Below are 57,671 nucleotides of genomic sequence, written 5' to 3'. Positions count from 1 at the left end.
CGAGATATCGATCTAGCTTTGCAAGCGCTGTGGCATCATCCATGTACTTTGTCGAATAGACAAAACCCACGCCCCTTCTATTACTTAAAGCAATATCCCAGATCCATCCGGCTTGATGAGCGGTTGCTATGGTAAAAGGCGGAATAGCAGCATCGTCATTAGTAGGCACTTGAACCGCAATGGCCTTATCTACAAATAGCTGATCTGCTTTACTGATAAACGGCACCTGCAATGCTTTATCAATTAATAGAGAGGCAAAGCCACTACAGTCGATATAAAAGTCAAATTCGAGAGTGCCTGCGGTATCGGTCACTAGAGATTTAATTTCTCCCTCAGTACCCATAATCACATCGTTTACATTTGCACTGATATGTTCGACATTAAAATTGGCTTTTGCATTAACACCAAGTAACTTGGCAAACTTAGCGGCGTTTAAATGATAAGCGTAACCTAAGTGCCCTTTATATTCTGCATCACTGATTGTCTTAGGACCTTTATAGGCTTCACAGACAGCATGTTGTGGAGAAACGGCCTCTGCGTATGTTCCGGTCTTTCTTGACAACCATAAACGGGTTAAACCTTCAGTAACAGGACCCGGCATATCGAATAGATGATGATAAAAGTTATTCTCTGGATGTTTTACTTTATCCTGCCAATTAGCAAACTTTATTGATTGCTTAAACGTCACATCACAACAGCGAATAAACTCCGTTTCACTGATCCCAAAACTCTGTAATGACTGGCGTATAGCAGGAACAGTGCCCTCTCCGACCCCTATAGTAGGAATATCGGGCGACTCGATAAGCGTAACTGAGAGATGTTCATTACTAAGTGCAGCTTTGCCTAAATGATTTGCAGCAAGCCAGCCTGCCGTTCCGCCGCCAACAATGGCGATTTTTTTAATATCCATAAGATGTCTCCATATTAATGAGCGGCTAAATCAAACAATAATGTCTGCAATCTGACTTTCAAATAACACAGATTATTGTGATGAATTCGCTTCTATTCATCATGCATATTCTCTAACAAAAAACCCAGCTAATGCTGGGCTTTTATTAAATGTAATTTATATTTAGAAACGTAGCGCTACACCAACCTTATAACGAGCTTCGCCTTCAAAGCTCCATGCTGGGTAACCGTTTTTAAGCTCTGGTTTAACTTCAGCAGCATCTGGTGCGACACCAAGTTGAACACTGTCTTCTTCAAGCAAGTTAACCACTTCAAACGTCACTGATAAGTAATCAGTAATGTTGTAGTTAGCACTCAAATCGACGGTTCCATAATCTTGGTGCTCACGGTTGCCGTAGAAACCTGGTAGCTCACGGATCATGTATTCACTACGCCAGTTATAAGCAACTCGAGCAGAGAAGTCTTCCATCTCATAATAACCGACTAAGTTTACGGTGTGCTTAGAAGAGTCAGAGAAGACACTCACTTGATCAGGGTAATTGTCAGCCGGCGCATCAGAATCTGCAAACGTATAGTTAGCTGAATAGCCTAAACCATTTTCAAATGAATCTTGAAGCTGAAGTTCAACACCTTGGATTTGGCCACCAGTACCGTTTTTCTTGGTTGACTTGGTCCAGCTATCTACACCAGAATCTGGGTCAACAATACCAATGCTCTGGTTAAGAATTTGGTTTGAGGTGACGAATGAACTGATATCTTTAATAAAGTATGTTGCCGCAACAATACCGTCTGGGCTGAAGTACCACTCGACACCTAAGTCGGCTTGAGTCGCTTTAAAAGGTTCTAGTGCTATATTACCTGTGTTTACAACTTCGTTGCCCGCAGTGCCATCCGCATAACCCGCTAAAGCGGATGAGGCAAACATATCACCATAGTTAGGACGAGAAATAACCTGTGAAGCAGAGGTACGAATAATGACATCTGGTGCAACATCAAATGCGACGTTAACACTTGGAAGTACATCGCTATAGCTTGATTCCAGAGTGCTTAAACCATCTGCGTAAGAACCGTCTGATTGAAGATTATAGTAATCAGATGTTGCATCAGTAGAGATATAACGTAGACCAAAGTTACCGCGGATCCCGTCAGCTTCAAAATTAGCCATTAAGTATAATGCTAAGTTCTCTTCGCTAATCGTACCGTAACCTGACTTATAGACGGTGTTATCTTTATCAAATCCAGAGATTGCCGCATTAGCATCTTTAAGCATTGCATCTAAATTTGGCTTAGGCAGTGTAAAACCGGCACCAGATGACACGGTGCCTGAGTAATACTCAGATGCATCTTTTGCTGCAACATCAGCATTCACTATCCCAGGGAATGTTTCCTGCTTTACATCGTGGTCAGTCCAACGCACGCCAGTCTTGAATGAAGTAATAGCACCAAGATCTACAGGAACGGTAACATCAAATTGTGCATATGTTTCTTCATCAGAATTAGGCTGTTTCTTTAAAGACCAACCCGCTGGTGCCAGTTGACCTTTAAAGTCTTCAGCGCCAAATGATTTATTTGCGATATCAATATTGATAACATCGCCAGTAGCATCATATGTACCAGTAAAATCAGATACGTCACCAATCCAACCACCATAATTTGATGTCATCTCAGTACCACCTTCAGACTTGGTGTTACCGACACGGCCTTCTAACGTATAGTTGTCAGCATCGTACTTGAAATCCAAATCATATGTGTTTGAATCCATGCTCGCTTTACGGGCCCAAGTCTGAGCCCAGCCAGGGTTCGCGGCCAAACCATCACGACGGTAGAAGGTACAAGTGCCTGATGAATTTTTCTGCTCACAAATTTCTTCTTTACGATTATCGCCATCTACGATGCTAGGGAACATAGTAAACAACGATGTATTTGCATTATTCGCTTTCATATCAAGAGTCATGATATTTAAGCCAAATTCCAAATTGTCTGTAGGACGGTATTGGAATGCACCATTGATAGCTGTACGTTCTCTATCTTGCTCAAAAGTTGTTGGAACAATGTCACCCCAACCGACGAGAGATTCGATACCATTGCGCTGATAAGATGTTTCTGACGCTGCTGCTGAGACTAAGAAACCAAAGCTCTCATTTTCATTTTTCCAGCTATATAAGCCAGAAAGTTCTGGATCTGTCTCTTCAGAAATAGTGCCGTAGTCGGCTTTAGCGCTGATGAAAATTGAATTGGAATCAAGATCTAGCGGCTTACGGGTTTTAACAATTACCGTACCACCGATACCGCCTTCTGCGATATCAGCTTGAGAAGACTTGTATACTTCAATTGCACCGACCATTTCTGGTGGCAGAAGTGAATAGTTGAAACTACGGTCAATAGCTTGTTGGTCATACCAACCCGTAGAGGCAACTGAATGTCCGTTAAGCAATGTGCGTGTCAACTGGCTAGAAGCGCCACGAATTGAAACTTGCTGGCCTTGTCCAAACTGACGGTTTACAGCAACACCAGGAATACGAGCCAGTGACTCACCAACATCACCGTCAGGGAATTTACCGATATCTTCAGCAGTTACCGCATCAACAACTGAATCTGAAAATCTTTTTGCGTTAATTGACGCTTTCATTGATGCACGCATACCACGTACTTCAATTTTTTCGATATTTTCATCTGCTGCGACAGTTGCATCAGCATCAGCTGCCATGGCAGACATAGATACTGCGCTTCCGAGGAGTAGCGCAATGTTTGTAGCTAGTACATTTTTTTTAAAAGTAGATGGTCGCATCTCGTTTCCCTTCCATAACTTATTATATTTATTTTTATATCCATAACCATTCCCCAACCGGAATGACAACGCTGTCATGACTAGGGCAAACATTACACAATATTTAACAGCGGCGCCACAACAAAATAACTATCGCATCGATTATATTTATAAAAAACAACATATGAGTAAAATGCAAAACATCATTAATCTTTAAATACAATCAGTTATACTGGTAGCCAGGTTCAATTTTAGCTGTGATGTTTTTTTATATATGGTTAGTAGATGCAAAAAATAGCCGCCGATGATTGCTAATTACTTCAAAAGTTCGCACTATACGGCTAAATTCGATAACAAATATTGTCGCCACATTTTCAAATGTTAGCGGTATGTTATCTACAAAATATGATTGCCATGCTCTCTTATTAACGAGAAATCAGCTTTATGAAAGTCACTATTAATGATGTCGCTAAACACGCTGGCGTATCGATAAAAACCGTCTCTCGTGTCACCAATAACGAACCTTCGGTAAAGCAAGCAACGATAGATAAAGTGAATGAAGCAATTCAAGCATTAAATTACCAACCCAACCTTGCGGCAAGAAGCCTAGCAGGAACAAGCTCTTACGTTATTGGTTTTGTTTATGACAATCCTAACGCCTACTATATTATTGATATGCAAAATGGCATTTTGTCTGCCTGTAAAGATCTCGGCTATGAGCTATTGATCCACCCTTGTGACTCAAAGTCTGCAGATATTTGCGATGAACTAATAAAGCTGGTTAAGCACAATAGGTTATCAGGTTTAGTCCTCACTCCTCCTTTATCAGAAGATCCAGTAATATTGGCCGCACTTGATAAAATAGATGCCAGTTATGTACGCATCATTGCAGGTGAAAAGCTTGAAGATAATAATGGCCTAGCAGTGCTGGTGGATGATAAATCTGGCGCTATATCTATCACGCAGCATTTAATCGATCTCGGTCATAAACAGATCGCATTCTTAAGTGGTGATGAACAACATGAATCGACTAAAGAGCGTTTAGCCGGTTTTAAGCAAGCATTAAGCAACAATAATATTGCGATTGATGATAGCTTCATCATTGATGGACAATATTCGTTTGAGTCAGGTGTTGAAGGTGCTAAAAAGCTATTAAGGCAGTCAAAAAAACCTACCGCTATCGTTGCCTGTAACGATGAAATTGCCGCAGGGGCATTGTTTGCAGCAAGACTTGAGGGAGTTGATATTCCAGCAGACATTTCGATTGTCGGCTTTGAGGATAGTCCTTTTTCACGTCAAACCTGGCCTAAGCTGACCACAGTACATCAGCCCAATGAAAAGATTGCCCATATCGCTACCGAGCTATTAATCGCCAAGCGTCGCGATCAAGCATCAGATCAATCGAGAGTCTTTGTGCCAGAGCCAGTGATTAGAGATTCTTCAACCTCGCCTAAAAAGTAATAGCCGTCTTTTCGCATGACTTGCTCGCTAAATCATGTGAAAGGACAGTAATATTGTTATACCGCTTCTTCGTTTTCTTCGCCGGTACGTATACGGATGACTCTTTCAACATCAGTCACAAAAATCTTACCATCACCGATTTTCCCCGTACGAGCAGTATCAACAATAACGTCAATCGCTTGATCGAGTTGTTCATCTTGAATAACCAGTTCAATTTTTACTTTAGGTAAAAAATCGACCATATACTCCGCGCCGCGATAGAGCTCAGTATGACCTTTTTGACGTCCAAAGCCTTTAACCTCAGACACCGTCATTCCGTTAATTCCAATCTCAGCAAGTGACTCGCGCACATCATCTAACTTAAATGGTTTAATAATGGCTTCGACTTTTTTCATTAAACGCTCCCTCTAAATAAAATTGCAATTACCATTAGCTTATCATGCCCACCACCCGCACAGAAGTTGATTATATCAAGATGTAAACAGAAGCATTATTCATAGAGCAGAACAATATAAAAACCGTAAGCCAGCCACCTTACTTGCTGACTATAATAAATCATTACGAGTTGCTTGCAGGAAGCGAGCTAGAAACGTGTTCAGAGGACGAACTATGAAATACCACAATGGATTCAGCTTAGTAGAATTGATGGTAACCCTGACCGTTGCCACCATTTTAATGAGTATAACGCTGCCAAACCTCTCTAGCCTTTATGAAGCCCAACGGGCTAACTCAAGCATTAGAGTCATTCAGCAAACACTGCAATATGGTCGAAACGCCGCCATCAGCTATGGCGTTAGGGTGACAGTATGCCCAGTAAAAGATAATCAATGCGACAGCGACTGGCGCAATGGATTGACTGTTTTTACTGATACTGGAGACAAAAACCAGCTAGATGGCAATGATGCAGTTTTGCTGCAGACAGCGTCATTCAACTCAAAAGATATTGTTAGCTACAACCGCTCAGCAGTAAGATTTCAGCCTGATGGGTTAGCTTCGGGGACCAATGGTACCTTAAGATACTGCCCAGGCTCAGCAAGCAGTCCATATTCCAAAGCAGTTATCGTGAACCAGGCTGGAAGGGTTAGGTTCTCAAAAATGAAAAACATCAACTGCTCAAAATGGTTTACATATTGATGGTTTATAAACAGTTTTTTGTCATAACCTCATTTAAAGTCAATAAATTGGCTTTAAACGCTTGAAATTTATAGGTGTTATGAAATGACTTCTCCCTTATACTTAAAGCATTAATATTAGGGGGCTAAATGAATTATCGACGTTCTGGATTTACGCTTGTAGAAGTAATGGTAACCTTGGCTATCGCGACTATTTTGCTTGCAGTAGCAGCCCCTTCACTTACCTCTCTTTATGAATCAAGTAGAGCTGATAGTGAAATAAGGCGCATCCATCAAGCACTTCAACTCGCGAGAAACCACGCCATCAGTTATGGAACTAGAGTCACTGTTTGCCCAACGACTGGTGGAGCCTGTGGCACAGATTGGATTGGTGGATTTAGAGTGTTTACAGACGGTTCAACTGCGGATAATTTTGATGGAGATGATATTGTCATAAAAGAGATATCAGGTTTTAATAACAAAGATTTTATAAGCTTTTCTGGCAGCGCCATTAGTTTTTCTCCTGATGGATTATTACCTACTAATTCCACTGCCGAAACGATATCTTATTGTCCAGCAGCTAAAGACAATAGTAATTCTAAAAGCGCAACCATAAGTACATCCGGCAGGATCAGCTTTGATGATACCGCTGTAAACTGTACTTAAAGTAGATAATCATCACCTAGCGGTTATTTTGTCCAATTGTTGAGCTCTGCCAATGGTAAATGACTCATGACTTTGCTTGCACTGCTCAACTGACTTGATAAATGCATATTTCAATCTTTCACCGTCAATGCGTTGTCCTACAAGCGATGCAGCCATTCTTTTACTATCTTTAATCTTCCACTTATACAGCGCTAAGGCCTCTCCTTCAGACGTTTTAACATAACACTTATAATCAGCCATCTCACTCGCGACGCTTGATTGCACAAATAATAGTGAAACTATAACAACAATAGATTTAATCATTACCAACATGCCTCTGGTGATCTAACCCCTGTACTAGAAACCTTAATCTCTTTACAAGCACTGTCTCGTGTAGCTTGTACCCCTTGAGCAGTCGCTACTGCAGTAAAAGTACTCGTCCCAGTTGAGTCTATTTTATAATGTTCATTTTCGCTAACAAGAGGGTCTGTACGTAACCCTAGTTCAGTCATATTTTCAGTATAGACTTTGTTATCAAGATAAAACTGCTCTTGCAAATTAGCAACCCGCATCAACTCGGTATAAGCATCCGAGCGAGCTCCCTTTGCAACATAGTCGGTATAAGACGGATAAGCGATAGCGGCCAAAATGCCAATAATAGCAACCACTATCATGACTTCAATCAAGGTGAAACCACTTATCACCTTGCCATTTTTAATATTAATCGACATTTATCAATTTGCCCTTATTCATCCACATGATAGTAGATTTTATTTACGCCTAAGCCTGCACCGACATTAATGGTACCGCTATAATCACCGTCGTCATTCTTTTCCCCTTTACCTATACCAATGATATAGATATAAGGGTCTTCACCTGATTCAGGTGCAGGAATCACAATTTGCGGGGTATCAGGTACACGCTCACCTAATTCATAATATTCGATATTAGTCGTTGTTCTGGTCCCTTTGTGTAAGTCAAAGACATAAAGGCGCCCCTCTCCTGAAACAGTACAAAGTGTATCAGACACTGTTATACCAGCAGGTACATAAGAAGAAAAATAGACTTTCCCATCGACAATCAGTCCTGCTGTTAAGCTTTTTTCACCTTTACTTTTAAAGTCGTAATGCCAACCTAATGATTCACCAAAAGTAATGTTGTCGCTTTCTGAACTTGGCGCACTCGTCGTAACATCGTAAAGTTTATCTAAGTCAATGATTGCAGGAACCGCATTGGTACCGCCAAAAGTTTGGGTGATGACATTTCGATCTTGTAATACATAAAACATATCTTGCGTTTCGGCGCTGGTTGGTAAAGGGCGATTACCACTCCCCACTGCAACCGCATCATAAGGCACATTCTGATAAGCTTTTGTTGTCGTTGTGCCTTCGCTATCAGTTACCTTAACCTCTGAAATATTGCTAAACACAGTTTGCGCCACAATGGGCTCTGCAAAAAACCGTCGATCATTGGCACTTAAACTACCACCTAATTCAGCGAATTTAAATCCACTCCAAGTTGAAGTGTCGCTGCTCGGTAGGTCCATCCGCCAAACATTACCACCGGTATCTGTAGCATAAATTCGGTCAGTAATGCCATCGTTATTACTGTCTAAAATCGCCACTGCATTTGGAATGCTATCACTTATACCAGGCAGTGATGTCGCGCCACTACTAGAACCAAATGTATGAATTAAGTTACCGAATTCCGCATCAACAATATAAACATTACTTCCTAAAGGAGATGATGACGGCGTGGCATCATAAGTGATGTCATAGCCACCACCAAATATCAATACAGGATCGTCATGTCCGGGGATAAGTGTCACGACAGGCTCAGACCAAGTTTGGCCAAGCTCTGAAAAGCCTGTTTTGTCAGGTGTAATTGTCCACATCAAACTTGGACTATCTGGAGCGGTAACATCTAAACCGTAATAAGATGAACCGCCACGGCGCATACCTGAATATACCCATGCAGTGGTCAGTTTTGAGCCTGTAGTTTTGACGTAAGAGACTGGCGATGCGTCCATACCGTATACGGTATGGCCACCATTACTAGTATTATCTCGAAGTGTCGTAACATTAGGCAGTAACTCATAAGGAATAAAGGCCCAGGACTCAGTTACTGAATTACCCGCATCTTTAAACATATGTAGCAAGCCCTGATTAGTACCGAGTATAATTCGAATATCAGGTGCACCTGTAGTACCAAAGTTAATCGCTAGAGGTTTGGAATGTAAAGGATCGCCCATGATGTCACTGCGCTTATCGACAACACTTCCATCTTCATTGTCATCATCTACATCTACGCCATATAACCAGCTCACAGTATTATTGACTTCAGTCTCTTCTGTATTCATGTAAGCAGCTAGACCAGCGAGCCCCTCTGCACCCGCGGCATCAGCAGCGGTTAGCGGCTCTAAACCACCATTAGCAGTATTACTTAATATTTTACGGCTGGTCATAGCCCTTAATGTTTCAGCAACCCCGCCTTCACTAACAGCATTGCCGTCTTTCTTTGTTGCGGTACAGGTTGACCAGAAGGTGCAAGCAGTATCCTTAATATTACCATTATCTGCGATTGCAGCATCACCAGCAGAATCAACCAAGGTTCCACTCGAGGTCACCTTTAACTTTTTCAGGTTACCGCTCCAGCGTGGGCCTACACCCGGTAGAAACATTGCATAATATGCAGAGTCAAAGGTTTGCGTGCGGTCAAAGTTATTACTGGCGATACTTGGAGAAGTAAAACTGGAATCGATTTCTAATATCGAGCTTAATGCGTCAGACAACGCACTTACGAGCTGAAGACTATCTTGTGCAGCGTAGTACTCCCCACCGCCTCTAGCTGCAGTCTCCGTTAATAATGGCGCTGCGTCTGCTGCACCGGCACTAAAACCGATAGTAAATGTACGAACATTTTGCAGCGGGTTATCACCGTTATCATCTTCAATATCCACAAGATCATTATGGTACATATAGCTAGCCATAGCTGGCATATAACTATTAGCCCAGTCGTCATGTGTTCTTGCATAGAAAGCACTATAGTCACCGTCAGCACTAGCACTTTTAGTTAAATTTTTTACGAAGGTATTAGCGTCACCATCATAAGAAGGTGAGCCATCGGTGACATAAATAACATAGGCAATATCAGGGCAAATCTTCATCGGCGATTTGTATTTGGAATTATTATCTTTTTGCACCGAGGTATCATATCCCGGTGAGCTGTTATCTTTACGACCAAACTTGATAGCACCACCTGAGAAATATTGATGGGCTTCAACTAAAGTCTCACACAATGGAGTCCAAGTATCAGCAGAAAGCGAGTCTATTTTACTCAAGATACTTGAACGCGCTGCATCTCCCGCCGTAGTGCCTTTGGTCATATCGTGAATACCCGATACGATACGGCCGCCATCTCGGTCTGATGTGTTGTAATTAAATACCGCCAAGCCGAAATCTACTGAAGGCGTGGTGTTTATCACTTCAGTTATTGCAAGCTTAGCAATATCAATTCGTTTTTTAGATACTTGCGGAATATCGCCGTCTTTAGTCTGTTTAAACCAGCGTAAATAGTTATCGGTGTAAAGAGTTACCGACTTTCCACTGCCTATTTGAGTATCCTTTGCATCGGTTAAAGCAGAATTCCAACCAGAATCAGAAGAGCTGGTGACATAATTATAAGGTACGTTTTCTTTGTTATTCCCACTCCCAGTTCTTTTACCGTCCACAGGAAAACCAGAGGTTCCGTAATTTGTTGAGTTAATGGGATCTTTAGCTTCGATATCTTCCCAGCAATCAATAGTTCGTTTCTTGTTTAACGAGCGATCATCTCTAAGCTCTTTCCATATTCCCGTATTATTCTTACTACGGTACTCATTAACATGGCCTTTAAAAAAACCATATTGATTCAATACACCGACACTTTGATGGCAACCATTATATTTTGCATAAAAACGATTACTGTCACCAACTTCGGGCTGATCACTATTCGTTCCTTTTTTGAAATAAATAATGTCTCTAAAACCTTCACCCGAGTAGTCATAAGTTGGGTCATAGTCAGAATTCCACCCAGGAGGTGCTACATAATCAGGGTCCGGAATATTTTCATAAGTCTTCATACTGCCGGAGTTATCAAAAATAATAAGTACTTTTGGCCGGTCACCCGTTCTAGAGGATGATTCAAATACATAAAGCTCAGTATCATCTCCATGAGTTTGAGCTGACAATCCTATTAATAAAAATAGGCAAGTACACATGAATCGCTTAATCATTATCCTTAACTCCCAGTCAACACTTCTTGTTCAATCCCGGCGACAACAGAGAGTCCCCCCATATCACTTCGACCAAACGTTGCTTTACTTGACGCTTCAAAACGTCGGCAACTAATTAAATTTGAAGAGCTCGCCTTTGTACTACGCTGGCAGCTCACATCCTGCAACTGAAGTGGTGTTATTTTATTTTCAACACTCACACCCATTGTATTATCAATCGTTTTAATCTCTATTATTGAGTTGGCTAACACTGAGCCTTTATTGTTTTCAAGTACCTGCGCTTGTGCGCCATGGGCCGCAGCCATCGCTGCAATTCTTTCTGAGCCCGCCCCAGCCATACGCATAGACTGAGAAGAGTTAACCGCTAAAGCGACACCTATCACCGTCATAATGATCAATACTATTAAGGAAAAAAAGAGCACTATGCCTTGCTGTTTTTTCATCGAAACTAATTCCTTATCATTACAGGGTTTTCCAGTACAACCGTGGTTGATACAACTTTACGCCTATAGTGGTCTCCAGGCGCTGTAAACTTTTTATCACCTAAACTATAAGCTGTGGTATTGGTGTAACTGGTGTCTTCTTCTGTTGCTCTAACTAACAAATAAACTCTAAGCGCTACCAGTCGTTGAAAAACTCTATTGTCCCACATCAGCTCAGTGACATTTTGCGCGGGCATAAAGCTATCAGCGGTATCGTCACCGTCACTGTCAAAACCATATAATACTCGCATGTTCTCAATGCCTTCAACGAGCTGTTCTTCATTTCCCATACCATTTCCCACAGTCAGTGTCCGTCTTCTTAAAATGGGTATATCACCATCATCACGCAGAAAATAAATGTGATGTTGATACTCCCAATAACGTCCATTTAACAATGCTGGTGGAGTGGCGGCTCCTTCAAAAAATATAGCCTGATTTGCGGTCGCAACAACGTAATGACGTTTAGTATTAGTCGGTGCTATAGGTTGCTGCGTACCAATAAGTCTTTTTATCTGTAACACATCTGTTTTACTATTTACGTCACTTAGACAACTGAATGTTGTTGCGCTCACGCCATTTTCATAACCCCAAAGCCGGCGAAAATGCGACGGTGTTGCATTAGGTAAGGTTGAATTATTAACACCAGCACCGACACAATCATTAGGTACCGCTGAAGAGTTAATTTGCGTATTACTCCCCACAACAAAATCAGTGCCCGTCATATCGGCCATAAATCCTAACTGACTGATATCTCTTTCCATAATGGCTAACGCTATACGGCCATTTTCTTGCAATTGAGTAAACTGACTGGTAGTGGTGACATTAGTAGCAGACATTGAGAACATGGAAAAGATACCCGCAGACAAGAACAAGCTAATAATCATAGCTACCATTAACTCAACTAACGAAAAAGCAAGTTGTTTATTGCGTCCAAATATCATCTGAGCCACCAATTTAAATAATTACGGTTTCGACGATAAAAATTCGTCGACGTTTATCGCTGCTACCGCAACCTTTAACGAATGAATTCTGCTTTGCTGCACCATCACTCGTTTCACTTATCCCTCGCCAAGTCATGACCACCATAACTGCATTCCCAGTGACACTAATACAAGCTGTTGGGGAATCTAATCCACCCACATTTTTGTTTCTTAACTGCTCTGAAGCACCATTAATGTTTTGTTCCCACTGATAAAGATCCCAAGCTAAGGATTCGCCATTGCTACAAACAATGTTAACGTTAACTGCGACATCACAAACTGCAGAAGGTAATGTGAGCTTACCTTCGTAAGTGCCAGCATATCCAGGCAACTGTGCCTTGTTAAGTTTCATTCGATTAACGATATCGTTGGCAAGGTACGCTGCCTGGGTTTGCTGGAAGGATTCGAAACTGCCGCGTTTCGCAATAATGTGAAGATTAAAAATACCAATTAGACCAACAACTAAAATAACTAAAGAGACCATAACTTCAATTAAGGAAAGGCCCTTTTGTTGGTTTTTCATTACTGTCAATTCCTTTGCTTTAGTCATATTATTGACGTTAACTTTATGTTTTTAGTGTTTTAAATCTGTAACTTAGGAAGATTAAATTAGCATACAGGTTAATGGTAGTTTAGTCGAATGTTAGCTTTACCCTGGTGATATATTTGGGCATAAAGGTCATTGATGTGCTTGAATTATAAGCATAAAAAAAGAGGCCTAAGGCCTCTTCTTAATCAGTGCGATGTTCGCTTTAGCGTAACTCGGCGGGGACAGCAAATACTGTATCTTCCAATCGGCCTTCGACTTCGGTAATAACGCTTGGCGCCATATCCGCGATAGCATCAACAACTTGCTTAACTAACACTTCTGGTGCAGATGCTCCAGCGGTTACAGCAACACGTTGAACACCATTAAACCAATTAGGGTCCACATCATCTGCATTATCAACTAAATAAGAGTTAGTCCCTTTCTTTTGAGCCAATTCACGCAAACGATTAGAGTTAGAACTGTTTTTAGAACCCACAACAATAAACAGCTCAACCTCTTCAGCAACGTTACGTACAGCATCCTGACGATTTTGCGTTGCATAACAAATATCATCTTTGCGTGGGCCTTCTATCCCAGGGTACTTCTTCTGCAAAGAAGCTATCACATCCGCAGTATCATCCACTGATAATGTTGTTTGAGTCACAAAGCATAAGTTATCCGCATTTTTAACTTTCAGCTTAGCCACATCGGCTGGAGACTCAACTAAATGAACTCCGCCCTCTGGGTTATCATATTGACCCATAGTGCCTTCAACTTCAGGATGACCGGCGTGACCAATAAGAATGCATTCAATACCTTTACGGCTTGCACGTGTCACCTGTAAATGAACCTTGGTGACAAGCGGGCATGTCGCATCAAACACTTTAAGACCACGAGTTTTGGCTTCAGCACGCACCGCTTGCGATACGCCGTGAGCGCTAAAAATGACAATGCTGTTATCGGGCACCTGATCTAATTCTTCAACAAACACGGCACCACGATCTTTAAGGTTTTGCACCACATAACGGTTATGAACAACTTCATGTCGCACATAGATAGGTGGAGAAAATAGCTCTAATGCTCGTTCAACAATACTAATTGCACGATCAACGCCAGCACAAAAACCGCGAGGGTTTGCTAAAAGAATCTTCATAATTACAGTACCTGTACCACTTCAAGTTCAAATGTTAGCACTTGACCCGCTAATGGATGATTCAAGTCGACAGTGACAGAGTCACCAACAACATCTCTTACCATACCGGGTATTTCGCTGCCACCTGGGCCGCCAAAACTAACAATAACACCCGCTTCAAGCTTCATATCAGCAGGGAAGCGGCTCTTATCCATATGGTGTACAGCATCAGGGTTAGACACGCCGAAAGTATCAGCTGGCTGCAAAGTAAAGCTATGGCTATCACCCACTGATAAATTGCTAATTTCGGCTTCAAACGCTGGGCTTAAGCTTCCATCACCAATATTAAAGCGAGCAGGTTTGCCTGCCGCCTTGGTACTTTCAGCTGTCGATCCATCTTCAAGTACTATGTTCATGTGACACAAAATTGAATGCATATCTGACACTTAGATTACCCCTTTATATCTGCTGATTTTTTGACATCTTTACCGGAAACAAAAGAATCCAAAATGATGAGCCCTGCACCGACGCAGATGGCAGAATCAGCAATATTAAATGCTGGAAAATGACTGCTGTTCCAATAGAAATCTAAGAAATCGACCACGAAACCATGTTGCAACCGATCTATTAAATTACCTAGTGCTCCGCCGATCACTAATGTGTAAGCCAGATTTAAACGCCACATTTTGCTTGGCTGCTGACGCAACCAAACAGAAAGTAACACACTAAAACCAACCGCGACGAAAGTGAACAACCAACGTTGCCAGCCCCCCGCATCACTTAGAAAACTAAATGCAGCGCCGTAATTACGCACATAGGTAAAGTTAAATATCGGTAATAACTTTACCGATTCATACAGCTCAAAGCTGGACAAAACCCACTGTTTAGACAGTTGGTCAGCAAGCAACACCAACACAACTATCCAATACCAACGTAGGCCACTGTCTTTCCAAGAAGTGGGCATTACAGATCCTTTATTATGCAAACTGGCGAGTTTCGCCTTCACCTTCAATATTGGTAACACAACGCGTACAAAGCGTTGGATGTTCAACCACTTGGCCAACATCCTCTCTATGGTGCCAGCAGCGCTCGCACTTCTCAGCTTCAGACTTTTTCAGCCCTAGCTTCAGTGTCGCAAGCTCGGTGTCTATAGCATCCACAGGTGCTTGAGTAAGCGCCACGACATCTGTCTTAGAGGTCAGTAACACGAAGCGTAACTCATCACCCAAAGTGTTAAGTACGGTAGACAGTGCTTCATCAGCGTATAGCGTGACTTCAGCTTCTAACGAACCGCCAATCAACTTTTCACGACGAGCGCTTTCAATCACTTTATTCACTTCAGCGCGAACAGCTAGCAATTGGTCCCAGTATTCATCGTTAAGATCTGAATCAAGCGTCACAGACGTCAGGCCTTCATACCACATTTCTGTAAATACGAATTCACTACGTTCACCTGGAAGTAGTTTCCAAATCTCATCAGCGGTGAAGCTCAAGATAGGTGCCATCCAACGAACCATAGCCTCAGAGATAAGGTACAGTGCTGATTGACAGCTGCGACGAGCATTACTGTCATCTTTAGCCGTGTACTGTCTGTCTTTAATAATATCAAGGTAGAAGCTACCGAGTTCAACAGAGCAGAACTGCATCAGCTTTTGAGTCACTGAATGGAAGTTATATTCGTCGTAAGCTTCAATCAGTTCCTGTTGCAATGCAGCTGCACGGCGAACAACCCAACGATCTAAAGCAACCATATCTTCAACGGCAACCATATCTTTTTCTGGATTAAAGCCATTGATGTTAGCCAATAGGAAACGAGCCGTGTTACGAATACGACGATAGGCATCAGCACTGCGCTTGAGGATTTCGTCAGACACGGTCATTTCACCGCTATAATCGGTTGCTGCTATCCATAAACGCAGTATGTCGGCACCAAGCTTGTTGGTGACATGCTGTGGAGCAATCACGTTACCAACCGATTTAGACATCTTGCGACCTTTGCCATCAACAGCAAAACCATGAGTCAGCACTTGCTTATAAGGCGCTTTGCCATTCATCGCAGTAGAGATCATCAGTGATGACATGAACCAACCACGATGCTGATCGCTACCTTCTAAATAAAGGTCAACTTCATGGCCATTAAACTCTGGACGCGCTGCAACAACAGATGAGAATGTTGAGCCGGAGTCAAACCATACGTCTAACGTATCGGTCACTTTACGGTATTGGTCAGCTTCATCACCTAGAAGCTCAGAAGCATCTAAATCCCACCAAGCTTGAATACCTTCTTGCTCGATACGGTTAGCCACTCTTTCCATTAGCGAGACGCTATCAGGATGAAGTTCATCTGTTTCGCGGTGTACAAATAAGGCAATTGGCACCCCCCAGGTACGTTGGCGTGAGATACACCAATCTGGACGGTTCTCAACCATTTTCTCTATGCGGCTTTGGCCCCAATCAGGGATCCACTGTGTTTTCTCGATTTCACCCAAGGCTTGTTGACGCAGCCCTTTTTGATCCATTGAGATAAACCACTGCGGAGTCGCGCGGAAGATAATCGGTGTTTTATGACGCCAGCAATGTGGGTAGCTATGATTAATCGCAATATGATTAAGCAGTGCTCCCTTCTCTTCCAATAACGTGACGACGCTCTTGTTCGCTTTGAAGACGTGTTGTCCTGCAAAAATCTCGGTGTCGGCTTTATAAACACCATTGTCACCCACTGGATTAGCAACTTCTAAACCATACTTTTGGCCAACAATGAAATCGTCTTGGCCATGGCCAGGTGCGGTATGAACAATACCCGTACCTGAATCAACAGTAACGTGATCCGCTAAGATAACCGGCACATCAAAAGCATAAAATGGGTGATTAAAGCGTAATAGCTCAAGTTCAGAACCCAGTACGTTCGCCAGCACTTTATGCGACTCAGCACCAAATCGTTCAACACATGATTCAACTAAGTCTTCAGCTAATACAAGTGCTTGAGTTTGGCCTTCTTTGACCATCTCAACCAAAGAGTATTCGATATTGCCAGCAACAGCCAACGCGCGGTTAGCAGGCAGAGTCCAAGGCGTTGTCGTCCAGATAACCATCGAGATGTTATGTGGGTATTCAGTAACACCAAACTTAGTGAGCAAGGCGCCCTTATCGACAACTGAAAAAGCCACATCGATTGCCGGAGACATCTTGTCTTCATATTCAACTTCAGCTTCCGCCAGAGCAGAACCACAATCAGTACACCAATGCACAGGCTTAACACCTTTGTGCAAGTGTCCGCTCTCAATCACTTTTGATAGTGAGCGTACGATGTTTGCTTCAGTGCCGAAATCCATAGTTAAGTAAGGGTTTTGCCAATCAGCAAATACACCTAAACGGATAAAGTCATCACGTTGGCCATCAACTTGCTTAGCCGCATATTCACGGCATTTTTGACGAAATTCTGCCGCCGTAACTTTGTGGCCAGGCTTACCGACTTTTTGCTCTACTTTGAGCTCAATAGGTAGACCATGACAGTCCCATCCAGGAATGTATGGCGCATCAAAACCAGACATGGTCTTTGACTTGATAATAATATCTTTAAGAATTTTATTAACTGAGTGACCAATATGGATATCACCGTTTGCATATGGAGGACCATCATGCAAAATAAACGGCTTGCTCTCTTTACGGCTCTCACGGATCTGTTGATACAGTCCTTTCTCGGTCCAGGATTTTAACATCTCTGGCTCACGATTAGCCAAGTTACCACGCATCGGAAACTCAGTTTCCGGCAAATTCAAAGTAGATTTATAGTCGCTCATTGACCCTTTACCATTTTGTTAGCTAAGCTATTAGCCTGCATCGCTGCCAAGCAGGGCTTTCGCTCTGTCGGCATCATTTTTAATTTGTTTTTTCAGCGCATCTAGTGATCCAAATGGCTGCTCGTCTCTAATCTTTGCCACCAATTCAACTTCAACTGCTTTACCATAAAGGTCGCCGTCAAAATCAAATAGGTGGACTTCTAACTGACATACCTGACCATTCACTGTTGGTCTAAAACCGACGTTTGCTACGCCTTCATATATATCGCTATTATCCCAATAAAACTTAACAGCAAAAACACCTCTAACAGGCGTAACGTTGCGTTTTAACGCGATATTAGCCGTGGGGAAACCAATCGTTCGCCCAATTTTTTGACCATGCGCAACCTTGCCACTAAGGATAAAAGGATGTCCAAGCAAACGTCTTGCTTGTTCCATATTACCGCTAGCGAGTAGCTGCCTTACCTCTGTAGAACTGACGCGCTTGTCACCTAAAATAAAGCTTTGCGTACTCACTACCGCAAAACCGTATTTCTCACCGGCTTTACGTAGCATGTCAAAATCACCCTGACGCTGGCGACCAAAGCAAAAGTCATCGCCAACCACTAAGTACTTAATACCGAGCGCTTTAACTAATAATTGTTCAATAAAATCTTCCGCGCTAAAATCAGCAAACTTCTTATTAAAGTTCACACATAACACCCGGTCAATCGCTAACTCATCGAGTAACATTAGCTTATCGCGTAACAAGCTCAAACGAGCAGGTGCATTTTCGCATCGAAAAAACTCTTGTGGTTGCGGTTCAAATGTCATTACGACTGCAGGTAAGCCCAAATGTTGCGCTTTTTCTACAAGCCGATTAATCACTTCCGCATGGCCACGATGAACACCATCGAAGTTGCCTATTGTTAATACGCAACCATGATGCTTTGGCAAAATATTATAAATACCGCGGATTAATTCCATTATCCTACACGACACATGAGAGTAAATGGGCGGATTATATACCAGCTAGTCTTTATAATCAGCCCTCAAACTGCAGCTTTCATCTTCCAAGGGCGAATTCCGAAGCAAACTAGGCAAATAAAGTACGAGGTTGCAGCAATTACAATCAATTTAGCAAGCTCCATTCCACGATCTAACAACGAAAAATCTAACCAAGCAGCGATGGATGGCTGTAAATAGTAAATAACCGCTAACATAATCAGTGCCGCAACCAGCGTCTTAACGGAAAACATAATGGTCGAGGTACTCAGCCGATATACATTCGCTTTATGCAACCCTCGGTATAGCAGACAAGCATTAAGTGCCGCTGACATAGAAGTCGCAATAGCAAGACCGACATAGCCGAATGGGATGGCGAAAATGAGGTTAAACACCATATTACTTATCATGGCGATAATACCGTAACGCACTGGCGTTTTAGTATCTTGGCGAGAGTAATAACCCGGTGCCAAGATTTTTATCAACATAAAGCTCAGTAGCCCACTACCGTATGCCATCAAACTGTATGACGCCATTTCAACATCATCATAGGTAAACGCACCGCGCATAAACAGCACCATGAGCATGGGCTTAGCAAGCATAATCAAGCCACACATGGCCGGTAAACCTAATAAAATAATCGCTTTAACGCCCCAATCCATTGTCTGTGAAAACCCTTCGCTCTCAGCATTAACATGACGTTTAGAGAGTGCCGGTAAAATCACCGTCGCTATTGCGATACCAAACAGCCCTAATGGGAATTCAAGTAATCGATCAGAGTAATACAACCAACTGATTGAACCCGTCATTAAAAAACTAGCGATAAACGTATCAAATAACAGGTTAATTTGTGACACCGACACCCCGAAAAGTGCTGGGATCATTAAAGTTCGAATCTTAGTAACCCCTGGGTGACGCCATCCCCAGCTTGGTTTAACAATCGCTTTTTCTCTGATAAGAAAAGGGATTTGAAACAAAAATTGAATCAAGCCACCAAAAAAAACTCCCCACGCTAATCCTATTTCAGGCTGTTCAATATTGGGAACTAAAAACAGAGCCGCGGCAATAATGGCAATATTGAGGAACACCGGGGTGAAAGCAGAAACCGCAAAACGCCCACGAGTATTTAAAATAGATCCCGCCAATGCTGTAAAAGTAATAAACCATAAATAGGGAAAGGTTATCTTCAACATTAACGCGGCTAGTTCAAATTTTTCTCCGCCAGGAGCATCATTCAACCAAGCAAGAAACCAACCACCACCGAACAATGCTGCCAACACGGGTGAAGCTATGACGCCGACTAAGGTTACAACGCTAACTAACACACCGAGCGTGCCAGCAACCTTACCCAGTAGGTCTCTTATCTCTTCATCGCTGTTTTTTTCTTGATATTCGGTTAAAACGGGGACGAATGCCTGTGCAAAAGCACCTTCAGCAAACAGGCGCCTTAAAAAATTAGGAATTTTATTAGCAAAGAAAAAAACATCGGCGCTACTGCCTGCGCCCATAATATTAGCGATAACAACGTCTCTCACTAACCCTAAAACACGTGAAATTAGTGTCATAGCACTGACTATCATGCCTGACCTAAATAGCTTTCTACTCAAAACGCCCCCTGCCCCATGTGTATAGAGCTAAAAAAATTGGGCGATACCACGCACTAATTAGCGCTCCCCCTATTGTCTCATAGCAATACCTGCTAGAATTGCGCATTATATTACACGAGTTAGGTTGAAGAAAGCCAAGCTGGTTAGATTATTTTGAGTTAATCAAATTGATTTGACTATTGTCATTGACAAAATGACATAAATAGGGCATATTCCTCGACCTCAAAAATACCAAACACAGTTTTAGGAGTTGCACCTTGGCTAATAGCAAGTCTGCAAAGAAGCGCGCGCTTCAGTCTGAGAAGCGTCGTCAGCACAACGCAAGCCGTGGCTCAATGCTACGTACCTACGTTAAAAAAGTAATTACTGCAATTAATGCAGGCGACCACGAAGCAGCTACTGCCGCTTTCGTAACAGCACAACCACTTGTTGACCGTATGGCGACTAAAGGTCTTATTCACAAGAATAAGGCTGCTCGTTATAAGTCACGCTTAAACACTAAAATTAAAGCACTTGTTGCTTAAGTTTTAGTTTAAAGCAAAAGTAAAAACCGGCTTCGGCCGGTTTTTTTATGTCTGAAATTTGAGTTCAATGCCGGAGCGGTGCTTCTAATTGACTGGATTCACAATTTTTAGATAAAAAAATAGAGAGGCATGCCTCTCCATTTGTAACAACGATTGAAACTGTAGCGGCGAAAATGAGATAAGCACTCGCTTGTAGCCTAGTGCTATTACGCTACTGTTTGTAAGCTATCGCTATAAATATTATTAAGTAGCTTAATGATCTCTGCAACTTCTTCACTCTTTAACGAGTAATATACCGTTTGAGCTTCTTTACGCGTTTCAACCAAATTATCTTTACGTAACCACGCAAGGTGCTGCGAAAGAGCAGATTGGCTTAATCCCAATTTCTTGTTCATTTCGCCAACGCACATTTCCCCTTCGTTAAGAAGATAGCACAAGATAAATAGGCGGCGCTCATTCGCCATTGCCTTCAATAACACAACGGCATGGTCTGCTCGTTGCTGTATTAGTTCCATATTCATTACGAACTATTTCTCCTAAAACAAACCGACCGCCTAATATAGCGCTGCCCTGCAGATATAGTCGGGACATAAAGCACACTTTTTGCTAGATTGTTTTCAAAAATGGGACATGTGTAATAAAAACAAAGGAAACTCATGAAAAGCATCTATCTAAGACTCACGGCTGGGGTCTTTTTGGCCAGTTTAATTGGTTGTCAAAATAACAAAATAAATAGCCCTGACGAACACATTGTAATGCAGCTTCAGCAACAAGCACTGAGCTCAGATCTTGCTTACGATTTGGTTGAATCACTGACCGTCGAAGTCGGGCCGCGACTCGCCGGTAGCGAAAAAGACCTCATTGCGGTGCAGTGGGCTGAATCAAAACTTAAGACGCTTGGCTTTGATAAAGTCTATAAAGAACCAGTACAAGTACCGGTATGGCACCGTGGCGAAGCTAAAGCATCGATTGTCACTCCGTTTGCTCAACCATTAGTGATCACCGCGCTAGGCGGCAGTATTGCGACACCAGAAAAGGGGATTGAAGCTAATATCATTCGTTTTGATAGTTTAGCGGCATTGCAAACCGCTTCAAGTAACGATGTAGCAGGTAAAATTGTGTTTATCGACCAGATCACCGAACGCCATATTACTGGTAAGGGTTATGGGAAAAGTGTCGGCGGACGCTCAAAAGGCGCGATTGCAGCAGCAGAGAAAGGCGCTTTAGCCATTATGATCCGCTCTATTGGAACGGATCACGACCGCATGGCACATACTGGCATGATGAAATATAAAGATGGCGTTGCCAAAATTCCGGCTGCAGCCATGTCTAACCCTGATGCCGATCTTATTAATGCAATGCTTAAGCGTGATGCAAATATCACAATTAACCTGATGTTGACGGCACAAAACCAAGGTTTCGCCACCTCATACAATGTCATTGCTGAAGTCACCGGTTCTAGCAAGCCCGACGAGATAGTACTTATTGGCGCTCACTTAGATTCTTGGGACGAAGGTACGGGCGCGATTGATGATGGTGCTGGTGTGGCTATTGTCACTGCCGCGGGCAAGCTAATTCAAGACTTACCAACAAAACCCGCTCGGACCATTAGAGTCGTTTTATATGCCGCTGAAGAACTCGGTTTAGTCGGCGGTAAAGCTTATGCTAAAGCCCATAAGGCCGAGTTAGATAAGCATTACATTGCCGCCGAGTCTGACTTTGGTGCTGGTAGGATCTATCAGATCGATTACAGAGCCAGTGAAACTGCTTATACCGAGTTATTAGCCCTTACGACACCTATGACTAATAATGGTGTCGTCTTAGGCAATAACAGAGCATCAGGGGGCCCTGATGTCTCTATGTTACCGTCACAAGGGGTGCCTGTAGCCTCATTAAGGCAAGATGGGAGTGATTACTTCGACTATCATCACACTCCAAACGATACTTTAGACAAAATTGAGCCCGCAGCGCTTCAGCAAAATGTTGCCGCATATGCGCAGTTCGCGTACTTAATGGCGCAGTCAAAAATTACTTTACGCCCCATTTTCGTCAAATAGCCGCGATTAACCCAACAAAAAAGCAGCCATGAGGCTGCTTTTTTATCGGCCATATACTCCTGCCAACTACTGCTCTTCTCGCAAGAATACCGGGGCACTTACCGTTGATTCTGCTTCACTGTAATAATAGCCAGCGCTATCAAATTTTATCAGTGCATCTAACGTATCGACATTATTATCTAATAGGTAACGCACCATCATACCTCTGGCTTTTTTAGCAAAAAAGCTAATAACCTTGTATTGGCCATTCTTTTTATCTTTAAAAACAGGAGTTATAAGGGTTGCTGTTAACTGTTTATGCTTAACGGCTTTAAAATACTCATTTGACGCTAAGTTAATAATGAACTCATCATTTTGGGCGTCTGTCGTCTGGTTGATCTCATCGGTGATGATATCTCCCCAAAACTGATACAAGTTAGTGCCTCTGCTATTACCCAAACGAGTTCCCATCTCTAATCGATAGGCTTGCATCAAATCCAGTGGTTTCAACAGACCATAAAGACCCGATAGGATCCGCAACTGTTGCTGCGCTTTTTGAAGACTCACCTCAGACAATGTATCGGCATCAAGCCCGGTATAAACATCACCGCGAAAAGCAAATATGGCTTGCTTAGCATTCTCCGGGGTAAAATTAGGCTGCCAACACCCAAATCGAGCAACATTTAAGCCTGCTATTTTGTCGCTAACCTTCATTAACGATGCAATATCGCTCGGCGTTAATCCACGGCAGACATCAATCAGCAGTTCACTTTGCCTCAACAACGTCGGCATTGAATAACGTTCAGTACCCGCTGGGTTTTCGAAATCTAACGTTTTTGCAGGTGAAACCAAGATTAACATTATGATGTCCTATACAGAGATATTCTTAAACTGAGACAATCATACTGATCAAAAACAAAAAAACCACGCTTATCAAGCGTGGTTTTTTAGATTGTGTTAATTCAATTTACCGCACCGAGCGGTTTATCCTATATTAAGATTTGTTTGCAATAGGCTCATCATTAGTCCATTCACCCGTTTCAATACCCTTTATTTCAGGGAATTGGCTAGCATCAAACGTTGGAGAAACACCTGCTTTTATTTGACGTTCGTAATCTTTCACTACCGCAAAGGCAACTTTAGAAAGCATGACTATCGCAGAAATATTTACCAGCGCCATTAACCCCATTGAGACATCGGCAAAGTTCCACACCAGTTGCAAAGAGGCCACTGAACCTGTCATCACCATCGCCAATACTAGGACACGGAAAACATACAGCACCTTTTTACTCTTAGTCAGGAACATAATGTTGTTTTCGGCATAGCTATAGTTAGCAATAATTGACGAGAAACAAAACAGTATAATCGCGAATGCAATGAAGTAAGCAGACCAACCACCAAGCTCGTTGCTTAGTGCCAATTGCAATAGACCAATCCCCTTGTGCTCACCAGGGTTGTCTAACACACCTGATAACAAAATAATGGCAGCAGAAGCAGTACAGATGACGATGGTATCGACAAATACACCGATCATTTGCACAAAACCCTGTGATGCTGGGTGATTAGGGTTTGGTGTAGCTGATGCTGCAATATTTGCCGCGCTTCCCATACCCGCTTCGTTAGAGAACAAGCCACGTGCAACACCGGCCATCATCGCGCCCATCGCGCCACCAGCGGCTTCTTCCCAACCAAAGGCACTCTTAACAATCAGTGTTAGCGCTGCTGGAACCTGCTCGATATTCAATACCAATACCGCAATTGCTACCGCTAAATAAGCAACAGCCATTACCGGCACAATCAATTCAGATGCGCGAGCGACTTTTTTCAAGCCACCGCAAATAATATATGCAGATGCCATCACAATCACTAAACCAACAATGGTTTTATCCAAACCGAATGCGTTGTTTAACGCGTCGGTCATGGTATTAGCTTGTGCGGCATTGAAGGCAAAACCGAAAGCGATAATAAGCAGAATAGAAAACAAGGTTCCCATCCATCTCTTACCTAGGCCTTTCTCCATATAATACGCAGGGCCACCACGGTACTGACCTTCATCGTCTTTTACTTTATAAACTTGTGCTAATGTTGACTCAATAAATGCAGTCGCCATACCGAGCAGCGCAATCAGCCACATCCAAAAAATCGCACCCGCACCACCAACAGTTATCGCAACGGCGACTCCCGCCATGTTACCGGTGCCTACTCTTGCAGCCATCGATGTACAAAAAACCTGAAAAGAGGAGATACCATTTACTTTTTCACGGCCTTTAATCACTAATTTGACACCATGGCCAAATAATCTGAACTGAATAAAACCTAGACGAAAAGTAAATAGCACACCCGCTGCCACTAATACATAAATTAGTAAGCTTCCCCACAGTAGGCCATTGACAGCATTGACGGCAGATTCAACTGCATTAATTAACGGTTCAAACATAATTATTCTTTATCCCCATGACAAACAGAATCAAGTGACTCAATCGCTAGATTCTGTCTATCGTGCTTTTTCTTCCCTAAGTATTTAAATAACGACAGATTTTCTTTTCGAATTATCCTATACGTGATTAAATTACCATCACGCCTGCCGCATTCCACGCTGCAAAATAGCATAGCATTGGTTTAACCCTGAGTGATACAAGTCACACTTCATCATTTAGCTGACAACCGAATCACACAAAACGCCAAGCATACCCACTATAATTAACCAAATTAACATAGCAAACACATCTAACTTTGCTACATTAATTAGTGCAAAAAACTTTCTATAAATACGATACAGGGCACATTTTTGTAATAAAGTTACAAATATAGTATGTCATATAGAATTTGTTTAACTTTATGATTACCAAACGGGGTTGTTTATGTCACATCAACAAGAGATCGTTTCCTTAAAGAAATTTGTTAGAGCAACAAACTTTCTAGCGACATCACAAATTTACCTAAAGAAAAACGTACTACATAAACGTGCTTTAGCGCACACAGACATAAAACCAAGATTACTTGGTCACTGGGGAACTTGCCCTGGTATTAACTTTGTCTATGCTAACGTTAATAGATTAATTGCCAAGCACAATCGTTCATTCGTTTACCTTGTTGGTCCAGGCCATGGTTTTCCAGCAGTACAAGCTAACCTGTTTATGGAAGGTTCATTAAGCCACTTCTATCCTGAAACTATTCCTTATAATGAGGAAGGTATCACGGACATTTGTCAAAAGTTCTCTGCGGCATATGGTTACCCTTCTCACGCAAACCCAGAAGCACCGGGACAAATTCTTGAGGGTGGCGAACTTGGTTATTCTCTCTCCGTTGCTTGGGGCGCAGTGCTTGATAATCCAGATCTGATTGCAGCTTGCCTCATTGGTGATGGTGAATCAGAAACAGGTCCTCTTGCGGCATCTTGGTATGCAAACCGTCTTGTATCACCAAAGAACAATGGTGCTGTTTTACCTATTGTTCATATTAATGGCTATAAAATTTCTGGCCCTACCCGTATGGGAAGAATGGACCATGAAGAACTAGACCTTGAGTTCCGTGGTCTTGGTTACCACCCAATCATTGTTGATGATCAGCTTGAGGAAGACGTTTACGAACAGATGCTAGCAGCAATGGACTTGTCATATAAGATGATTAATGACATCCAAACTCGTGCAAGATCTGGCGAAGATGTTGTTAAACCACGCTGGCCTGTTATTTTAATGCGTACCGCTAAAGGCTGGACAGGTACTGCTGAATATAATGGTAAAAAACTTGTTGGCAACTGTGAATCTCACCAGGTTATCGTCAACAAATGTGCTACCGACAAAGGTCATCTTGACGCGCTTAACACTTGGTTAGGCAGCTACAAGTTTGATGAGCTGTACAGTATTAACGAACAAGGCGAGCTAATTTTTGACAAAGATATTCTGTCATTAATGCCACCAAAAGCATTAGCTTGTGGTCGTCAACACCTAAGTTACGGTGGTGAAGTGGTTCGCGCTTTAACCAATCCAGATCTTGAAAAGCTCGCTTATGGCGCTGAAACACCTCGTGGCCAACGCGGACTATCAATGTTCAAGATGGGTGAATGGATGCGTGATGCATTCAAACTTAACCGAGATCAGCGTAACCTGCGTATTTTCTGCCCCGATGAGACCTATTCAAACCAACTGCAAGCAGTATTTGAAGAAACTGATCGTGCATGGCAGTGGCCTATCGAAAGCTGGGACGAAGATATGTCTCGTGACGGTCGTGTCATTGAGCTGTTATCAGAGAATTTACTCTTCGGTATGCTACACGGTTATACGGTAACGGGTCGTCACGCGATGTTCCCAACCTATGAAGCGTTCTCGCAAGTTATTTCATCAATGGCTGACCAATATTGTAAATACGTTTATGCAAGCCAAGGTGTACATTTCCGTAAACCAGTGCCGGCATGTAACGTAGTATTGTCTTCGCTGCTAGAGCGTCAAGATCATAATGGCTACTCGCATCAGAACCCCTCTTTCTTGGGCGCAATGTTAGAGAAGCATCCTAAGATCATCTCTGCTTACTTGCCAGCTGACGGTAACAGTACTTTGGTTTATACCGAACGTGCTTATGCCGATCGTGACAAGCTCAACATCATCGTTGCTGGTAAGAAAGACCTACCACAATGGCTAACACTAGACGAAGCCCGCAGTCAGGCTAAAGACGGTGTCATGGTATGGGATTTTGCTTCAGACGAAAATCCAGATGTGGTACTTGTTGGTTGTGGTGATTACGTCACTCAAGAAGCAATGGCAGCACTGGTACTTATCAGAGAGCTATTACCTCGAGTACGTATTCGTTTCGTCAGCGTCACAGAGCTAACCAGCAGCGGTTTGGGTAGCTTAAAGTTCCAAAGCAAGCCTTGGTTAATGGACGAAGTCTTTACGGCTGACAAAGGTGTTGTCTTTAACTACCACGGATATCCGAATACCATTAAGAAACTGGTATTCGATTATAAGGGCAGTGATCGCTTTAGAATTAAAGGCTATGAAGAGGAAGGTTCAACGACAACTCCATTTGACATGGGCGTTCGTAACGGTACATCACGCTACCACCTTGTTATCGACATGGCATACAAGCTGTTCCAGCAAAGCGTTATTGATGAAAGCCAACATATCGCTATTACCACTGATATGCTGCAACGCTTGGTTGACCACAGAAACTATATCAAAGCTAACGGCGTTGACCCTGTTAGTATTGAAAACTGGGTATGGACTCGATAAGACTCCAATCAGCTTAGTGTTTTTAGACTAAATAAAAGGGCGTTTCCTAAAGGGAACGCCCTTTTTGCTATTAACTTAAGTATTTATATTAACAATAAAGTGGAAAATGTTACATTTGCGACGGATAATAGTGGCAGCTAGCTATAAAACCAAAGGATCTCCGTGATAAGTGCTAGCACTGCTTAAAGAATGAGTAGACGGAGGAGTTTTATAAATAAAACATAAGGATGATGAATGATGAACAAAACTCTACAAGCAGTTCTACTAACCTCAATGCTACCTTTTGCCGCTAACGCCGCAGACGGCATGAGCCCCTGGTACGTTGGTGGCGGTGTCGGTATTAACAACTACGAGCCTAATTGCGATCAAAAAACCATGAAAACCTGTGGTGATGATGATCCGTATGCATGGGATGTTTTTGCAGGTTTTCTTTTTAATGATTACTTCGGTGTCGAGTTGGGTTACCGCGATCTCGGCCGTGCTGAATGGGTCGACTATTCAAACAAACTCAATGATGTTGGTGCTAAAGGGATGAATTTAGGTCTCGTAGCATTCTGGCCTTTTGCCAATCGCTGGAGTTTATCAGCAGAAGCAGGCGCCCTTAACTACCTTATGTCTAACAATAAGAACTACGGTAGCGAGTATTATAGTGATAGCGGCGTCGCCCCATACGTTGGCGCGGGTATTGGTTACAACATTACCGATAATTTAAAAGTCCAAGCTAAATATCGTCGTTATGAAAACCTTGACGAAGATAAGTGGAAAACACTGGAGATGGAAAGTAACTACTGGGGACTTGAACTCAGTTATCGCTTTGGTAGCAAAACAAAACCTATCGCTCCAGTAGCAGCCGTTATCATTGCCGACTCAGATAACGACGGTGTAAATGACGATATGGATCAGTGCCCCGATACACCATCAACTCATAAGGTTGATGCTAACGGATGTACAATCTACCAAGAAGCTGAAGACAAATTCGAAATTGAAGCTAAATTCGATAATAATTCAGCGACCGTGAAAGAAGCGTCTTACGGGGATATTAAAGATTTAGCCGAGTATATGAGTAAGCATCCAAATGCCGAGGTTACCATTGCTGGTCACGCTTCGAATATGGGGAAGGCAGACTACAATATGGACTTGTCTGAACGCCGGGCGATTGCCGTCGCTGACGTGTTAATCAACGAGTATGGTGTTGCCCCCGGTAAAGTGTCATCTAAAGGTTATGGCATTACTCGACCTTTAATTGAAGGCAGCTCTGTAGAAGCCAATCAAGCTAACCGCCGTATTGACGCGCATGTTACAGGTACCGAAAAAGTTCCAGTGCTGAAATAAGTCGATATCATCATGATGTAACAACTTAATGTTAGCGATTAAGTAAGTTACCGAACTTTGCTCACAACCATCACTGTTGTGAGCATTTTTTTGTTAAAATGCCACTGGCAGTCACTATACTGGCCTATAAATGCTTAAGGCGATGTCTTAATATTTATGCCTATTACCCACGTCTAAAGCTAATGTTTAATAAAACAGCAAGAATTAGACGCTAGAATTAGTTGTTATATTACCAAAAAAAGCGCATTTACTGATTTTTTACAACTTTTCTGTAATTTTTTTTCATATTTAGTTGGAATGATCATAAAAATGGCTTTTAATACCTGCTAATTAACCATCAAACTTATGCTGCTCATTGAGAAGGATGTAATTCACATGGCCAACACTTTAGAACAACTTAAACCCATCACAACCATAGTTGCGGATACTGGTGATATTGAAGCCATAAAACGTTACCAGCCAGAAGATGCCACTACAAACCCATCTTTAATCCTAAAAGCATCGCAAATTCCTGAATATAGTAGCCTAATTGAAAATGCTATTGCTTGGGCTAAAAGCCAAAGCAATGATGTTGCGCAACAGATTGAAGATGCCGGTGACAAACTAGCCGTCAATATCGGTCTAGAGATCCTAAAAATTGTTCCGGGCCGTATTTCAACAGAAGTTGACGCTCGTCTCTCTTTTGACAAAACAGCCTCAATCGCAAAAGCCCATAAACTCATCAAACTTTATCAAGAAGCAGGTATTGATAAATCACGTATTTTGATTAAGTTAGCTTCTACATGGGAAGGTATTTGCGCAGCGAAAGAACTCGAACAAGAAGGCATCAACTGTAATCTAACGCTACTTTTTTGCTTTGCTCAAGCGCGTGCATGTGCTGAAGCGGGTGTTTACCTCATTTCGCCCTTTGTTGGCCGCATTCTAGATTGGTACAAAAAAGATACCGGGCTTGAGTATTCAGCAAGTGAAGATCCGGGTGTTGTTTCTGTCACTAACATTTACAACTACTACAAACGTCATGGTTTTAATACCGTCGTTATGGGTGCAAGCTTCCGTAACACTGGTGAAATCATTGAGCTAGCAGGCTGTGATAGATTAACCATTGGCCCTGCATTATTAGAAGAGTTATCTAATAGCAATACACCGATTGTTCAAAAACTACTTCCAGCAACAGAAATGGTTGCAGCAGAGCCAGCAATGTCTGAAGCACAATTCCGCTGGGAGTTTAATGAAGAGCCAATGGCTGTAGAGAAGCTAGCTGAAGGGATCCGTAACTTTGCGATTGACCAAGGTAAACTCGAAGTCATGCTAAAAGCAGAACTAACGTCTTAATGAAGTAGGACTACTAAAATGACCGAACTGACTCAGCTTGCTAGTTGGCAAGCGCTAGCAAAACACAGTACAACAGTGCCGCATATGCGAGAGCTGTTCCAGCAACAACCACAGCGATTTGACGATATGTCGACCAAGGCATGTGGACTGCTTTTAGATTACTCTAAAAATAGAGCTTCAACAGAAACTCTGTCACTGCTGTTTGCATTGGCAAAAGAATCTAAGCTTGAAGAAAAAATCAAAGCAATGTTTGCTGGCAACATCATTAATAATACCGAGCAACGAGCGGTGCTTCATACCGCTCTGCGAGCGCCAAAAGATAAGGTTATTCATGTTGACGGTGTCAATATTGTGGCAGAGGTTCAGCAAACCTTAGACAAAATGGAAAGCTTTGTTCGCTCGGTAACGACTGGTGAATGGAAAGGCTACACCGGCAAGACTATTACTGATGTTGTGAGTATTGGAATTGGTGGGTCATTTTTAGGTCCTAAGATAATTTCCCAAGCACTACGTCCTTATTGGACAGGTCAGTTAAATTGTCATTTTGTTGCTAATGTTGATGGCACCTCAATTACAGAAAAGCTCAAGGGACTCGATCCTCAGACAACGCTGTTTGTTATGTCATCTAAGTCTTTTAGCACTCAAGAGACGTTGACCAACACCCTCAGTGCAAAAGAATGGTTTTTGACCCAAGGGGCAACGCAAGCGGATGTCGCTAAACACTTTGTTGCTGTTAGCTCTAATGTTGCTAAAGCCACAGAGTTTGGGATTGATGCAAGTAATATCTTCCCAATGTGGGATTGGGTTGGCGGACGTTACTCACTTTGGTCAGCGATTGGATTACCTATCGCGCTATTAGTCGGAATGGACCACTTCCGTGAATTATTAGCCGGTGCACATGAGATGGACAACCATTTTATGCAAACACCGTTAGAAGACAATATGCCCGTCATAATGGGGCTATTCTCCTTATGGTACGGCAACTTCTTTAATGCTCAATCTCATGTTGTGCTCACCTATGACCACTATTTGCGTGGGTTACCCGCTTACTTCCAGCAGCTTGATATGGAGAGTAACGGCAAGTCCGTCACGCTCAACGGTACTGATGTGGACTACAGTACTGGACCTGTAATTTGGGGCGGTGAAGGGACCAATGGACAACATGCTTACCACCAGCTTTTACATCAAGGTACCGCACTTATCCCTGCCGATTTCATTATGCCGCTTAACAGTCATAATCCTATCGGTGAGCATCATGTGCAACTTGCCTCTAACTGTTTTGGGCAAACCCAAGCATTAATGCAAGGCAGAACCTTTGATGAAGCATTAGCTGAACTTAGCGGTAGTTCACTGTCAGACAGTGACAAGCAACTTATTGCTCAGCATAAAGTGATGCCAGGTAATAAGCCAAGCAATACCTTGTTAATGGATAAGCTAACACCTTCGACATTAGGCGCCCTTATTGCGCTATATGAGCACAGAACCTTTGTTCAGGGTGCGATATGGCAGATTAACTCTTTTGATCAATGGGGAGTTGAGCTAGGTAAGCAATTGGGGAACGATGTTCTCGACAGGCTAACCGTCAATACCGCCGCCACCGATTTAGATACATCGAGCAATGCGTTAATTAATATATTCAAACAGCACAAAATATAAGCAAACGGTACTCGATTACCATTCCTTTAAAAAGCCAGTTTCGACTGGCTTTTTTGGTTCTCACAGCTAGCTACACCAAAAAATATGAATTTGATTCATGTTTATCAGCCATATATCATTTCAACCAACATTAAAACTTCACTCTCAGTTAACATAAATGAAACATTTATGTTGCACTATGCTTGAAAAACATGCTATTTATTTGAAGAGAAAATAAACAATAGGAGGTTGCCATGAATAGACTTGATTATGGTAGTGCGCTAGATAGTATCGTTGAGAAGCCGACAAGCCGCTCAAAAAGCTCCAATAAAAAGCGTAAGTGGCGTGAAATTGAAGCGCTAAAAGAAAAATATCGTTTGCTTAAAGAGCTGCAAGATATGGACAACGGCTTTGACGGTGAATTAGACAGCCTCCTAATGTAAACAAGTAAACTAAAAAGAGCGCATATAGCGCTCTTTTTGATCCTAGCGACATCGTTAATCGGCTGTTTCAATATACTCTTTTAGTTCCTCAAACAGCACATTGTCACTTTCGCTAAATAACGGATCATCAATCAGCCTTGCATCACACATCTTCACCACCGTGTTCCAGTCCTCTTCGGTAATCACAGCAGACCATTTTGGAAACACCGTCGACTCCTCAAACTCCATATGCGACAGCTGCAGTTCAACGTAACCTTCTAAGTCGCTGACGAGCTGCTCTTTAGACACCACCACATCACTTAGAATTAAATTGAGTGTCGCCATTAAAGATGCCGACGAATCAACCAACTTTCTATGCTCTGCAGTTAATGTTTCATTAATATGGGCTCTGCCTAGCTTGTTCCAATAAAACTCTGAGATCACCTCCTCTAATGGGTGATGGCTGTGCTCAGCATAGCTTTGCATATATTCAACAATATCGCGGACTAAGTTATAGTTAATCCCCTCACCTGCCGCTAGCTTAATGTGTTTTGTCTTTAAAATCTTAAGCAAAATACCAATATGCTTGTGATCGTGCATCAGTCTGGCTAGCATAGTTTTCTCCACCCAAATTCGCCCCACTAGATACAATATTAGTAAACAGTACGAATAACGGCCAACTATAACAAAAAGCGATTGTGTATCATCGTGACAGAGATCAACAAAATCAGACTAATTTACAACCACTTATTTACCCAATATAGAAACTATTACCGTTGAAACTAATGTTGTCAGGTCGTCAGCTGAATTAATCAACAAAAAATACAGGAAGAAACAATGCAACCGAACTACTTTATAGGCGCACATGTTAGTGCTTCTGGCGGCATAGCAAATGCCCCCATAAATGCTGCTGCTATCGGCGCTAACGCTTTTGCGTTGTTTACTAAAAATCAGCGCCGCTGGGCAAGCAAGGCGCTAGATGAAAAGCAAATAGTGCTATTTAAAGAAAACTGTCACAAAGCTAACATTTCAATGGATGCTATTTTACCCCATGACAGCTATCTGATTAACTTGGGGCACCCAGATGACGAGCTACTCACCAAGTCACGTGAAGCTTTTTATGATGAAATTGCCCGATGTGAACAAATAGGTTTAACCCTGCTTAATTTTCACCCCGGTAGCCACCTAAGACAAATTGACACCGATAAATGCCTAACGCGAATAAGCGAGTCGATAAACTGTGCACTGGCGCGTTCAAGTAAGGTAACTGCCGTGATCGAAAATACCGCAGGTCAAGGCTCAAATCTCGGTCATAGTTTTGAGCAACTCGCGCAGATAATTGACGGCGTTGAAGATAAGTCACGCGTCGGAGTTTGTATCGATACCTGCCATATGTTTGCCGCAGGATATGATATTCGCAGTCAAATAAGCTGCAAGGCCGTTTTCGATGAATTTGATAAAATCGTTGGTAATCAATATCTCAAAGCCATGCATTTAAACGACAGTAAAACAGGGCTTAACAGCCGCGTTGATCGTCATGAATCTCTGGGTAAGGGGGAAATAGGGGCAGAAGCGTTTGCGACGCTAATGACACTTGAAGCAGTTAAGGGCATTCCGCTCATTCTAGAAACAACCAGTGCAGAGCTGTGGCCTGAAGAGATTAATTGGCTACGCAGTTTAGCTAAAGCACCCTGAATACAAGGCTAATACAGATGATTACATTAGGCACTTATAGATAACCGCGACCACTTTAGTTGGCTCGCCTAAGTCGATTTGTAACCAGACGATGTGTGTTCCTTCGAGCTCTTCACCCTGCTTTATAGCACTTAGTTTGGCATCTTCGAGAGCATTTTCTCCGTGTCCTATGCCTCTAACCATTGCAAAACTATCACAGTGGGTGACTTCAAAATCGTATGCTTCATTTATCCTGTGGTACAGCTGAAATTCTTCACTGGCACAACCACTTAACAAACTGAGTAACAATACACTGACGACAAAACGTAACACTGATACGACACCTTTTATAAAAACTGCGCCGCACAATATAAAATATCTTGAGTAAACAATGGGATCTAAGTCACGCTAAAGTAGATCTAACTAATACATTCCGCCCCATTTGTTAACAGCTACAACCAAGCTCAATGACATTGCAGCAGCAACCCCACTCCAAAGTCGATAAAAAAGCACATAACCTACACTTTCACCACAAAAAAAGAGAAGCTATAACAGCTGCTCTTTTTAATGGTGAGTCGTTATAATTCCGGCTATTTAACTAAAATACTAAATAAGTGCCGCTTTAATGCGTCAAAGTCTGCTGGCAAATTGGCTGACAAAATGGTTTTAGGTACCACGTTCGCAAGTGCGGGCGGCAGAGGCAGCTCAATGTCCAAGATCTGCTCAACCACTTCGTTAAATTTTGCGGGGTGGGCAGTCCCTAGGAAGATACCTTTTTCACCTGTCGCCATCGTTTGCTTTAAAGCAAACGCCGCAATACCAGCATGTGGCTCAGATAAATAACCCACGGCATGAAGCCCTTTGACAGAATCGGCGGTATCCGCCTCTGACACGCCAATACCTTTAATATCGGCTAATGACCAGTTCATCGCCTTAACAATGGCTTCAACTCGAGGCCAGTTGCTTGGCTCGGCGACATCCATCGCATTCGACATAGTCGCAACGGTCAGCTGCGGGGACCATTCTCCCTTGTCGAGATAACGTGGCACGGTATCATTGCTATTGGTTGCGGCAATAAAGCGCTTAATCGGCAATCCCATCGCTTTAGCAAATAGACCTGCTGTCAGATTACCAAAATTACCGCTTGGCACTGCTATAACAGGATCTGAGTTATTCGTTTTCTTAAACTGCGCGACGGCTTCAAAGTAGTAACAAATCTGAGCCAATAAGCGGCTGATATTAATTGAGTTAGCAGAGTTTAGGTGTAAGCCATCACGAATATCGCTGTCTTCAAATGATTGTTTAACCAAGGTTTGGCATGCATCAAAATCAGCACTGACAGCCACAGTGTGAATATTGTCACCTAGCGTCGTAAACATTTTTTCCTGCAGTACACTGATTTTACCTTTAGGATAGAGCACGACGACATTGATATTATCCAGCCCGTAAAATGCATCCGCTACCGCAGCGCCAGTATCGCCAGAAGTCGCGGTTAAAATATTGATTTTTTCGTCTTTTGCCAACGCATTTAAGCACTGCGCCATAAAGCGTGCGCCAAAATCTTTAAAGGCCAACGTCGGACCATGGAATAACTCTAAGCTATACAAGTCCTTGTCTGCTTGTACCAACGGCAGCTCAAAATTAAAGGCTCGCTCAACTAAACGGTCAACGGTATCTTGCCCCAATTCTTCAGCTAGCCAAGCACCGATGACCTTTTTACTGCGCTCCACAAACGGCAGTGCCAGTAAGCCATCGATATCATCTAATGTAGGAATATTTTTTGGAAAGAAAAGCCCACGGTCTTTTCCAAGCCCTAATTTAACCGCTTGGGTAAAGCTTACCACCTGGGATGGGTGCTTCAGATTATACAATTCCATGACGACGTCCTTTGATTCTCAATGCTGTATTGATAGTTTTTATTACACGTTTTATTACACGTTATTCATTTCACTTTCGTGCTTTGCAACTTAGGCTCGACGAGCCCCTAAATCATCAATTTGGCAAATATGTGAAAAGCCTAATGCTTGATCAATATAATGTTCATCTAGCCACTGCTTAGCAACTCTTGCTGTTTCTATATCATCAGTAATGGTGAACAATGTAGGCCCACTGCCAGATATCCCCGTTGTTAGCATACCTATCTCGGCAAGAGCAGACTTGGCGTGTTGGTAGTTAGGGATCTCTGCTGCCCGATAAGGCTCAGCAAGTACATCTTTTAGTACCGAGATAGCAAGTGCGTCGTCTTGCTTATAGCAAGCGTGCACAAAAGCACTGAGGTAACGACCAAAATCAATTGTGGTTTGCTTCGAATACTGCTCTGGCATCAACTGGCGCATTCGTGCCGTCGATAACGAGATCCCTGGATAGGCGACCACCCAATACCACTGTTTAAACGTTGGTATCGGCTCACAAATAACCTGCGGCGTATCAAGCATTAATTGCATACCGCCAAGAAAACATGGCGCGACATTGTCGTAATGTACCGAACCACTAATTTTGCCTTCAAAATCTCCCATCAGTCGAAGCACTTCCTGCTCAGAAAAAGGATTATCAAAATATTCATTCAGTGCCACTAGTGCTGCCACAACGGAACTGGCACTCGAACCTAAACCACTGCCAACGGGTAAGTTCTTCTCTAGCGTGAGCTTAAGCCCAACATCTTTGCCTAAATGTTCAAGGAAAAACGTTGCACACTGATAAACAATATTCTCGCTCTGATTAGCGGGTAGCTTGTTGGCCCAATGCCCTATTACGCTCAATGTTAATCCTTGCTCAGCCGCTTCAACAGTCACTTTATCGCCAAGTAAACCACCATCTATTGGGGCTAATGCCCCACCGAGCAAGTCAAAACCCACACCCACATTGCCCATTGAAGCGGGCGCATAAATGGTTACGCTCATATTCCAACCTCACGAGTCCAGTTAAGGGTTCTTAAAATATCAGCGAACGCTCCAGCTGCTGTCACGTCCGTTCCGGCGCCATAACCCCTAAGCACGAATGGAATGGGCTGATAGTAGAGGCTATAAAATGCTAATGCGTTTTCTCCACCTTTAACACTGTATAGCGGATCGTTTGCATTCACCTCTGCAATCTTAACTTTACAGCCTTGGTCATCAATTTGACCGACGTACCGCAGTACTCTACCTTCAGCCCTTGCCGCTTCAACACGTTGTGCTATTGCTTCATCTGCTGAGGGTAAATTTGCCATAAACGCTTCAACGTCACCCGATGCATCAAATGACTCTGGCAATACAGACTCTACATTGATGTCAGACAGCTCAAGCTCCATACCGACTTCTCTGGCTAAAATAAGCACTTTACGAGCAACATCCATACCGCTTAAGTCCTCACGTGGATCCGGCTCAGTGAAACACTTTTCTCTTGCAATACTGGTGGCTTGAGACAGAGTCATCCCCTCATCTAACATGCCAAAAATGTACGAAAGACTGCCAGACAATACACCGTTAAAACGCAGCAACTTATCACCCGCGAATAACAGTTTTTTAAGATTATCAATAACAGGTAGGCCGGCTCCGACAGTGGTTTCATACAAGAACTGACGACGCTGTTTTAGCGCTGTTTGACGCAATGCCTTGTAGTAATCCATGTCACGAGTATTGGCCTTTTTATTTGGCGTTACCACGTGTAAGCCTGAATTCATCACCGCTAAATACTGATCAGACACAAACTCACTTGAAGTACAGTCAACGAGCACAGGGTTAAGTAACTGCTGCTCTTTAGCCCATACCAGCATCTCATCGATACTCGCGGCTTGATTTGACTCTGCTAACAGCTCTTGCCAGCTCGATAAATCGATGCCTTTAGCATCCAATAACATCTGCTTTGAATTCGCAATACCGCAAACCCGTACGGCGATATGCTGCTCTTTAAGCATTTGGCGCTGCTGTTTTATCTGTTCAAGTAGCCCCGCGCCAACATTGCCGCAGCCCACAAGGAAAACATCAAGATAGTGCTGAACATCAAAGAAAGATTGGTGGCATGCCGAAATAGCATGTTTGGTTTTTCGCTGCTCAATAACGGCTGAGATTGAACGCTCTGAAGATCCCTGGGCAATGGCGACAATATTAACGGTTGCTTGTGCGAGGGCTTGGAAAAACTTTGCCGCGACACCTTTATGGGTGCGCATGCCATCACCAATCAGTGACACTATCGCCAACTGATGGCGCATCTCTATCGGCTCTAACAGATCACTTTTAAGTTCGAGCTCAAACTCTTGCTCCAGCGCATGTTTGGCTTTGGCAGCGTCTTCGGTGGAAACACAGAAACTAATACTGTATTCAGACGAGCTTTGCGTAATCAGTGAAACGGAAACACCCGAGCGTGATATTGCGCCTAATGTACGACTGGCCATGCCCACCATGCCTTTCATTCCTGGCCCCGAAACATCAAACATCGTTTGATCATCAAGATTGGAGATCGCTTTAACATTCAGCCCTGTTTCATCAGGTGCGTTGGACACTAGCGTCCCGACAGCTTTAGGGTTGAGCGTATTACGGATATAACAAGGAATATGGTACTGCGCGATAGGAGCCACAGTCTTTGGGTGCAGCACCTTTGCACCAAAGTAAGAAACTTCCATAGCCTCTTGATAACTCATTTGAGGTAGCAGTTTAGCGTCAGCAACCACACGTGGGTCGGTATTATAAACGCCATCAACATCAGTCCAGATCTCGCAGCAACTCGCTTGTAAGCAAGCTGAGAGCACCGCCGCAGAATAGTCGGAGCCATTGCGCCCTAATGTAACAATTTTTCCTTCACTGTCTCCTGCGGTAAAACCAGGCATCACCCAAACATGAGCATCACTTAAGTTTAATGCGCTAAAGCGTAGCTTACTCGCTTCAATATCAACAGCTGACTCTAAACGTGGGCCATAACCCACCAGCAATGATTCAGGGTCCAATAGTGCCGATGGGTAGTCAGCAGCTTTCATCACCTCAACCATCAAAGCTGAAGACAATTTTTCTCCCCCCACTAACACCGCCGCTTCGACACTCTCTGGGCACTCATTAAGCAAACTCATTCCGGCCAGCTTATCGCCCCAAAACTTCATCTGCTGCAGCAAACGTTCACCGAGTCTTTGATTTTGTTCATCTGTTAGTGTGCTAGCAGCGTCACCGTACAAAGCATTAAACACTTGCTCTACTTTGGCTAAAACGGCTTTATAGTCACCACCATTAACAGCAACCTCAACCATTTCAATTAAGCCATTGGTGACCGTTGCGGGTGCGGACAGTACAACAGCAGTGCTTTCTGTCTTTGCCGACTGGATAACAATATCTGCCGCTGCTCTAAATCGCTGCCAATTTGCAAGCGAGGTACCACCAAATTTCATTACTTTCATCGAAAACTCCTTGTGCCGCGCCACTAAAGAAACAAAAAAGCCCGCTCCTTTGTGGGGAGCGGGCTTGATATTTAACTTATATCAGATTGTGCTTAGCCCGCCCCCACGATGGTAATCGTGGTGGTTGTAATAATCGTGGTGATCATTAAAACGTGGCTAAACATATAAATTAGGTTTCATCCAATTGGATTAATTTGTGTGCTAACAGAATTGCTTTTTAACCAAGATGTGTCAACCCCTAAATTGGGTTTATTGTCATTAATAACCATCATCTTAAATAATCAGCCAAAAAGCGGTATAAATCATGGTTTAGGAGAAGACCTATCTGTAAATGCGACGACCACCAAAGGTTCCGCTTACGTAAAGAAAAGTAAAACATATCAATAACCAGCTGTTAATAAACAATTAATTTTTAAGATCAGTCTCTTGCCATGATGATAAAGTGACAAAAAACAGATTGACTAGCCAGTATACCCCAACGGCTAACTTTACAATTTACACCTGCGTTTAGACATTTAAACTTGGCTATAACGACAAACCAAATAAAAATGCACTACTTATGATGTTTGGCTATAAGTAAAACCAAGTCAGCTTTGTTGAATTTATCTCAGCTCAAATAAAGATGTGGTGTAGGTAACATAAGTGAATCCAACCTGTCGCAAATTGATAAAAAGCAAGCTAGAATGCGCGCAAATTACCGATTGGAGCCAATATGAAAATCACCGAAAAATGTGCTGTAAGCATCCATTACCGATTATCAGATGCAAAAGGTCAGCTTGTTGAAAGCTCTTTTGAAGGCAAGCCGATGCTGTATTTGCACGGCGCAGAAAATATGATCCCAGGCCTTGAAGCAGCTCTTGAAGGTAAAGAGCAAGGTAACGTTCTTGACGTCACCGTTGATGCTGAGCAAGCTTATGGCGCATATCATGATGGCTTGTGCCAAGAAGTGCCAATAGCATCTTTTGGCGATATCGAAGATATCGTTCCTGGTATGCGATTTATTGCTGAAACTGAAATGGGACAACGTCCTGTTCAAGTGACTGAAGTGAAAGATGACGTTGTTATTGTTGACGGTAATCACCCACTAGCGGGTCAAACACTGAGCTTTAATGTTGAAGTGCTTGAAGTTCGTGCTGCAACAGAAGAAGAGATTGCTCACGGCCATATCCATGCAGGCGGAAGCTGTGGCGGTGGCGAACATTCACATGAAGGTGGATGCTGTGGTGGCGGTGATCATGAGCACAGCCATGAAGGCGGATGCTGCAGTGACGATGAAACTAAAGAAGCAAAAGAAGGTTGCGATGGCAACGGTGGCTGTGGTTGTAAACACTAAATCAAGCTAGCTCTTTAGACATATAAAACGCGTTTCATTCACTAAAATGAAACGCGTTTTTTTATGCACTAAATCAGCCTATCGATATATGGCGTTTAAAAATATGATATGAAAGGCTTCCGAGCCTGCTATCGATATCAACATGTCCCATCATTGTGCTTCATTAACGTATATACCAACAAAACACAAAAGTCGTTCCCGTATTCAGGATAATCCTTTGCAGCCGGGGCGATTGTGAGTGGATAGGTTATGGTAAACGCAAGATACATGAATCCTACGGCATATAGACGCTATAACGTTAGCAGCTTTATCTGCTCTCGTTGCTCTGCTGACATATGCTTTAGATAATTTGAGCAGCGCGTTATTGTCGCGATACTAATTTGATACTCTTGTGCAATTTGTCGTTGGCTCATCTCTTTACGTAATAAAGTTTGAAAAACCTTTAATCGGCCTGCCACGGCACTGCGTTCCTCTTCAGTTAATAATAATTCAAATAACGTCACTAAAGCGCTATGTTCATTTTGAGCCATCACTTTATCTAAAACTAAATCCCACTCTGCTCGCATTTCAGCCTCAATGGTGTACTAGTGCGTCATTACAGTCAGTCTATCAGGAAACCATTCCCAGTCACGTACTTTGATACGAGCAAACAGCACTGTTAAATCAATTGATTTGTAACTAAGCGTAATTTTGGCAAAAAACGAATGGAGTCCACTAGCCAAAAATAGGTACAATAGCGTGAATCTAGTCGCATAACATAATAAAAACGTGAGAATAACCATGAAAAAATCATTAAAGATGAGTCTAATCGCACTAGCTGCGACTGCTACTATCGCAACCAGCGTGCAAGCTAATAATTTTGAAGACGCTGACGATGCTATTCACTATCGTCAATCTGCTTTTGGGATGATTGCCTATAACTTTGGTGACATGGGCGCAATGCTAAAGGGCAAGAAAGATTACGACGCGAGCGTTTTTGCAACGCGTGCAACTAATGTTGCTGCACTTTCTATGTTGCCTCTTGAAGGCTTCATTAGCGGTTCTGATAAAGGTGAAACTGAAGCCCTAGCAAAAATCTGGAGCGACAAAACAGATTTTGATGCCAAGATGAAGACGTTCCAAGAAAATGCTGCAGTGCTCGCTTTAGTCGCACAGAAAGGCGATAAGCAGGAGATAAAGAAAGCCTTTATGAATACAGGGAAAAGCTGTAAAGGTTGTCATGACGTTTACAAAAAAGACTAGTTAACAATGAGCCAGCGCTAATAGCCGCTGGCTCTTTTATTCTACATCAAGCTTTCGTCCATCAGTGACGCTTACAGCATCTGGATAATTGGTAACATCAAATAGTTAACCACTAGCGCGCCAATGACCATTACGATAGCAAATGCCTTGAGCACTGAAGCAAACGCTAATGTCTGCTCTTGCTCCCCTGGTAAACGCTTATAGCCACTAAACATCGCAGCAAGGATCTTGTCACCTTTCAACATATGCACCCCGACAGCCAACACATGAATAGCAGCCAAGACTAATATCAAATCAAAATTCTTCTTATGTAACCACGTCAGCCATAAGCTAGTATCACCACTCACCGTTGAATACAGAGGACCCTCTGTAAAGATTTCATCCGTCGCAAACAATCCAGTAAACAATTGAAGACACATTAGAGATATTAGCGCCACAACCATATAGCCGCCGATGGGGTTATGCCCTATTGAAGCTGATATGCCATGCTGCTTAGTTTTCTTCAAATAGTTAAAGACTGTTTTAGGAGAGTGTACAAAATGGCTAAACTTGGCAGTATCACTACCGATAAATCCCCAGAGTAATCGCATTCCAAGCAGGATCATTAAGCTGTAAGCCAGAAGTTGATGCCACTCCATTTCTCCCGAGTCCGCCGTCCACCATAAACCGCCAAGCAAACACAACATTCCCCAATGAAAGAGTCGTGTTGGAATGTCCCATATTTTTACTTTGACAATGTTTTGCGCCATGAATGATAACTCTCACTAATTAATTGGTCTTTTGTGAGCATTATATATTGGGAATGTGGATAGAGCTATGGGGTTATTAACGCTAAGATTTTTGCAAAAGGGTCTATTCAGTCCCCCCTTATCCATTCAAATATGAACTTGTTTTTCGGCATTTTCAAGGAAATTTTGGCAGTTATTGACTATATTTATCTATGTGATCAAATAAAAAGCGAACAGATTCGGAGAGCCTATAAAACGTGATTTAGATCACGACTTTCATTAGCCAGATTGTTAGTCTGAATTCAAGGAAACAACAAAAGGTTCGAAATATGATAAAGATTACTAGCAAGCACTTCGAAGTTACTGAATCTATCCGCGAACGTATTGAAGCAAGACTAGAGAAATTAGCACGACATGATGTGCAGCTTATTAATCCACACGTCATCATAATACAGGAGAAACAAGGTTTTAAGATTGAAGCTACCGTCGGCATTCCAAATGCCAAGTTATTTGCCCAGGCGAAACATGAAGACCTATACGCAGCAATCACTGCAATGGGACAAAAGCTGGAGAAACAGCTCAATCGCCTAACACATAAACCAGAAAGCCAACGTCACGCCACACTTAAAAGAGAAGATGATGCGATCGATGACGGCTTTGACTACAGCAATGAGGAGGAATACGCAGCTTGATATTATTATTAATTTTTGTCCAAAAGCGCACCTCGAGTGCGCTTTTTATTACAAAACTTTCAAATTGACTAAGTTTTGATTGACAGAAAACCGACTCCGCTTTAGTTTAATTCTATGAAAAAAATCCAAACTGCTTTTTTTACTTTCTTTTTTATGCCCCCCACCCTCGGAGGCGGAATTTCGGTGTGAAAACGAAAGTGAAAATTCCAAAGCCTCCCAAACGGGAGGCTTTTTTAATTCTAAGCGCGCTAAATAAGATGTAGAGGCCCAAATGAGCAAACCACAACCTTTAAACCACACTCGAGAGCAAATCACGACTCTCGACAATGACCTTTTGGCTTTATTGGCAAAACGCCGAGAGTTAAGTTTAGATGTTGCTCGCAGTAAAGAAGTGGATGTAAGGCCGATACGAGATACTACCCGCGAAAAAGAACTGCTCGCTCGCCTCGTCAAACAAGGCAGAGAGCAGGGGTTGGATGCCCACTATGTCATTTCGTTATACCAGAGCATTATTGAAGACTCAGTGCTTAATCAACAAGCTTATCTTCATGGCCGTGCGAATCCTGAAACTCAGCAACAGCAGTATTGTGTCGCCTACCTTGGCGCACGAGGCTCTTATTCATACCTAGCCGCCAGTCGGTATTGCGACAGACGCCAAGTCGAAATGCAAGACTTGGGTTGCCAAAGCTTTGATGAGATTGTTCTGGCCGTAGAGTCTGGCCATGCAGATTATGGTTTCTTACCGATTGAAAACACCTCTTCAGGTTCAATCAACGAAGTTTACGATGTACTGCAACATACAAGCCTCGCCATTGTCGGTGAAACCACAATCGAAGTTGGCCACTGTTTATTGGCAAATAGCGGCAGTAATATCAATGATATCAAAACGGTTTATGCTCACCCACAGCCAATCAGCCAGTGCAGTCGATATCTAAGCCAGCATGGCGACTTCAAATTAGAGTATTGCTCAAGCAGTGCCGAAGCGATGCAGATGGTATGCGACGCTGACAGTAATAGTGTTGCCGCTATTGGCAGCAGTGAAGGCGGTGCCTTATACCAACTCGAAGCAATCGATACCGGTTTAGCCAATCAAAAAATTAACCAAAGCCGTTTTATTGTAGTCGCACGAAAAGCAGTTGATGTACCCGAACAGCTCCCCGCAAAATGCACACTCATTATGGCCACAGGGCAAAAGCCTGGTGCCTTGGTTGAAGCGCTACTCGTGTTAAAAGCCAGAAACCTGAATATGAGCAAGTTAGAGTCACGCCCTATCCCAGGTACTCCTTGGGAGGAGATGTTCTACCTTGATATCGACGCCAACCTTTCTAGTGAACCTATGCAAGCTGCATTGAAAGAGTTAGAAAGAACCACAAGATTTATCAAAGTGTTAGGTTGCTATCCATGCGAAACGGTCAATCCAACACAGTTAAGCAATAGCCAGTTGATGATTGAACCAATCACTTCTAAATCAATCACTACACCGAGCTCTGCAAGCAGTAAACAGAAACGTTACAGTAAAGCTTATAAAACGGCGGCGACCGAAATAATCTGCGGTCAACTTAGCATCGGCAATGATCAGTCCGGTGCGATTGCTCAACTACAATTGCCGTTTGAAATCAGCCAATTTGAGCAACGTGCTAAAGCACTCAAAGAATCTGGCTTTCAAGCCGTTGTGATCCAGGGTTTGAGCCAGCAAAGTGATTTGCTAACCTCACTCAACAAGTTCAAACATACATTGGATCAGTTTGGGCTGGTGTGTATCTTAATGGTTGAACATGAAACTGACTTAGCCATTGCCGCACAGCTGGGTGACGTGATTATGTTGTCAGGTACACAAATGTACAACCAAGCCATATTAACTCAACTGGGTTCACTGTTGCTGCCTGTGATATTGGAGCGCAACACAATGGCAAGTGTCGATGACTTCCTTAATGCTGCAGAAGTGGTATTGAGTCAAGGGAATCAGCAGTTGGTATTATGTGAATCGGGTGTCAGCACACTAAACAATTCAGGTAAGCCGTCTCTCGATTTGGCCGCCTTGGTTGAGCTAAAAAATGCCAGTCATTTGCCAGTGTTAGTCAACCCTTGCTATGCAGTTGATACGCTACAATTACCCAGTTTTACCAAAGCCATTAAGCAATTGGGTGGTGATGGTATCGTGGTTAATATTGCCAATATAGAACAAGTGGGTACGAGCAAAGAGCAACAAACTCTGCTTAATGACCTCCTTAACAACCTATATCGATAATCTATAGCGATTAACCTAGTAGAGCGACCGCCAGCAACTATTGGTGGTCGTTATCAAACGCTATATTAAACGCTATTTTAATTAATCAACCCCCTTATCTGCCTCTTCAGCATTACACTTATCAATTAAGCTCGGGATTGTCGTTCCCTGTACCAAGATAGAAAAAACCACTACCGCGTAAGTCATTACCATTAATAAGTCTCGTAAATCGATAGCATTTCCAGCGGCTAACATTACCCCAGTCGGTAAGCTCATCGCCATCGCTAAGGCTAGACCCCCCCGCAGCCCTCCCCAAATAAGAACTCGCTCCGCATAAGAGTTGTAGCGCTTAAATTGGCGAAAGCCAAAATAGGGTAAGTAGATGCTGACTGCACGCCCTAATAATACGATAGGGACTGAGAGCAACATAAACCACCAAAGTTCTGCGTCAAAATTGATAAGCAGCAATAGTAGACCCAACAGTAAGAATAATAGCGAGTTGAAGAACGATTCAATCAGCCCCCAAAAGCTCCCTAACGTTGCACATTCAGACTCTTTTAGTAATTTAGGTATGCTGATATTACCCGCGATGATCCCAGCAGTTACCATCGCTAGAGGCCCTGAGACGCCAATCATATCCGCAACCACATACCCTGCAGTAGGGATCAGCAGTGTCATCAATAAATACTGCGTGCGATCTTCCGCAAAGCTCAACATTAAATGTAATCCGCCCGCCAGCATAGCTCCATACAGTACCCCACCAACCGCTTCCTGCAAAAAAAGTCCTGTAATACCTGCCATGGTTAAGGGTTCAGTAGAAAAGGCAACTTGTGAAATAGCAACAAAGATAACCAAACCAATACCATCATTAAATAATGACTCACCTTCAACTTGGGTAGCAATATCTTCTGGAGCGCCAAGCTGCTTAATAATGGCTAATACTGCGATTGGATCTGTCGGAGAAATAAGCGCGCCAAATAACAAGCAATAACTCAATGCAAGGGGTAAACCTAATAAGCCCGCGACTATGTACAGCACGCCGCCAATGACCACCGTCGATATTAAGGTACCAATAAATGCCAGAATGAATATTTCCCATTTCTGCTTTTTGAGCACATTCAATTTAATTTGTAAGGCGCCTGCAAAAAGTAAAAAACCTAACATTCCGTTTAACAGTAATGCTTTAAAGTCCAACTGTTCAAGATCTGTCACTAAACTCGAATAAACAGAAACTCCAAAAATCTTACCTGCGGCCAATATTAGGAGACTAAGAAGCAACGCAAGTGCTGTAATAGTGATGGTATTTTGCCAGCGGTGTAAGCGCGAAGAGATCAGCGATACCACTAATGACAACGCAGATAAAAGGCAAAGGATTTCGTAACTAGTCACGGCAGTACTCGTCAATGTAAGCGGAAAAATGGTTTAAGAGGGGACTAAATACAACGACCTTCGATTAAACTTAGCCAGCCTTTAAAAATACGACCACTAAACCAAACCGCACCAGCCACATAAAGTGTGGCACTTAACCAAGGTTGATTGCTCAAGTAGCCGACTAACATAAACAGCAGCATGCAGATAATCGACCAACGCTGCCATCTAAGATGTGAAACAAGGACTGAACTTAGGGTGTTTTGGCGCTGATTTAAGTTAATAAACAAACTCAATGCAGCCGGGAGTAACAGGATAGGAAAGCAGGCCATAAGCCCATACAGCATATGAGCAAGGCTTTTATCTTCTAGAGGTAAAGCTTCAGAATGCGTTGTTGATGTCATAGCCACTCCGCCAAGAAAGAAAAGACAGGCGCAAATTCCATCACGTCCTGTCATTAACCTTACTTTCTCATTGTGAGTTACGCAACTTTCACGCTGATTTATTTCAAATTTATTAACAAAAAATATAGCCTCTAAGGCTACAGCTCTAATGTCACATTTGACTTCAACTTCGTTGAACAAGCCAGAACATAACCCTGTGCTATTTCATCTGGTGTCAGTGACATTTGGCTAGAAGATTCAGTTTCACCTTCTACTACCTTACATTTACAAGCACCGCAAACACCAGAGCGACAAGCCGCAATGATAGGGAGTCCCTCAGCTTCAACGCCATCAAGTATTGTTTGTCCGCTGGTAAGTGAGCGTGTTTTATCGCCAACCCGCAGCATAAAGCCACTCGCATCGTCGCTCGAGGCGCTCTCTTTTGCTGCAGCGAGTTCGCCTAAGTCACCTTTGAATGAACCAAAGCTTTCTTGATTAAATTGCGCCATATTAAAATTAAGTGATTCAAGCAATGCTTTAACCGCTGCCATGTATGGCTCTGGTCCACAAACAAACACGGTTCTAGATTGAAAATCAGGCACTAAGCGTTGCAGGTTATCGGCTGATAATCGTCCGGCCTGCGCGTCAACATGGGCACAAGGCTCAGCGTCAACATTTTCTAAAATATAGTTGAGTCTAAATTGGTGACTGCGCTCGGCAATCTGCTCAAGTGAATCTTTAAAAATAAGGTCTTGAGTTGATTTTGCGCTGTGTAAAAAGCAAACATCAGGGCTAATTTGAGTATCGGCTAACCATCGAGACATCGAATACATCGGCGTAATACCGCAACCTGCGCTTAAAAACAGGTAGTTTTCAGCTTTGATATCAATAAGATTAAATGCGCCATCAGGCCCAAGTGCACGCACAACATGGCCAACGTCTAAATTATTAGCCAAGTAATTGGACACTTTACCGCCATCGATCTGCTTGATCGTCAGCACCACAGAAAATGGACGTGAAGGTGATGAGCTTATCGTATAGCTACGACCGATTTTCTCGCCATCAATCTCTAATAATAATGTTAAAAATTGCCCTGGTTTAAAGTGGAACTTTACGGGCTTGATACCTTGAAAGCGAAAACTAACGACATCGTGAGTCTCGTTCCACTTTTCAACACACACTAACTGATGCTCGCCTGCTTGCCACTGCTTAGCTTCAAACTGCTCTGTCGCCGGCACATTTATATTATTAGCCATATCACTCAAACCTAGATGTTAAAAATATTTCTGACATAAAAATGGCCACATATGAGTGGCCATTATTACTTACTCATCACCCACTAAACAGGCGTTTAAGCTACGTTTAGAATGCGATTAAGATCCGCTTCAACTGTAGTCGTTGTGCGCAGTCCAAACTTCTCTTCTAATACATTAGCCAAGTTTGCGGTTAGGAACGCTGGCGCTGTAGGGCCAGTCAAAATGTCCTTTACACCCAGTGAGAGTAGAGTAAGCAGAACTACAATCGCTTTTTGTTCAAACCAAGACAGTACTAGCGTCAATGGCAATTCATTGATATCGCATTCAAATGCTTCAGACAATGCAATCGCAAGTTGGATAGCTGAATAAGCATCGTTACACTGACCAACGTCCAATAGACGTGGGATACCGTTGATGTCACCAAACTCAAGTTTGTTGAACTTATACTTACCACAACCTAGCGTCAGGATGACTGAATCAGCCGGTGCTTGAGTCGCGATATCAGTAAAGTATCCACGCTCTTCCTTGTCGCCATCACAACCGCCGACTAAGAAGAAATGCTTAATAGCACCACTCTTAACATTCTCAATCACTGTAGGCGCTGCAGCCATAAGTGCGTTACGAGCGAAACCTATGGTGATTAGATGGGGGATCTCATCATAGGCGAAGCCTTCTAAAGACTCAGCTTTAGCAATAACAGCACTAAAATCGTCACCCACAATATGACTAACACCAGGCCAACCCACAATGCTACGGGTGAAGATTCGGTCTGAATAATCGCCTACATTAGGATCGATTATGCAGTTAGACGTCATTACGACAGCACCAGGGAAGTTTGAAAATTCTTTTTGCTGGTTCTGCCATGCACTGCCGTAGTTACCGACAAGGTGTGGGAATTTCTTAAGTTCTGGGTAAGCAAGTGCGGGCAACATTTCACCGTGTGTAAACACGTTAATACCTTTGCCTTCAGTTTGTTGCAAGATAAGCTCTAGATCTTTCATGTCATGACCCGACACTAAGATAGCCTTACCTTTTATAGATTTGGTGTTCACTTGAGTTGGCTCTGGATGGCCAAATGAGTGAGTTTCGCCTTCATCTAACATCGCCATTACGCGATAGTTAAGTTGACCAATCTGCATTGCAGTGTCAAACAGCTTGTCACCATCAACAGAGTCTTCACCTAGGAATGCCATAATCTCGTGGAACTCACCAGCAACTTCATCGTTGGTTTGGTCAAGTACTCGAGCATGCTCCATATATGCAGCAGCGCCTTTAAGGCCATATAAGCAAAGTAAACGTAGTCCCATGATATCTTCATGAACTTCGTCTTTTCCACGGTTAGGCGCAGCTTGTGAAGCTTGAGATAGCATCTCTGGCTTAGTTGCACCTAATACTAGCTGCATCGTTGCTGTTGGCGCTTTAGCTTCAATATTCAGCTCAGCACATTTGGTTTCATAAGCTGTTTGTAAACGATTACGGAAAGCGTTTGCTTGCGTGGTGTATCCAATAATACGGTCATCATCGAAGTTAACGTTAGTTAGCGTTGCAAAAAACGCCTTAGGTACAAACGTATCGATTTCGTGATCGATAACACCGACTTCACGAGCACGTACAGCATATGCTGATACACCTTGAAGAATGTAGATTAGAAGATCTTGTAGATCAGATGTATCTGACGACTTGCCACACATACCTTGAGTGTAACTACAGCCATTGCCCGCAGGCGTTCTAATTGTTTGCTCACATTGAATACAAAACACGACGTTTACTCCTAATACCTAATACATGCATTTAGATTGCATCTTTTGAAATTAGTGTACGCCGATTGAGAAATTGCAAAAGTACTTTCTATGGTTAATGGTTAAAACTATGAATGAGATCACCTTAAGCTGTCGCTAATTTTAACTAATTGGTCAAAATGTGCAGGATATTGATGCGGGCTAAAAATAGCACTGATAATACTATTTATTCTCATTAACGTTTAGGGTGGTTTTGACCATAAAAAAGGAGCCTAAGCTCCTTTAATATTGATATGACATCCGCTCAAATAACCCTAATCGGTTTTCATATCATTGACCGATTGCAACATCGCCCGGCTTTCTCTTTGGAACTGTGGTGCAAAATCACCAAACCACTGCGCCACTTGTTCGAACTGTTTAACAAACGCTTCTCGGTTACCAGACTTTAATACCGACAAGGCTTGAGAATAGTTTTCGAGGTAATCGCTAATCGCTACCAAACTTTCCTCTTGAGCAAAAATAATATCTGCATATAGTTCAGGACTCTGGGCAAATAAACGCCCTACCATCGCCAGCTCCAAGCGGTATATTGGTGAGCTAAACTGCAGCAGAGATTCAATATCAGCCTCCTCTTTATAGAGGTTAAGCCCGTAAACAAAAGAGGAGAAGTGTCGCATTGCCTGCACGAGTTGCATCGCTTTGTCATGCTTCTCAGGTTCTGCTTCAACGATACGCGCGCCCCAGATCTCAATCTGCTCGATCAACCATTGGTATTGAGACTGGTCACGGCCATGACACACCACGACTACCTGCTTTGCTAAACTGCCCACATCAGGCCCAAACATCGGGTGCAAGCCTAAAACAGGGCCAGAGTGCGCTGCTAACATGGCTTCAACCGGTGCGGTTTTAATCGAGGTTAAGTCAGCAAGAATACAGTGGTTTGGTAATTGCGTTAGTTTGTTGGCAATCAACTCACAAGTGATGTTAATCGGCACCGTCACAATAACCAGCCCTGCTCCGTCAAAAATCGTCTGACTATTAACCCAATCATCTTTATCTAAAGATTTAACTTCATATCCTGACAAAGTCAGCATTTGCGAAAATAAGCCGCCCAACTTGCCTTCACCACCAACAATCACCACATGGCCGAGATCAGGATTAACTTGCTTAAATCCAACGTCCTTCTCATTAAGATAAGACTCGCGCATTAGACGCCTTAAAATATCCTCGATTAGCTGTGGCTCCACATTTATTGCTTTTGCTTCGCCGCGACGCTTTGCCAGCATTGACGCTTCACGTTGAGGAGCATAAATCGGGAGGCCAGCACCGTGCTTAACAGCACCCACTTGTGCCACTAGATCTAACCGTTTTCTGAGCAGATGGAGTAATTGTTGGTCAACGCCATCAATCAAGTCTCTCAGGTTTTCAAGCTCTGCAGTGGTCTTCTCGTTCATCACTCTCTCTTCCATCAGCCGTTCGCAACGTTCAGCATATCAAACCTTGTTGGTAATACTGAAGCTAAGTCTGCAGCGCCAGTGCGTAATAATGCTTCTGTTGATTGCCAATCGATGCAAGCATCTGTCACCGAGACACCATAAGCTAATTCGTTTAACGGTAAGTTACTGCTTTGCTTACCCGCATTAAGGTGGCTCTCTAGCATCACCCCAATAATAGACTGGTTACCATTAACGATTTGGCGGAACACATCTTCACACACTGGTACTTGCTTGTTGTGATCTTTTGATGAATTACCATGACTGCAATCCACTATCAGACGCGCGTTCAATTTAGCGGCATGCAGTTGCTTCTCACACTCAGCGACGCTATCCGCATCGTAATTTGGTGCTTTACCACCGCGTAAAATCACATGACCGTCTGGATTGCCGGCCGTTTGCAGTAAGGCAACTTGACCTTTTTGGTTAATCCCCATAAAACGATGGCTACTAGCCGCGGATTCAAGCGCATTGATTGCGACCCCAAGTTTTCCGTCAGTACCATTTTTAAAGCCAACAGGCATAGAGAGTCCTGATGCCATCTCGCGGTGAGTCTGCGATTCAGTGGTACGAGCGCCAATCGCTGACCAAGTGATCAGTTCCGACATGTACTGTGGGCTAATGGGATCAAGCGCTTCAGTGGCGACAGGAAGTCCAAGCTCAGCCAACCAAATCATCAATTCGCGTGCTTTACGTAATCCTTTATCAACGTTAAACGACTCATTCATATCAGGGTCATTAATCATGCCTTTCCAGCCCACGGTAGTACGCGGCTTTTCGAAGTAAACGCGCATCAACACATAGAATTGGTCACCTAACGCATCATGTAGCTTTTTAAGCTTAAGTGCGTATTCTTTGGCTGCATCGATATCGTGAATAGAGCAAGGTCCGGAGATCACCAAGACTCGATTATCTCGTTTATGCACAATGTCAGATACCGTTTTACGGGCCTTAAGGACATATTGGCTAGCATGAGCAGACAAGGGGAGATCGCGCTTTAACTCCTCTGGAGTCACCAACACTTTCTCTGAACTAATATGGATATTGTTTATCGTATCTTGCTGCATGCTTATCACCTGATTTAAGTGTTAACTTGCTAATAATTTGCGGCGTTGTCGCCTCAATTAACAGTTAATCTTACTAAATTATTCGTAATTGCGTAATGCTACACCATTACACCTTGAGAGCACTATGCCTGTCCGTCTGACTAAGATCAAGTAACAAGTGCAGTAAATGAATAATTTTGTGCTTACGGCCGATTTTACTAGGCTCAATTAATTAAACAGGTTAGCTGAGGAATATACCAGTAAGTATATGAGGAGACATTTTTGCGAGGAAGAGATGCTGTGAAATAGGTTAACTAGAGTGACTTTTTACTGAATCGCAGCTCACAAAAAACCGCCATATAGGCGGTCTCTCGTGCGAACACTGCATCTTTTTTATAACTAGGGACTAAATTACTTAGTTCCGAGCTTCTCACGGATACGTGCAGACTTACCTGAACGTTCACGTAGATAGTAAAGCTTAGCACGACGAACACGGCCGCGACGCTTAACTTCGATGCTAGAGATGATTGGGCTGTGAGTCTGGAACGCACGCTCAACACCTTCACCATTAGAGATTTTACGTACTGTGAATGCAGAGTGAACGCCGCGATTACGCTTAGCGATTACAACGCCTTCGAACGCCTGTAGACGCTCTTTACCGCCTTCTACAACACGTACTTTAACAACTACTGTATCACCGGCACCAAATTCTGGTACGTCGGTTTTCATTTGCTCTTCGTTGAGCATTTTGATGATGTTATTCATTAAATAAACTCCATTCTAGTAATAACTGCGCTTCGACTAATCATCTTGTTTGATGCTGTCTACAAATTCAGCTAAAAGCTGCTTTTGTTCGCCAGTCAGAGCTAGATTTTCAAGTAATTCTGGTCGTCTTAACAAAGTTCTACTGAGACTTTGTTGCAGACGCCAGCGTCTAATATGTTCGTGGTTTCCACTTAACAATACGGCTGGAACATCCAGACCATCCATACTTTCAGGACGCGTATAGTGGGGACAATCCAGTAAGCCGTCAGAGAAGGAATCCTGCTCTGCCGAAGCCTTTTTTCCTAGCACGCCAGGAACCAGCCTTGATACTGAATCAATCAAAGTCATCGCTGGGATTTCACCGCCCGAAAGCACGTAATCTCCAATCGACCACTCTTCATCCACTTCAGTTTGAATAATGCGTTCATCGACACCTTCGTATCGTCCACACACTAAAATCAAACTGGATGACTTTGCTAACTCTTCAACGCCTTGCTGTGTAAGCTTACGGCCTTGAGGAGAAAGGTAGATCACCTTTGCCTCTTTTCCAGCTGCAGCTTTTGCTGCATGGATAGCATCGCGTAGAGGTTGCACCATCATTAACATGCCAGGGCCACCACCGTATGGGCGGTCATCCACTGTATTATGTTTATCATGGGTGAAATCACGAGGATTCCACATTTGCATCTCTAGCAAACCCTTGCTAACTGCACGACCCGTTACGCCAAAGTCTGTTACGGCACGAAACATCTCCGGAAACAGGGTTACTACCCCTAACCACATCTGCTGTACCTCGACTTAAAAGTCCGGATCCCAATCCACTAAAATCTGTTTTGCCGTCAAATCCACCTTTAGGATGAACTGTTCGGTAACAAAGGGAACCATTCGTTCCGCTTTGCCAAAGCCATCTTTCGCGTTAGCCTTAACAAGAAGTACGTCATTTGATCCTGTTTCCACGATCTCCTGCACTTTACCCATGTTATAGCCTTTGGTATTAACCACTTCACATCCGATAAGATCTCGCCAGTAGAATTCATCTTCTGGCAAAACGTTCATCTGTTCAGCGGGTACGGCAATCTCACAATTTGTAAGTGCCTGAGCCTGATCCCGTGTTTCTACGCCTTCAAGACAAGCGACAACCGCTTTACCTTGCATGCGCCACTGGAGGACTTTAACCTCGCGCCATTCACCTTGCTCTTTTAACAACCAAGGAGAATAATCAAAAATACCTTCAACAGAATCGGTATAGGTAGTGATTTTCAACCAACCTTTAATGCCATGACTTGAACCTAATTTACCAAGTACGACGGGTTCTTGTTTACTGCTCATCAATCTATACCTTAACGCTATTAAGCAGCTGCTTTACGAGCGTCTTTGATCAATTTTGCTACACGATCAGATGTAGCAGCACCGTTAGCAACCCAATGCTCAACACGGTCAAGATCTAAGCGTAAAGCTTCTTCTTGGCCACGAGCTAATGGGTTAAAAAAGCCAACACGCTCAATGAAACGACCGTCACGGGCGTTACGGCTGTCAGCAACAACGATGTTATAAAATGGACGCTTTTTTGCGCCGCCACGAGCTAAACGAATGGTAACCATGCGTTTTGTATCCTCTAATGATTTGCTTTTTATCAAGCAAAAATAAAAACTGAAACTCCGTGTTCGCGGAGAGCCCCAGATAGAAAGCTGGCAGATATTACCTGACTGACCAGCGAATGCAACCGTAATCGACGTTTATTACGCCAAAAACGATTCACAGGCTAGAATGAAAACTCACCCTAGCCGGTAAAATTAGATACGGAACAATTAATAATAGACTAGCGTCCAGGCATTTTCATGCCCGGTGGTAACATACCGCTCATACCGCGCATCATCTTTTTCATGCCGCCTTTAGCCGACATTTTCTTCATCATTTTCTGCATTTGCGTAAACTGTTTAAGTAAACGGTTTACGTCTTGAATTTGTGTACCAGAACCCATCGCGATGCGGCGTTTACGTGAACCCTTAATAATATCAGGGCGCTGACGTTCACCTTTCGTCATTGAATTAATAATGGCTTCCATTTGGCCGGTCATTTTACCGTCTTGAACTTGAGCAAGCGCTTCTGGTGGTAACTGACCCACGCCAGGCAGCTTCTCAATCATGTTCATCATGCCGCCCATGTTCTTCATTTGCAGCAGCTGTTCGCGGAAATCTTCTAGATCGAAGTTACCGCCTTTTTTCACTTTTGCCGCAAGCTTCATCGCCTTGTCTTGGTCGACACCGCGCTCGACTTCTTCTATAAGCGACAATACGTCGCCCATACCAAGAATACGTGAAGCTATTCTGTCAGGATGGAAAGCTTCTAGTGCGTCGGTTTTTTCACCCACACCCAAGAACTTAATCGGCTTACCGGTAATATGGCGAATCGACAGTGCAGCACCGCCTCGCGCATCACCATCAACCTTGGTCAATACGACACCCGTAAGAGGCAATGCTTCGTTAAAGGCTTTGGCCGTGGTTGCCGCATCTTGACCTGTCATGGCATCAACCACAAACAAGGTTTCGACTGGATTAACGGTAGCGTGAAGCTCTTTAATCTCATCCATCATGGCTTCATCAACATGCAAACGACCTGCAGTATCGACAATAACAACATCAATGAACTTGAGTTTAGCGTGCGCAATGGCCGCTTTAGCAATATCAACCGGTTTTTGGCTGACATCTGATGGGAAGAACTCGACTTCCACTTCTGCCGCTAACGTTTCGAGCTGCTTGATTGCAGCAGGACGATATACATCGGCACTCACAACCAGAACAGATTTCTTTTCGCGCTCGCGTAAGAACTTAGAAAGTTTAGCGACACTGGTGGTTTTACCCGCACCTTGCAGGCCGGCCATCATTATCACTGCTGGCGGTTGAGCTGACAGGTTCAAAGCTTCATTAGCTTCACCCATCGAATTTTCTAGCTCACTTTGAACAATCTTAATAAATGCCTGGCCGGGACTTAGGCTTTTGGATACCTCTTGTCCGACAGCGCGCTCTTTTACGCTATTAACAAAGTCACGTACAACTGGTAAGGCAACGTCGGCCTCAAGTAGCGCCATGCGAACTTCGCGCAAGGTTTCCTTAACGTTCTCTTCCGTTAAGCGACCACGGCCGCTGATATTTTTCAGCGTACGTGACAGTCTG

General features: G+C 43.1%; 51 protein-coding genes and 1 other annotated feature (2 of these 52 only partly in view). Of the genes, 15 read left to right on the top strand and 36 right to left on the bottom strand.

The window, feature by feature from the left end:
- Positions 1-910 carry the 5' portion of a tryptophan halogenase family protein gene (locus L2729_RS03150; RefSeq protein WP_248986935.1) on the bottom strand. It extends 617 nt beyond the left edge of the window, so only the first 910 of its 1,527 coding nucleotides appear in the window; its start codon is at positions 908-910; its stop codon lies beyond the left edge, outside the window.
- A gap of 162 nt (positions 911-1,072) precedes the next feature.
- Complete coding sequence (locus L2729_RS03145; RefSeq protein WP_248986934.1) at positions 1,073-3,697, bottom strand: TonB-dependent receptor; 2,625 nt, start codon at positions 3,695-3,697, stop codon at positions 1,073-1,075.
- Positions 3,698-4,120: 423 nt separating this feature from the next.
- Between L2729_RS03145 and L2729_RS03140 the strand changes: the two genes are divergently transcribed.
- Positions 4,121-5,137 (top strand): LacI family DNA-binding transcriptional regulator, encoded by a 1,017-nt coding sequence (locus tag L2729_RS03140; RefSeq protein ID WP_248986933.1) that lies wholly within the window; start codon positions 4,121-4,123, stop codon positions 5,135-5,137.
- Between the two features lie 56 nt (positions 5,138-5,193).
- On the opposite strand, the gene L2729_RS03135 is transcribed toward L2729_RS03140, so the two are convergent.
- On the bottom strand, positions 5,194-5,532 hold the full coding sequence (locus L2729_RS03135) for a P-II family nitrogen regulator (RefSeq protein WP_101090427.1): 339 nt from the start codon (positions 5,530-5,532) through the stop codon (positions 5,194-5,196).
- Positions 5,533-5,746: 214 nt separating this feature from the next.
- Here L2729_RS03135 and L2729_RS03130 point away from each other — a divergent pair, with 214 nt between their 5' ends.
- Entirely contained in the window at positions 5,747-6,271 is a 525-nt protein-coding gene (locus L2729_RS03130; RefSeq protein ID WP_248986932.1) for a GspH/FimT family pseudopilin, read from the top strand.
- A 128-nt stretch (positions 6,272-6,399) separates the two neighbouring features.
- A complete protein-coding gene (locus L2729_RS03125; RefSeq protein WP_248986931.1) occupies positions 6,400-6,915 on the top strand; it encodes a GspH/FimT family pseudopilin in 516 nt (171 codons plus the stop codon).
- A 12-nt stretch (positions 6,916-6,927) separates the two neighbouring features.
- Here the strand turns inward: L2729_RS03125 and L2729_RS03120 are convergent, their stop codons facing one another.
- From L2729_RS03120 to murJ, 12 genes are all read right to left on the bottom strand, one after another.
- Positions 6,928-7,218, bottom strand: a complete 291-nt coding sequence (locus tag L2729_RS03120; protein ID WP_248986930.1) for a TapY2 family type IVa secretion system protein — start codon at positions 7,216-7,218, stop codon at positions 6,928-6,930.
- Positions 7,218-7,625, bottom strand: coding sequence for a type IV pilin protein (locus L2729_RS03115; RefSeq protein ID WP_248986929.1), 408 nt, complete (start codon positions 7,623-7,625; stop codon positions 7,218-7,220). The genes L2729_RS03120 and L2729_RS03115 overlap by 1 nt, the downstream gene beginning before the upstream one ends.
- A gap of 14 nt (positions 7,626-7,639) precedes the next feature.
- On the bottom strand, positions 7,640-11,170 hold the full coding sequence (locus tag L2729_RS03110) for a pilus assembly protein (protein ID WP_248987002.1): 3,531 nt from the start codon (positions 11,168-11,170) through the stop codon (positions 7,640-7,642).
- 2 nt (positions 11,171-11,172) lie between these two features.
- A complete protein-coding gene (locus L2729_RS03105; protein WP_248986928.1) occupies positions 11,173-11,610 on the bottom strand; it encodes a pilus assembly PilX family protein in 438 nt (145 codons plus the stop codon).
- Between the two features lie 5 nt (positions 11,611-11,615).
- Positions 11,616-12,590, bottom strand: coding sequence for a PilW family protein (locus L2729_RS03100; RefSeq protein WP_248986927.1), 975 nt, complete (start codon positions 12,588-12,590; stop codon positions 11,616-11,618).
- A gap of 13 nt (positions 12,591-12,603) precedes the next feature.
- The gene (gene pilV, locus L2729_RS03095) at positions 12,604-13,152 is read right to left on the bottom strand and encodes a type IV pilus modification protein PilV (protein WP_248986926.1); all 549 of its coding nucleotides are present in this window, start codon (positions 13,150-13,152) and stop codon (positions 12,604-12,606) included.
- Positions 13,153-13,381: 229 nt separating this feature from the next.
- Entirely contained in the window at positions 13,382-14,311 is a 930-nt protein-coding gene (gene ispH / locus L2729_RS03090; protein ID WP_248986925.1) for a 4-hydroxy-3-methylbut-2-enyl diphosphate reductase, read from the bottom strand.
- Between the two features lie 2 nt (positions 14,312-14,313).
- On the bottom strand, positions 14,314-14,727 hold the full coding sequence (fkpB, locus tag L2729_RS03085; protein ID WP_283104119.1) for an FKBP-type peptidyl-prolyl cis-trans isomerase: 414 nt from the start codon (positions 14,725-14,727) through the stop codon (positions 14,314-14,316).
- Between the two features lie 14 nt (positions 14,728-14,741).
- A complete protein-coding gene (gene lspA, locus L2729_RS03080; RefSeq protein WP_248986923.1) occupies positions 14,742-15,254 on the bottom strand; it encodes a signal peptidase II in 513 nt (170 codons plus the stop codon).
- Positions 15,255-15,267: 13 nt separating this feature from the next.
- Positions 15,268-18,090, bottom strand: coding sequence for an isoleucine--tRNA ligase (gene ileS, locus L2729_RS03075; protein WP_248986922.1), 2,823 nt, complete (start codon positions 18,088-18,090; stop codon positions 15,268-15,270).
- Between the two features lie 30 nt (positions 18,091-18,120).
- Positions 18,121-19,056, bottom strand: a complete 936-nt coding sequence (gene ribF / locus L2729_RS03070) for a bifunctional riboflavin kinase/FAD synthetase (protein WP_248986921.1) — start codon at positions 19,054-19,056, stop codon at positions 18,121-18,123.
- A 65-nt stretch (positions 19,057-19,121) separates the two neighbouring features.
- Positions 19,122-20,681 (bottom strand): murein biosynthesis integral membrane protein MurJ, encoded by a 1,560-nt coding sequence (gene murJ, locus L2729_RS03065; RefSeq protein WP_248986920.1) that lies wholly within the window; start codon positions 20,679-20,681, stop codon positions 19,122-19,124.
- Positions 20,682-20,938: 257 nt separating this feature from the next.
- Here murJ and rpsT point away from each other — a divergent pair, with 257 nt between their 5' ends.
- Positions 20,939-21,205 (top strand): 30S ribosomal protein S20, encoded by a 267-nt coding sequence (gene rpsT / locus L2729_RS03060; protein WP_248986919.1) that lies wholly within the window; start codon positions 20,939-20,941, stop codon positions 21,203-21,205.
- Positions 21,206-21,411: 206 nt separating this feature from the next.
- Here the strand turns inward: rpsT and L2729_RS03055 are convergent, their stop codons facing one another.
- Complete coding sequence (locus L2729_RS03055) at positions 21,412-21,726, bottom strand: ArsR/SmtB family transcription factor (RefSeq protein ID WP_101090442.1); 315 nt, start codon at positions 21,724-21,726, stop codon at positions 21,412-21,414.
- 135 nt (positions 21,727-21,861) lie between these two features.
- Between L2729_RS03055 and L2729_RS03050 the strand changes: the two genes are divergently transcribed.
- A complete protein-coding gene (locus L2729_RS03050; RefSeq protein WP_248986918.1) occupies positions 21,862-23,262 on the top strand; it encodes a M28 family metallopeptidase in 1,401 nt (466 codons plus the stop codon).
- 66 nt (positions 23,263-23,328) lie between these two features.
- On the opposite strand, the gene yaaA is transcribed toward L2729_RS03050, so the two are convergent.
- Together yaaA and L2729_RS03040 are read right to left on the bottom strand one after the other, a co-directional pair.
- The gene (gene yaaA / locus L2729_RS03045; protein ID WP_248986917.1) at positions 23,329-24,102 is read right to left on the bottom strand and encodes a peroxide stress protein YaaA; all 774 of its coding nucleotides are present in this window, start codon (positions 24,100-24,102) and stop codon (positions 23,329-23,331) included.
- Positions 24,103-24,235: 133 nt separating this feature from the next.
- Complete coding sequence (locus L2729_RS03040; protein WP_248986916.1) at positions 24,236-25,678, bottom strand: alanine/glycine:cation symporter family protein; 1,443 nt, start codon at positions 25,676-25,678, stop codon at positions 24,236-24,238.
- Between the two features lie 424 nt (positions 25,679-26,102).
- Here L2729_RS03040 and L2729_RS03035 point away from each other — a divergent pair, with 424 nt between their 5' ends.
- From L2729_RS03035 to L2729_RS03015, 5 genes are all read left to right on the top strand, one after another.
- Entirely contained in the window at positions 26,103-28,469 is a 2,367-nt protein-coding gene (locus L2729_RS03035; protein ID WP_248986915.1) for a phosphoketolase family protein, read from the top strand.
- 234 nt (positions 28,470-28,703) lie between these two features.
- Entirely contained in the window at positions 28,704-29,801 is a 1,098-nt protein-coding gene (locus L2729_RS03030; RefSeq protein ID WP_248986914.1) for an OmpA family protein, read from the top strand.
- Positions 29,802-30,176: 375 nt separating this feature from the next.
- Positions 30,177-31,133, top strand: a complete 957-nt coding sequence (gene tal, locus L2729_RS03025) for a transaldolase (protein ID WP_248986913.1) — start codon at positions 30,177-30,179, stop codon at positions 31,131-31,133.
- Between the two features lie 18 nt (positions 31,134-31,151).
- Entirely contained in the window at positions 31,152-32,789 is a 1,638-nt protein-coding gene (gene pgi / locus L2729_RS03020; protein WP_248986912.1) for a glucose-6-phosphate isomerase, read from the top strand.
- A gap of 233 nt (positions 32,790-33,022) precedes the next feature.
- On the top strand, positions 33,023-33,211 hold the full coding sequence (locus L2729_RS03015) for a DUF3545 family protein (protein WP_101090450.1): 189 nt from the start codon (positions 33,023-33,025) through the stop codon (positions 33,209-33,211).
- A 54-nt stretch (positions 33,212-33,265) separates the two neighbouring features.
- Here L2729_RS03015 and L2729_RS03010 read toward each other — a convergent pair whose 3' ends face one another.
- Positions 33,266-33,805, bottom strand: coding sequence for a hemerythrin domain-containing protein (locus L2729_RS03010; protein WP_248986911.1), 540 nt, complete (start codon positions 33,803-33,805; stop codon positions 33,266-33,268).
- Positions 33,806-34,027: 222 nt separating this feature from the next.
- Here L2729_RS03010 and nfo point away from each other — a divergent pair, with 222 nt between their 5' ends.
- Complete coding sequence (gene nfo, locus L2729_RS03005) at positions 34,028-34,885, top strand: deoxyribonuclease IV (protein ID WP_248986910.1); 858 nt, start codon at positions 34,028-34,030, stop codon at positions 34,883-34,885.
- A gap of 21 nt (positions 34,886-34,906) precedes the next feature.
- Here the strand turns inward: nfo and L2729_RS03000 are convergent, their stop codons facing one another.
- The 4 genes from L2729_RS03000 to thrA all read right to left on the bottom strand — a co-directional run bounded on the left by L2729_RS03000 (position 34,907) and on the right by thrA (position 40,226).
- Positions 34,907-35,197 (bottom strand): discoidin domain-containing protein, encoded by a 291-nt coding sequence (locus L2729_RS03000; RefSeq protein WP_248986909.1) that lies wholly within the window; start codon positions 35,195-35,197, stop codon positions 34,907-34,909.
- 257 nt (positions 35,198-35,454) lie between these two features.
- Positions 35,455-36,741, bottom strand: a complete 1,287-nt coding sequence (gene thrC, locus L2729_RS02995) for a threonine synthase (protein WP_248986908.1) — start codon at positions 36,739-36,741, stop codon at positions 35,455-35,457.
- Positions 36,742-36,831: 90 nt separating this feature from the next.
- Entirely contained in the window at positions 36,832-37,764 is a 933-nt protein-coding gene (thrB, locus tag L2729_RS02990) for a homoserine kinase (RefSeq protein ID WP_248986907.1), read from the bottom strand.
- Complete coding sequence (gene thrA / locus L2729_RS02985) at positions 37,761-40,226, bottom strand: bifunctional aspartate kinase/homoserine dehydrogenase I (protein WP_248986906.1); 2,466 nt, start codon at positions 40,224-40,226, stop codon at positions 37,761-37,763. Before thrA ends, thrB begins: the two co-directional genes overlap by 4 nt.
- Before the next feature lie 712 nt (positions 40,227-40,938).
- Here thrA and slyD point away from each other — a divergent pair.
- Positions 40,939-41,559, top strand: coding sequence for a peptidylprolyl isomerase (gene slyD / locus L2729_RS02980; RefSeq protein WP_248986905.1), 621 nt, complete (start codon positions 40,939-40,941; stop codon positions 41,557-41,559).
- Between the two features lie 290 nt (positions 41,560-41,849).
- On the opposite strand, the gene trpR is transcribed toward slyD, so the two are convergent.
- The gene (gene trpR / locus L2729_RS02975; protein ID WP_248986904.1) at positions 41,850-42,125 is read right to left on the bottom strand and encodes a trp operon repressor; all 276 of its coding nucleotides are present in this window, start codon (positions 42,123-42,125) and stop codon (positions 41,850-41,852) included.
- A 232-nt stretch (positions 42,126-42,357) separates the two neighbouring features.
- Here trpR and L2729_RS02970 point away from each other — a divergent pair, with 232 nt between their 5' ends.
- On the top strand, positions 42,358-42,801 hold the full coding sequence (locus L2729_RS02970) for a c-type cytochrome (RefSeq protein WP_428848217.1): 444 nt from the start codon (positions 42,358-42,360) through the stop codon (positions 42,799-42,801).
- A 71-nt stretch (positions 42,802-42,872) separates the two neighbouring features.
- On the opposite strand, the gene L2729_RS02965 is transcribed toward L2729_RS02970, so the two are convergent.
- On the bottom strand, positions 42,873-43,550 hold the full coding sequence (locus tag L2729_RS02965; RefSeq protein WP_248986902.1) for a cytochrome b/b6 domain-containing protein: 678 nt from the start codon (positions 43,548-43,550) through the stop codon (positions 42,873-42,875).
- Positions 43,551-43,858: 308 nt separating this feature from the next.
- On the opposite strand from L2729_RS02965, the gene hpf reads away from it, so the two are divergent.
- Positions 43,859-44,221 (top strand): ribosome hibernation-promoting factor, HPF/YfiA family, encoded by a 363-nt coding sequence (gene hpf, locus L2729_RS02960; RefSeq protein WP_248986901.1) that lies wholly within the window; start codon positions 43,859-43,861, stop codon positions 44,219-44,221.
- 117 nt (positions 44,222-44,338) lie between these two features.
- Positions 44,339-44,459 (top strand) — a sequence feature (Phe leader region).
- 33 nt (positions 44,460-44,492) lie between these two features.
- The gene (locus tag L2729_RS02955; RefSeq protein ID WP_248986900.1) at positions 44,493-46,469 is read left to right on the top strand and encodes a chorismate mutase; all 1,977 of its coding nucleotides are present in this window, start codon (positions 44,493-44,495) and stop codon (positions 46,467-46,469) included.
- A gap of 81 nt (positions 46,470-46,550) precedes the next feature.
- Here the strand turns inward: L2729_RS02955 and L2729_RS02950 are convergent, their stop codons facing one another.
- The 11 genes from L2729_RS02950 to ffh form a co-directional block, all read right to left on the bottom strand.
- Complete coding sequence (locus tag L2729_RS02950) at positions 46,551-47,837, bottom strand: cation:proton antiporter (protein ID WP_248986899.1); 1,287 nt, start codon at positions 47,835-47,837, stop codon at positions 46,551-46,553.
- A gap of 44 nt (positions 47,838-47,881) precedes the next feature.
- Positions 47,882-48,220: a hypothetical protein gene (locus tag L2729_RS02945; RefSeq protein WP_101090464.1), complete on the bottom strand. Its 339-nt coding sequence runs from the start codon at positions 48,218-48,220 to the stop codon at positions 47,882-47,884.
- Positions 48,221-48,357: 137 nt separating this feature from the next.
- A complete protein-coding gene (locus tag L2729_RS02940; protein ID WP_248986898.1) occupies positions 48,358-49,455 on the bottom strand; it encodes an FAD-binding oxidoreductase in 1,098 nt (365 codons plus the stop codon).
- 95 nt (positions 49,456-49,550) lie between these two features.
- Positions 49,551-51,215 (bottom strand): hydroxylamine reductase, encoded by a 1,665-nt coding sequence (gene hcp, locus L2729_RS02935; protein WP_248986897.1) that lies wholly within the window; start codon positions 51,213-51,215, stop codon positions 49,551-49,553.
- Between the two features lie 293 nt (positions 51,216-51,508).
- The gene (gene tyrA, locus L2729_RS02930) at positions 51,509-52,648 is read right to left on the bottom strand and encodes a bifunctional chorismate mutase/prephenate dehydrogenase (protein WP_248986896.1); all 1,140 of its coding nucleotides are present in this window, start codon (positions 52,646-52,648) and stop codon (positions 51,509-51,511) included.
- A 14-nt stretch (positions 52,649-52,662) separates the two neighbouring features.
- On the bottom strand, positions 52,663-53,754 hold the full coding sequence (locus L2729_RS02925) for a 3-deoxy-7-phosphoheptulonate synthase (protein WP_101090468.1): 1,092 nt from the start codon (positions 53,752-53,754) through the stop codon (positions 52,663-52,665).
- Positions 53,755-54,144: 390 nt separating this feature from the next.
- Entirely contained in the window at positions 54,145-54,498 is a 354-nt protein-coding gene (gene rplS, locus L2729_RS02920; RefSeq protein ID WP_101090469.1) for a 50S ribosomal protein L19, read from the bottom strand.
- 36 nt (positions 54,499-54,534) lie between these two features.
- On the bottom strand, positions 54,535-55,281 hold the full coding sequence (gene trmD, locus L2729_RS02915) for a tRNA (guanosine(37)-N1)-methyltransferase TrmD (RefSeq protein WP_248986895.1): 747 nt from the start codon (positions 55,279-55,281) through the stop codon (positions 54,535-54,537).
- A gap of 15 nt (positions 55,282-55,296) precedes the next feature.
- Entirely contained in the window at positions 55,297-55,827 is a 531-nt protein-coding gene (gene rimM, locus L2729_RS02910; RefSeq protein WP_101090471.1) for a ribosome maturation factor RimM, read from the bottom strand.
- A 20-nt stretch (positions 55,828-55,847) separates the two neighbouring features.
- Positions 55,848-56,099: a 30S ribosomal protein S16 gene (gene rpsP, locus L2729_RS02905; protein WP_101090472.1), complete on the bottom strand. Its 252-nt coding sequence runs from the start codon at positions 56,097-56,099 to the stop codon at positions 55,848-55,850.
- A gap of 218 nt (positions 56,100-56,317) precedes the next feature.
- Positions 56,318-57,671 carry the 3' portion of a signal recognition particle protein gene (ffh, locus tag L2729_RS02900; RefSeq protein WP_101090473.1) on the bottom strand. Its footprint extends 20 nt past the window's final position, so 1,354 of the gene's 1,374 nt are visible here — the last part of the coding sequence; its start codon lies off the right edge, out of view; its stop codon occupies positions 56,318-56,320.

The organism is Shewanella gelidimarina, assembly GCF_023283945.1.
GTDB classification, from domain to species: Bacteria; Pseudomonadota; Gammaproteobacteria; order Enterobacterales; family Shewanellaceae; genus Shewanella; species Shewanella gelidimarina.
This window is presented reverse-complemented; position numbering and strand designations above follow the sequence as displayed.

Bases quoted from the DNA above. Each gene is read 5' to 3' on its own strand.
- trmD (WP_248986895.1), bottom strand. From the start codon at position 55,281: ATGTGGTTAGGGGTAGTAACCCTGTTTCCGGAGATGTTTCGTGCCGTA.
- lspA (WP_248986923.1), bottom strand. From the start codon at position 15,254: ATGCCCACTTCTTGGAAAGACAGTGGCCTACGTTGGTATTGGATAGTT.
- L2729_RS03015 (WP_101090450.1), top strand. From the start codon at position 33,023: ATGAATAGACTTGATTATGGTAGTGCGCTAGATAGTATCGTTGAGAAG.
- L2729_RS03100 (WP_248986927.1), bottom strand. From the start codon at position 12,590: ATGATATTTGGACGCAATAAACAACTTGCTTTTTCGTTAGTTGAGTTA.
- L2729_RS02965 (WP_248986902.1), bottom strand. From the start codon at position 43,550: ATGGCGCAAAACATTGTCAAAGTAAAAATATGGGACATTCCAACACGA.
- L2729_RS03030 (WP_248986914.1), top strand. From the start codon at position 28,704: ATGATGAACAAAACTCTACAAGCAGTTCTACTAACCTCAATGCTACCT.
- L2729_RS02970 (WP_428848217.1), top strand. From the start codon at position 42,358: ATGAGTCTAATCGCACTAGCTGCGACTGCTACTATCGCAACCAGCGTG.
- L2729_RS03115 (WP_248986929.1), bottom strand. From the start codon at position 7,625: ATGTCGATTAATATTAAAAATGGCAAGGTGATAAGTGGTTTCACCTTG.
- thrC (WP_248986908.1), bottom strand. From the start codon at position 36,741: ATGGAATTGTATAATCTGAAGCACCCATCCCAGGTGGTAAGCTTTACC.
- L2729_RS03055 (WP_101090442.1), bottom strand. From the start codon at position 21,726: ATGAATATGGAACTAATACAGCAACGAGCAGACCATGCCGTTGTGTTA.
- rpsP (WP_101090472.1), bottom strand. From the start codon at position 56,099: ATGGTTACCATTCGTTTAGCTCGTGGCGGCGCAAAAAAGCGTCCATTT.
- trpR (WP_248986904.1), bottom strand. From the start codon at position 42,125: ATGCGAGCAGAGTGGGATTTAGTTTTAGATAAAGTGATGGCTCAAAAT.
- L2729_RS02945 (WP_101090464.1), bottom strand. From the start codon at position 48,220: ATGACATCAACAACGCATTCTGAAGCTTTACCTCTAGAAGATAAAAGC.
- L2729_RS03130 (WP_248986932.1), top strand. From the start codon at position 5,747: ATGAAATACCACAATGGATTCAGCTTAGTAGAATTGATGGTAACCCTG.
- L2729_RS03135 (WP_101090427.1), bottom strand. From the start codon at position 5,532: ATGAAAAAAGTCGAAGCCATTATTAAACCATTTAAGTTAGATGATGTG.
- tyrA (WP_248986896.1), bottom strand. From the start codon at position 52,648: ATGAACGAGAAGACCACTGCAGAGCTTGAAAACCTGAGAGACTTGATT.
- thrA (WP_248986906.1), bottom strand. From the start codon at position 40,226: ATGAAAGTAATGAAATTTGGTGGTACCTCGCTTGCAAATTGGCAGCGA.
- rimM (WP_101090471.1), bottom strand. From the start codon at position 55,827: ATGAGCAGTAAACAAGAACCCGTCGTACTTGGTAAATTAGGTTCAAGT.
- rplS (WP_101090469.1), bottom strand. From the start codon at position 54,498: ATGAATAACATCATCAAAATGCTCAACGAAGAGCAAATGAAAACCGAC.
- L2729_RS03010 (WP_248986911.1), bottom strand. From the start codon at position 33,805: ATGCTAGCCAGACTGATGCACGATCACAAGCATATTGGTATTTTGCTT.
- thrB (WP_248986907.1), bottom strand. From the start codon at position 37,764: ATGAGCGTAACCATTTATGCGCCCGCTTCAATGGGCAATGTGGGTGTG.
- hpf (WP_248986901.1), top strand. From the start codon at position 43,859: ATGATAAAGATTACTAGCAAGCACTTCGAAGTTACTGAATCTATCCGC.
- yaaA (WP_248986917.1), bottom strand. From the start codon at position 24,102: ATGTTAATCTTGGTTTCACCTGCAAAAACGTTAGATTTCGAAAACCCA.
- L2729_RS03120 (WP_248986930.1), bottom strand. From the start codon at position 7,218: ATGATTAAATCTATTGTTGTTATAGTTTCACTATTATTTGTGCAATCA.
- ileS (WP_248986922.1), bottom strand. From the start codon at position 18,090: ATGAGCGACTATAAATCTACTTTGAATTTGCCGGAAACTGAGTTTCCG.
- ispH (WP_248986925.1), bottom strand. From the start codon at position 14,311: ATGAAGATTCTTTTAGCAAACCCTCGCGGTTTTTGTGCTGGCGTTGAT.
- L2729_RS03050 (WP_248986918.1), top strand. From the start codon at position 21,862: ATGAAAAGCATCTATCTAAGACTCACGGCTGGGGTCTTTTTGGCCAGT.
- pilV (WP_248986926.1), bottom strand. From the start codon at position 13,152: ATGAAAAACCAACAAAAGGGCCTTTCCTTAATTGAAGTTATGGTCTCT.
- L2729_RS03040 (WP_248986916.1), bottom strand. From the start codon at position 25,678: ATGTTTGAACCGTTAATTAATGCAGTTGAATCTGCCGTCAATGCTGTC.
- L2729_RS03035 (WP_248986915.1), top strand. From the start codon at position 26,103: ATGTCACATCAACAAGAGATCGTTTCCTTAAAGAAATTTGTTAGAGCA.
- L2729_RS02940 (WP_248986898.1), bottom strand. From the start codon at position 49,455: ATGGCTAATAATATAAATGTGCCGGCGACAGAGCAGTTTGAAGCTAAG.
- slyD (WP_248986905.1), top strand. From the start codon at position 40,939: ATGAAAATCACCGAAAAATGTGCTGTAAGCATCCATTACCGATTATCA.
- nfo (WP_248986910.1), top strand. From the start codon at position 34,028: ATGCAACCGAACTACTTTATAGGCGCACATGTTAGTGCTTCTGGCGGC.
- pgi (WP_248986912.1), top strand. From the start codon at position 31,152: ATGACCGAACTGACTCAGCTTGCTAGTTGGCAAGCGCTAGCAAAACAC.
- L2729_RS03125 (WP_248986931.1), top strand. From the start codon at position 6,400: ATGAATTATCGACGTTCTGGATTTACGCTTGTAGAAGTAATGGTAACC.
- L2729_RS03105 (WP_248986928.1), bottom strand. From the start codon at position 11,610: ATGAAAAAACAGCAAGGCATAGTGCTCTTTTTTTCCTTAATAGTATTG.
- L2729_RS03145 (WP_248986934.1), bottom strand. From the start codon at position 3,697: ATGCGACCATCTACTTTTAAAAAAAATGTACTAGCTACAAACATTGCG.
- tal (WP_248986913.1), top strand. From the start codon at position 30,177: ATGGCCAACACTTTAGAACAACTTAAACCCATCACAACCATAGTTGCG.
- L2729_RS03140 (WP_248986933.1), top strand. From the start codon at position 4,121: ATGAAAGTCACTATTAATGATGTCGCTAAACACGCTGGCGTATCGATA.
- ribF (WP_248986921.1), bottom strand. From the start codon at position 19,056: ATGGAATTAATCCGCGGTATTTATAATATTTTGCCAAAGCATCATGGT.
- L2729_RS02955 (WP_248986900.1), top strand. From the start codon at position 44,493: ATGAGCAAACCACAACCTTTAAACCACACTCGAGAGCAAATCACGACT.
- L2729_RS02925 (WP_101090468.1), bottom strand. From the start codon at position 53,754: ATGCAGCAAGATACGATAAACAATATCCATATTAGTTCAGAGAAAGTG.
- fkpB (WP_283104119.1), bottom strand. From the start codon at position 14,727: ATGCATTCAATTTTGTGTCACATGAACATAGTACTTGAAGATGGATCG.